This is a genomic window from Kitasatospora sp. NPDC051914 (genome assembly GCF_040680995.1).
Lineage (GTDB): Bacteria > Actinomycetota > Actinomycetes > Streptomycetales > Streptomycetaceae > Kitasatospora.
The window spans coordinates 55,316-112,986 of sequence record NZ_JBFAXX010000011.1 but is presented as its reverse complement, the minus strand read 5'-3'; the positions used below and the strand labels follow the sequence as shown (position 1 = coordinate 112,986).

The window sequence follows — 57,671 nt, the reverse complement described above, 5'->3', positions numbered from 1 at the left end:
GCTAACCCGGTCCGGCTCCTCCCCCCCGAGTCGGGCCGTGGATAGACGACCCCCGCTCTCCCCCCCGGCGGGGGTCGTCGCACGTCCGGGCCCGTTTCCAGGGCCAGTTGACACGCCCGGTGGCCGTCCGGAACGGCTCGGTGACCACAGCTCCCGGCCGGCTTCCCCGCGTGCACCGCGAGTGCCATTCTGTCACTCAGGGTAATCGATTGATCGGAAATCGCGATCCCCTTCCGGCGTGCTCGTGCTTCTCACGCGTCAATTCCGTGATGTATTGCCCCCCGGGCGAGTGAAGAAAGTTATCCACAGCCCCGAGTTCTCCACAGGGAATCGGCCGAGCAGCGGCGGAGCACCTCCGGACGGCCACTGTGGTCCCCGGGCCACCGACCGTCCGGCCGACCGGGCGGGGCGGCGGGCCCGTGAATCGACGCGTGCCGCGTTCTGTGTGCCGCACCGATTCGGACCACTCGGACACCGCCCGGACCACCGGGCACCGCCCATGGGGGAGACCGCCATGTCGACACCCACCACCGATTCCCACCCGACGGACCACCCGGCGCCGGCCGGCCCGCTGATCGTCACCGCGGACGACGCCCTCGCCGACCACCTGACCCGGATCTGCGCCGCCGCCGGGGCGGAGCCGCACGTCGTCCGGACGGAACCGACACGCGCACGCTGGGAGAGCGCACCGCTCGTCCTCGTCGGCGACGACCTCGCCGAACGGTGCAACGGTCTCCCCCGGCGCTCCGGAGTCCTCCTGCTCGGGCTGGACCTCGACGACGGCAGCGTCTGGGTACGGGCCGTCCGGCTCGGCGCCGAGCACGTCCTGTTCCTGCCGGACGCCCAGGCCTGGCTGCTCGACCGGATCGCCGACGCGGCCGAGGGCGTCGGGCCGCCCGCACTCACCGTCGGGGTGCTCGGCGGCAGGGGAGGCGCGGGCGCCTCGACACTCGCCTGCGCCCTCGCCGTGACCGCGGCACGGAACGGGCACCGCACCATGCTGGTCGATGCGGACCCGCTCGGCGGCGGGCTCGACGTCCTGCTCGGCGGTGAGACCGCCGAGGGGCTCCGCTGGCCCGACCTGGCCGGTTCCCGAGGCAGGGTCAGCGGAGCCGAACTGGCGAAGGCGCTGCCGGAGCTCCAGGGCCTCAGCGCGCTCTCCTGGGACCGCAGCGACTGCCTGACCATCCCGCCCGAGGCCATGCGCAGCGTTCTTGCCGCGGCCAGGCGCCGCGGCGGGCTGGTCGTCGTCGACCTGCCCCGGCACCTCGACCCCGCAGCGGCCCAGGCCCTCGAACAGATCGACACCGGGTTGCTCGTGGTGCCCGCCGAGCTGCGGGCCCTGGCGGCCGCCGACCGGGTGGCCGCAGCAGCCCGGATGCGGCTGGCCGACCTGCGGGCGGTGATCCGTGTCCCCGGTCCGGTGGGCCTCCCCGCCGCCGAGATCGCCGGGAATCTCCGGCTCGCCTTCGCCGGCGAGCTTCCGCCGGAGCCCGGCATCGGCCTCGACGTCGAACGGGGCATGCCGCCCGGCCTGCGCGAGCGGGGGCCGCTGGCCCGCTTCTGCAGCGGCTTCCTGCACGAGGTCATGCCGCCGGTGGCGGCCGCAGGCGGAGGTGCACTGTGACGGACCGTCTGCCGCGGCGGCGGCCCTCGGACGCCCTCCGGAACGAACCCGGGGAGATCCGCCGCCCGATCGGTGCCGGGTTCCGATTCGGCGCCCGGGGCGCCGTCCGACCGGCACCCGAGTCCGGGCACGGCGGCCACGGCAGGCGCCGTGCCCTCGTCGGAGGCATCGGTACCGCCGTACACGGCGCGGCCGACGGCGGAGGTGCCGGGCCCGGCGCCCTGGTCGACGCCGTACGCCTCCACCTCGCCGAATCCGGCGCGCTGCCGACCACCGGATCGGTGGCAGCCGCGCTGCGCGCCAACCGCCCCACCCTGGGCGGCGGCGACGTGCTCGACACGGTGCGCGCCATCCAGGCGGAACTCGTCGGGGCGGGCCCGCTCCACGAACTCCTCGACCGCCCCGATGTCACCGACGTCCTCGTCAACGGGCCTGACGAGGTGTGGATCGACTGCGGAAGCGGGCTCCGGCAGGTTCCCGAGGTCCGCTTCCCGGACGGGGAAGCCGTCCGGAGACTGGCCCACCGGCTGGCGACGGCAGCCGGACGCCGCCTCGACGACGCCATGCCCTGGGTCGACGCCCGCCTCCCGGACGGCACCCGACTGCACGCCGTGCTGCCGCCCATCGCCGCCGGCGGCTGCACCCACATCTCGCTGCGGATCTGCCGCGCCCGCCCGTTCACCCTGGACGAGCTCGCCGCCGGCGGAACGCTCAGCGGGGCCGGCGCCGACCTGCTCCGCGGTGTGCTGCGGGCCCGCCTCTCACTGCTGATCAGCGGCGGCACGGGCTCCGGAAAGACCACTCTGCTGGCAGCCCTGCTCGGCCTCGTCGGGCCGGAGGAACGCATCGTCATCGCCGAGGACTCGGCGGAGCTGCGGCCCGACCACGCCCACGTGGTACGCCTGCAGAGCCGACCCCCGAACCAGGAAGGGCTCGGCGAGCTGACCCTGCGGGACCTCGTCCGACAGGCGCTGCGCATGCGGCCCGACCGGCTCGTCGTCGGGGAGGTCCGCGGAGCCGAGGTCGTCGACCTGCTGGCGGCCCTGAACACCGGCCACGACGGCGGCTTCGGCACCGTCCACGCCAATGCGGCCGCCGACGTCCCGGCCCGCCTCGAAGCACTCGGATCGCTCGCCGGGCTGGACCGGCTCTCGCTCCACAGCCAACTGCGTGCCGCCGTCGACCTGGTCGTCCACCTCGCCCGCGACCCCGCGACCGGGCAGCGGCGGGTCACCGAACTGCACACCGTCGAGGGTGACCCGCGTGGCCTGGCGATCACCCGCCCCGCCGTGCTGTTCAGGTCCGGCGGCCGCTGCGACACAGGCCCGGGCTGGGCCGGCCTGCAGCGCGCCTGCGCCGAGCGCGGCGTGGCCCTCCCCGGGAGGCCGGAATGACGCTCCGCCAGTTGGAAGGGCTGTGGATGCTGGCGCTCTGCGGTGTCGCAGGGCTGGCCTGGTGGCTGCTGGAATCGGCCGTGACCAGAGCCGGGCACCGCCCCGAGCGCGCTGCGGAACGTCCTGCGGACCGCACGCCGGAGCGCACCTCGCGGAGGCCGCGATGAACTGGCCGCAGGTACAGGCTGCAGCAGCGTGCGGCGGCCTGCTGGCCGGCCTGGCGCTCGGCCGCTGCCACCGAGTGCGCGGCACCACCCGCGTCCACCGGGTGCTCGGCCACCCGCCGAGGGGAGATGCGGCCGCAGTCCTCAGGAACGCGCTTGCCGCGGTACGCCGCGCTGCAGGGCCGGACACCGTACTGCGGCGCCTTCTGGTGCCCGAGCTGGCACTGCTGCCCGTCGGGCTCGCGGCCGGCCGGTCGGTCCATTCGGTGGTGCCCGTCCTTGCCGCTGCGGCCGGAGTCGTCCCGCTGCGCCGGTGGCGCCGTCGGCGCCGTACGGCCGGCGAGGCCGGTCGCCGCGCCGCCGCCGTGATCGAACTGTGTGCCGGCCTGGTCGGCGAGTTGCGCAGCGGAGCCACACCGGAGCAGGCCCTGCAGGCCGTCGTCGCCCGGAGCCGCGCGCTCCGCCGGGACCTCGGCGCCGAGGCGGCCGCACGGCTCGCGGCGGCCCGCTACGGGGCCGACGTGCCGGCCGCCTTCCGCCTGGTTGCCGAACAACCCGGCGGTGGGGGTGCAGCAGCCGTCGCCGCCTGCTGGCAGGTGAGCTGCGACAGCGGCACCGGACTGGTGGTCGGACTAGACCAGTTGGCCGACGCCCTGCGGGCCGAGCGGGCCCTGTCCGAGGAGGTCGCCGGCGAGCTGGCCGGATCGCGGACGACCATTGCGCTGCTGGCCGTTCTCCCGGCTTTCGGGTTGCTGCTCGGTGCCGCGCTCGGCGCGCATCCCCTGGCGATGCTGCTGCACACACCCGCCGGGCTTGCCTGCTTCACCGTCGGCGGGCTGCTGGAGGCAGCCGGCCTGATGTGGACGGCGAGGATCGTCCGGGCGGCCGAGGACAGGCCCGAGCACCGTCCGCCGGTGCCGGTGCCGGTGCCGGTGCCGGTGCATTCCTGCGGGCTGCGCCGCCGCCGGGGCGACCGCGAGGAGCCGATCGCAGAGGCGCGGCATCCGGCCCGCACCCCGCGGTCGGAGGTGGCGACATGATCGCCGTGCTGGCGGCAGTGCCGGTTGCTGCTCTCCTGCTCGTGGCACTGCCTGCCGCAACCGCCCGGCGGGAGGTACGGCGGCGCACGCAGCGGTGCCTGCCGCACCGACCGCCGCCCGGCCGGTCCCGGTCGCCGTACGCCCGGCCGTCGCCCGGCCCGCACGCTCGTGGGCCGCACCGACGGCGAGTACCCCGGCCGACCCGGCGCCGCCCACGGCGGTGCCTGCCCGCCCGGGCCTGGCTCGGCCCAGTGGCAGTCGCCCTTGCCACTGCGGCGGTGATGGGCGGCTCAGCAGGGCTGGTGGCCGGGGCGCTTGTCGGTGCCGCGGCCTACCGGTGGCTGCCGCGACCGGCCGGCGCTGCCGAACGGCGGGCCGCGCTCGAGGAGGAGCGCCTGCTGCGACAACTACCGCTCGCCGCAGAACTGCTGGCGGCCTGTCTGGGATCGTCGTCCGCCCCCGGCCGGGCGGCCGCCGCGGTGGCCGCCGGGATCGACCCGCCGATGCGGGACCGGCTCGGCGCGGCCGCCGCGCAGCTCTCCCTCGGCGCTCCGCCGGAGCTCTGCTGGGAACGCCTCGGGGCGGACAGCCCCGCGCTGGCCCCGCTGGCGCGCTGCCTCGTCCGAACCAGCCTGAGCGGGGCGCCGCCGGCCGCCGCACTGAGCGGGCTGGCCCAGGCGCAGCGGGCGGCGGCCGCGCGTGCCGCGCACGCCAGGGTGCGCCGGGCCGGCGTCCTGGCGACGGCCCCGCTCGGGCTGTGCTTCCTCCCGGCATTCGTCCTGATCGGGGTGGTGCCCGTGGTCATGGGCCTCGCCTCCCTGTACGCCCAGCGGATCTGATCACTCACCACATCGGGAGGGGCCCGTCTCCGCCCGAGCTGTGTCCGAACCCGAAAACCCCATGGAGTCCGACATGTGCCTGCCCGTTCTCCGCACTACCCCCAGCTCGTCCGCGTCCGCCGCGTCCGCCGCGTCCGACCAGCCGGCCTCGGCCGGTGCATCCGGCACCGGTGATACCGGCATCCGTCCGGCGCTGCTCCCGACCCGCCTTCCGGCCGCCGTCGCGACGGCCCGCCGAACGTTCGGGTTGCGCCGTCTTGCCGCCGTGCGCCGACGCCTCGCCCGAGAGCTCGCCGACCGGGTGCGCAGGGCCGCCGTCGGGCCGCCGGACGCCGGCATGACGACGGCCGAGTACGCGATCGGTACGGTCGCCGCCTGCGCGTTTGCGGCGATCCTCTACCGCGTGGTCACCAGCGGGGCGGTCTCCGGGGCGCTCGGCGAAATCCTCGATCGGGCTCTCCATGCGGTCTGAGCGACGCCGCCGCACTGCCCGCCCGCCGGACGCGGGCATGGCCACCGCGGAAACGGCGGTGGCGCTGCCGGCCATGGTGGTGCTCGCGGCGATGCTTGTCTGGGCCGTCCTCGCCACGGCCGGCGAGGTCCGCTGTGTGGACGCCGCACGGGTGGGCGCCCGTGCGGCGGCCCGCGGCGACACCGACGCCGAAGCCTTGGCCCGTGCGGCTGCACCGCCGGGAGCCCGCGTCGAGGTGGCACAGGGCACCGAGACGGTCCGGGTCACGGTCGAGGTACCACTCCCTGCCCCCGGCAAGCTTGGAGCAGCGGTGGCTGTTCGCCTGAGAGCCTCTGCAGTGGCCGCCCGCGAGGACGTGGCCGGTCTTGAGGAGAGCGGGGCGCCGTGGCCCTCGTGAGCCGGTGGATGCGCCGCCACCGCCTCCGCCGCGCGGCGGAGGCGAGGAGATCGACCACGGCAGCCACGGGAACGGTTGTCGGGAGGGACAGCGGATCGGCCACCGTGTGGCTGCTCTCGCTCGGCATGCTGGGCTGTGCGGTCTTCGCGGCCGCCGTCGCGGTGGGCGCCGCCGTGGCTGCGCGGCACCGCGCCGAGTCCGCCGCCGATCTCGCAGCCCTCGTCGCAGCGGAACGCCTGCTGATCGACGCCGACGGCGGCTGCGGCCGGGCGGGGCTGATTGCGGGGGAGAACCACGCAGCATTGGTCGCCTGTACGCCCCGACCGGACGAGGACGCCGTCGAGGTGGTCGTCGAAGTGGCGACAGGTCACCTTCCGCTGCCGGTCGGCCCGGCGCGCGCCAGGGCCCGCGCCGGCCCGGTCTGGGCAGAGGGCGATGACTCGGGCGGGAACTCGGGTCAGGACTCGGTCCCGGACCCGGGCAGGGCGGACGACCTGGCCGCACGGACGGGCGGCGGCGCGGCGGACCGCCCGGCAGGGCCGCCCCTACTCCGGCGACGCCCGGTGCCGCCCGTCCTCGGCCTGGGCCTCGGCAGCCGCCTCGGGCGGAGCGCCGCCGACCAGTCCACCGCCGACCAGTCCACCGTCGGCCGGAGTGCCGTCCACCGGAGCCCCGGCGAGCAGCACGTCCAACAGCCGGACGGCGGCCGCCTTGTCCAACGGGTCGTTGCCGTTGCCGCACTTGGGGGACTGCACGCACGAGGGGCAGCCGCGCTCGCACTCGCAGGCGGCGATGGCATCCCGGGTGGCGGTGAGCCACTGCACGGCCCGGCGGAAGCCCCGTTCCGCGAAGCCCGCACCGCCCGGGTGGCCGTCGTACACGAAGACGGTGGGCAGGCCGGTGTCGGGGTGCAGCGGCACCGATACGCCGCCGATGTCCCACCGGTCGCAGGTCGCGAACAGCGGCAGCAGGCCGATCGAGGCATGCTCCGCGGCGTGCGCGGCACCGGGCAACCGGTCGAACGGGATCTCCGCGTCGAACAGCTGGTCCTCCGTCACCGACCACCACACGGCACGGGTGCGCAGCGTCCGCGGCGGCAGGTCGAGCTTGGTCTCACCGAGCACCTCGCCCGTGGAGATGCGCTTGCGCAGGAAGCCGACCACCTGGTTGACCACCTCGACCGAGCCGAAGCTCAGCCGGGCCTCGCCCCACTCCTGCGAGGTGTCCGTCGAGAGCACGGAGACGGAGGTGATGTCGCGGGCAGCCGTGGTGTAGGGCGGGTCGGCCGCCTCGACCAGGGCGACCGAGGTCTCCAGGTCGAGGTCCTGCACCAGGTAGGTGCGGCCCTGGTGCAGGTGGACGGCGCCCGTGTGCACGGTGGTGTGGGCGGCGGCCGCGTCCACCGTCCCCAGCAGCCGCCCCGTGGAGGCCTCCACGATCTGGACGGGGTTGCCCCCGCTGCCGCGGAGGTCGACCCGGTCGGCGGCCCGCTCCCGGCGCGTCCAGTACCAGGAGCCGTCGCCGCGTCGGCGCAGCAGGCCTCGGCGTTCGAGGATCGCCAGCAGCTGCGGCGTGGACGGCCCGAAGAGCTCCGTGTCGGACTCGGTGATCGGGAGTTCCGCCGCCGCGGCGCACAGGTGCGGTGCCAGGACGTGCGGGTTGTCGGGGTCGAGCACGGTTGCCTCGACCGGGTTGGCGAAGAGCGCCTCGGGGTGGTGCACCAGATAGGTGTCCAGCGGGTCGTCCCGGGCGATCAGGACGGCGAGCGCGCCCTGTGCCTCCCGCCCGGCCCGGCCCGCCTGCTGCCAGAGCGAGGCGCGCGTGCCCGGGTAGCCGGCCATGAGGACGGCGTCCAGCCCGGAGACGTCGACACCGAGCTCCAGGGCCGAGGTGGAGGCGAGGCCGAGCAGCCGGCCGGAGTGCAGGTCGCGCTCCAGCTCCCGGCGCTCCTCGGCCAGGTACCCGCCGCGGTAGGCCGCGACCCGCCCGGCCAGCGGCTTGCCCAGCAGGGCCTGCGCCTGCAGGGCGACCAGCTCGGCCGCCCGTCGGGACCGGACGAAGGCGACCGTGCGCGTCCCGGACTCGACCAGGTCGGTGAGCAGGTAGCCGGTCTCGGCGGTCGCCGTCCGGCGGACGGGCGCCCCCTGCTCGCCGACGTACTCGGTGAGCGGCGGCTCCCAGAGCGCGAAGACCAGCGGCCCGCGCGGCGAGGCGTCCTCGGTGACGGCGACCGCCGGCAGGCCGGTCAGCCGTTCCGCGGTCACGCCGGGCTCCGCGGTGGTGGCCGAGGCGAGCAGGAAGGTCGGCTGCGCCCCGTACCGCGCGCAGAGTCGCCGCAGCCGCCGCAGCACCTGGGCGACGTGCGAGCCGAACACTCCGCGGTAGCTGTGGCACTCGTCGACGACCACGTACCGCAGCGCCTTGAGGAAGGAGGACCAGCGCGCGTGCCCCGGCAGGATGCCGCGGTGGAGCATGTCCGGGTTGGTGAGCACGTAGGACGCGTACTGGCGGACCCACTCGCGTTCCTCGGGCGGGGTGTCGCCGTCGTACATGGCCACGCGGACCCGTGGCGGGACGAGTTCGGCGGCCCGCCGCCGCTGGTCGGCCGCCAGCGCCTTGGTCGGGGCGAGGTACAGGGCGGTGGTGCCGCGGCCGTTGCGGGCCTCGGTGCCGTCGAGCAGGTCGCTCAGCACCGGGGCCAGGTACCCGAGGGACTTGCCCGAGGCGGTGCCGGTGGCGATCACCACGGTCCGCCCCGCCTTCGCCAACTCCATCGCCTCGGCCTGGTGGGCCCAGGGTTCGGCCACGCCGAGCCCGCGCGCGGCCTCCCGGATTTCCGGACGGATTCCTTCCGGCCAGGAGGAGTGGCGTGCGGGACGGGAGGGAAGATGCTCCGTATGGGTGAGGCGGTCCGACCGGCCCCGGTTGGTGGACAGGGTCTTGAGCAGAGCCTCGGGCGAGGTGTGACGGGGCGGCATGAAGACCCAGTGTGTCACCGGCGTGACGGAGAATCGCCGCAAGCCATCGTGCGGGCATGGTCACAGGTGGTTCAATGAGGCCGTGACGGCCGCACGGCCGAGGGACGCACGCCGAGCTGGTCAGGAGCGGCATGCCTCGCCCGGCCTGCGACCACGCGGTGGCGGCCGCCCGGCCGAGGATCGCAATGACGTAGCAAGGCAAGGTGCTGGAGGTTCCGTGGACCTGTCCCTGTCGACCCGTACGGTCGGCGATCGCACGGTCGTCGAAGTCGGCGGCGAGATCGATGTGTACACCGCCCCCAAGCTGCGTGAGCAGCTTGTCGAGCTCGTCAACGACGGCAACTACCACCTCGTCGTCGACATGGAGGGCGTGGACTTCCTCGACTCCACCGGACTCGGCGTGCTGGTGGGCGGGCTCAAGCGGGTCCGTGCACACGAGGGCTCGCTCCGCCTGGTCTGCAACCAGGAGCGCATTCTGAAGATCTTCCGGATCACCGGTCTGACCAAGGTCTTCCCGATCCACAACTCGGTGGACGACGCAGTCGCCTCCACCGACTGACCGTCTTTCCCGCACCGGCGGGGCCGTGCCGCGGCCCCGCCGGTCCGGCGGCGTCCGTCACGGGCGCCGCGCCGGGGCGCGTGAAGTGGCCCCGGCCGACCAGGGAGCAACCCCGGAGGGGGAGGAATGGCAACCGTCGAACTTCGATTCAGCGCGCTTCCCGAGCACGTGCGCACGGCCCGGCTGGTCGCCGCCGCCGTGGCCAGACGGGCCGGGGTCGACGAGTCGGTGCTCGACGAGGTCCGCCTCGCCGTCGGCGAGGCCTGCTCCCGCGCCGTCGGCCTGCACCAGCGCGGGGACGCCCACGGGGCGATCCGGGTCGCGCTGATCGAGCAGGAGAAGCGTTTCCTCATCGAGGTCGCGGACGAGGCCGGCGACAACGGCACCTCTTCCTCTGCGGCCGACGACAGCGCCGACCCGGGCGAGGACGCCCTCGGCCTGGCCGTGATCACCGGCCTCGTGGAGGACGTCGAGGTGAGCAACGGCGGCGAGGGCGGTCTGATCCGCATGAGCTGGCCGGTCTCCACCGCACCCGTCGCGGTCTGATCGTCCCGCTCGTCCCGCCCCCTGCGGCGCTACTGCTGTAGGCGTTCCCGGCGCACTCTTTCAGCCTGTTGCCTTCGGCCCGTTGCCGACGTTCCCTGCCATGGCCATGGGGCCGACGCGGCCGCTTCGGCGTGCCCCGACGCCTGCCCGCCACCGGCACCGGCGTTGACAAACTGTTGAAGGTGGCGGTTTCCTGCTCCCGGCGCGACCGGTTCGGTTCGAGAACGACGGGACGAGTGACACCCCCATGCGGATACGCATCCTCTGGCCGGCCGGGCAGGCGACGGCCGAACTCCGGGCGACGCCCACCGCCGAGAAGCTCTGGGCCGCACTGCCGATCGGCTCCACCGCCCGGACCTGGGGCGACGAGGTCTACTTCGACGCCGGCCTGAGCGTGCCGCGCGAGCCCGACGCGGCCCAGGTCGTCGAGCCCGGCACGGTGGCCTTCTGGACCGACGGGGGCAGCCTGGCGCTGCCGTTCGGCCCGACACCGATCTCCCGTGACGGCGAGTGCCGGCTGGCGAGTCCGTGCAATCTCCTGGGTGCGCTGGACGGCGACCCGGCCGTGCTGAGGTCCGTCCGCGACGGGGACGCGGTCCGGGTCGAGCGGGCGTAGCGCCGTCGGCCGCAGGGCGGGGAGCAGGGCTCCGCTCCGGTCCGTGTCTGCGGCCGGAGCGGGCGGCCGTGTAGGTTCGCAGATCGACGTCCGCGACCGAAAGGCACCCGGTGAACAAGCGACTGCTGACCGTCCCCGCGCTCGGCGCGCTGCTCGCGTTCGGCGCCGTCGCGTGCAGCGACGACAACACGAAGCAGCTCGACGGCTGGGCGAAGGGCGTCTGCGACGCCGCCCAGAGCCCGATCGCCCAGTCGCGCAGTGCGCTCGCCGACATAGCGAAGGTGACCCCGGGGGAGGCGCCGCTGGACCTCCAGAAGCGGCTCTCGGCCGACCTGGCCGCCCTCGCCAAGGCCAACCAGGGGCTGGCGGACGCCGTTGACAAGGCCGGTGCGCCCAAGTCCGACAACGGCGAGGCGGCCCGCACGGATGCGGTGAACGAGCTCCGCAAGGCGTCCCAGGGCTACGTCGACGCGCAGAAGAAGCTGGACGGCTTGGCCACCACCGATCAGGCGAGGTTCGCGGACGGGCTGCGCAGCGTCGGCGACCAGGTCCAGCAGCTCGCCCAGCTCTCCACCCAGGGGCTCAACCGCCTGCAGACCGGTGAGGCCGGTGACGCGATCAAGCGCCAGCCGGGGTGCAAGGCGAACGCCGCCCCGGCTCCCGAGCCGACCGACGCTCCGTCGGCGGGTGCGGGCCAGACCGGCTCCGGCCAGCCGGGTACGGCCCAGCCCGGCACGAAGTCGTCCGCGCCGTCCGGGGCCGCCTCCGGATCGCCCTCGGCGGGTGCGTCGGGTGCGGCGAAGTCGCCGTCCGCGGACGTGTCGGCGAGCGGGTCCGAAGCGGCCTCGCCGAGCGCCTCCGCGAACTGAGAACCTCCACCGACTGAGCACCCCCTCGAACCGGGCGCCTCCTCGACCCGGGCGCCTCCGCGAAATGAGCGGCGCACCGCCCGGTCGAACCGCCCGCGAGGCGGTCGGCGCGCGGGGCCGCTCCGCCGCGGTCGCGACCGTCGCGGGGTGCGGCCGCGCGACAATGGCGGGGTGACCAACAGCCCTACCCCCGATCCCGCCCGCCTCGCCCGGTTCCGCGAGGCGCTGCTCGCCGCCCAGTACACCGCGGACGGCTGCCTCGACCTGCTCGGTCCCACCGCCTACGCCGCCCTCGCGCGCAGCGAGACGGTGCCCGCCCTGCGGGCGACCCGGGGCGGCAGCCCGCTGGAGACCCTGGTGCGGCTCTTCCTGCTCCAGCAGCCGGTCACCCGGGCGGCCGCCGCTGCCGCCCTGCCGGTCGACGACTGCCTCGCCGACGGCTGGCTCGCCCAGGACGGCGACGAGGTGCGGGCGACGGTCGACGTGCGGCCGTACGCCAACGAGGTCGCCGGGCTGCCCAGTGCGGACGCCTGGGTGGTCTCCGACCTCGGCTGCGCGGTCGGCGGCGCCGGCGGCATCGGCGCCGGGGGCGAGTCCGGCGGTGTGCCGCGCCGCGACCTGGTGCTCGGTGTCGGCGGCGCATCGACCACGCTGGCCAACCTGGCGGTCCGCCGTCCGGTGCGCTCGGCCCTGGACCTCGGCACCGGCTCGGGCGTGCAGGCGCTGCACGCCGCACGGCACGCCCAGCACGTGACCGCCACCGACCTCAACCCCCGGGCCCTGGACTTCGCCCGGCTCACCCTGGCGCTCTCCGGTTTCGACAACACCGAGACGGTCGAGGGCAGCCTGTTCGAGCCGGTGGGGGAGCGCAGGTTCGACCTGATCGTCTCCAACCCGCCGTTCGTCATCTCGCCGGGCAGCCGGTTCGTCTACCGGGACGGCGGGATGGCCGGCGACGACCTGTGCCGGAGCATCGTCCGGGGTGCGGCGGCCCGGCTGGAGCCGGGCGGCTACTGTCAGCTCCTCGCGAACTGGCAGCACGTCAAGGGCGAGGACTGGCACGAGCGGCTGGCCGGCTGGGTGGCGGGCACCGGCCTGGACGCATGGGTCGTCCAGCGCCAGGTCCAGGACATCGCCGAGTACGCCGAGCTGTGGCTGCGCGACGGTGGCGACCACCTCGGCCGGGGCGCCGACTACCGCGCCCGCTACGGGGAGTGGCTGGACGCCTTCGAGACCGCGGGCGTCGAGGGCATCGGCTTCGGCTGGATCACCCTGCGGGCGGGCGGCGCGGCGGAGCCGACCGTGCGGATCGAGGAGTGGCCGCACCCGGTGGAGCAGCCGCTCGGCCCGCACATCGAGGAGTGGTTCGCCCGGCAGGACTTCCTGCGCGCGCACGACGACGCGGCGCTGCTGGCGGCCCGCTACGTGCTCGCCGACGAGGTGGTTCAGGAGCAGGTCGGTGCCCCGGGGGCGGAGGACCCGGAGCACGTGATCCTGCGTCACAACCGCGGCATGCGGCGGGCGACGAAGGTCGACACCGTCGGTGCGGGCTTCGTCGGCGCCTGCGACGGCAGTCTGGCTGCGGGCGACATCGTCGACGCCATCGCGCACCTGCTCGGGGAGGAACGGGTGGTGTTGCGGGACCGGGTGCCGGAGTCGCTGCGCCTGCTGACCGAGCAGGGCTTCGTTGCGCCAGTGGCTCCCTGACCGCCCACCATGCCCCGCAGCCGCAGCCGCAGCCGCAGCCGCAGCCGCAGCCGGCCCGGCAGGCCCTCACACGGGCCGACGCCGGGCCGGGCCGGGTCACGGGTGGAACAGCTCGCTGATCTTGGTGATGCGGCCGGCCGAGTCCACCGTGATGTCGTAGTTGCCGCCGAAGCACCCGTAGGGCTCGGGGACCTCGCGGTGGTGGGCGCAGTCCTCGGCGTGGGCGGCGAACTCCGCCAGGCCGACGGCCTTGGGGGCCATGGTGCTGCTCATGGCGAAGAGTTCGGCGGTCGCGCCGGGGGCGAAGGTGTGGGAGGTGGCGGCGCCGGTGGCCTCGTAGTAGCCGTCGTTCTCGACCTCGGGCCCGCAGACGAAGCGGGTCGCCGTGGCGGTGACCTTGCTCGCGGTGGCGGCCGTGACGTTGACGACCTTGTGGCCGGGCCGCTGGGCGGCCGTCGTGCAGTCGGCGGCCGGGGTGCCCTTGCCGCCCGGCTTGGCGGTGGTGCTGCGGGAGGCGGACGGCTTGGCCGTCGGGGTGGCGCTCCGGCTCGCCGTGGTGCCGGTGGCGGCCGCGCCGGACGGGCTGCTGCTCGCGGCCGGTGCCGCGGTGTCCGCACCGGCGGAGGCCTCCGGGTCGCAGGCGGTGAGCGCCAGCGTGGCGGCGCCGAGCAGGGCTGCGGTGGCGATGAGACGGCGTGCGGACATGGCGGTTCTCCCCCCGAGTGCGGCCGACGGGCTCCGGCCGGTGTGGTGTCGGCGCCGTACGGCCCGCGGTCCTGGTCCGCGGGGCGGCTGCGCCTGGTGTGCTGCTGGTACCGGTGTACCCGCTTCCGGAGGGGTGCGAGGCCTCCCGTAGCGGGGCTGTGACAGCGCGCGCGGACTCGTTACTGGAGGGGCGGCGCCGTGACAGTCCGTGCGGCTTCCGGGCGCCGGCGCAGACGGCCGGCGGGCCGTCGTTCACCTGTCCGTCCCCGGGACGTCTCCCTCCGTACGTCGAACGTCAGTCCGGGGTTGTCCGCAGACTGCCACGCTCCGTCCACAGGCCTGTGGACGGAGCGCGTGCAGGGGCGCGCGCGGCGGGCCGGGGGCCAGTCGCCAAGGGAGGGCGGGGACGGTGGAGACGCCGACGGCGGTCGCGGCAGGGACGGTTCTGACGCTCTTCGGCAGCGCACTGCTGCTCTGGTGCGCCGCAGAGTTGCGCCTTCGCCACCATCTGCGCCGCCACGGCATACCGGCGACGGCCCGCGTCGTCGCCGACGGCGACCCGTACGGCGAGCCCTACGGCGACACCTACGGCGAACTCGACAGCGCACCCCTCCTCTCGTACACGGCGCTGCCCTCGGTGGAGGTCGTCGCGGTGCGCGGCGCGGCCGAGGCCGGCCGGGCACGGCCGGTGCGGGCGGGCGAGACGGTGCTGGCGCGGCCGCGCGGGAGCACCCCGCTGCGCCGGCCCTCCCGCATGGTGCCGGGCGCGCTGGTGCAGGTCATGTACGACGCCCGGCGGCCCAGCCGGGTGGTCCTGGCCGGCAGCGAGGTGCTGCCGACGCTGGCGAGCGACGTGTTCTGGGCGCTGCTCGGCACCGGGGCGCTGGCCGGCGGGCTGAGCCTGTTCGCCTCCCTGCTGGCGCACTGACCGCTCCGGCCGCCGACCGTGTGCACCGACGTCGGCCGCCTCCGCTCCTGACCGCTGCCACCGCAGCTCGTCCACCGGCTTCCTCGCCCTGCCGCCGGGCTCGGCCGCATCGCTGCGCGGTCCTTCGCCCACAGCAGGTCCGGGCGCGTGAGTACCGGCCGAGATCCGTCCTGATCCGGCCTCGCCGCGGGCCGGCCACCCCCTCCGCGGGGCGCGCGGACCTCCCGTCGGGTTACCGTTCGAGTGGCGTCGGTCGGCCTTGCCGGTGAAAAAGCGGGAACCGTCCGTTTGACAAGGGTGGCCAGGGTACGGTCACACTCCGCTGGTGGGGTCGTCGCGCAGCGACAGCCCAGGACGGCGGTAAGGACGGGCGGAGCGCCTCCCCCGCCGCCCGCGCCGCCAGCAGAACGTAACGACCGGGAGAGAAGAGCGAAGGTGTCCCCGAGCAGCGAGACCGCGCACGGCAAGCGACTCGTCATTGTCGAGTCGCCGGCCAAGGCGAAGACGATCAAGGGCTACCTGGGCCCCGGCTACATCGTCGAGGCCAGCGTCGGGCACATCCGGGACCTGCCCGGCACGGCAGCCGAGGTACCGGACCGCTACACCGGCGAGGTCCGCCGGCTCGGTGTCGACGTCGACCACGACTTCGCCCCCATCTACGTGGTCAACCCCGACAAGAAGTCGCAGGTGACCAAGCTCAAGTCGCTGCTCGCGGAGTCCGACGAGCTCTACCTCGCCACCGATGAGGACCGCGAGGGCGAGGCGATCGCCTGGCACCTGCAGCAGGTGCTGAAGCCCAAGGTGCCGGTGCACCGCATGGTCTTCCACGAGATCACCAAGGACGCCATCCAGGAGGCGGTGCGCAATCCGCGCGACCTCAACCAGCGCCTGGTGGACGCCCAGGAGACCCGCCGCATCCTCGACCGCCTCTACGGCTACGAGGTCTCCCCGGTGCTGTGGAAGAAGGTCATGCCGAAGCTGTCGGCGGGCCGCGTGCAGTCCGTCGCCACCCGGCTGATCGTCGAGCGCGAGCGCGAGCGGATGGCGTTCCGCTCCGCCTCCTACTGGGACCTGGTGGGCACCTTCTCCACCGGCCGTACCGCGGCCGACGCCGCGAACCCGGAGAGCTTCGGCGCCCGGCTGGTCTCGGTCGACGGCAGGCGCATCGCCACCGGCCGCGACTTCGGCCCCGACGGGCGGCTGCGCGACGCCGCCCTGGCGGCCAACACGCTGCACCTCGACGAGCAGGCCGCCCGCGCGCTGGCCGCCGCCCTGGAGCAGAGCGCCTTCTCCGTCCGCAGCGTCGAGTCCAAGCCCTACCGCCGCTCACCGTACGCGCCGTTCCGCACCACCACCCTCCAGCAGGAGGCCAGCCGCAAGCTGGGCTTCGGTGCCAAGCGGACGATGCAGGTCGCGCAGAAGCTGTACGAGAACGGCTTCATCACCTACATGCGCACCGACTCGACGACGCTGTCGGAGACCGCGGTCGCCGCCGCCCGCGCCCAGGTCACCCAGCTGTACGGCGCCGACTACCTGCCGGACGCGCCGCGCGTCTACGCGAGCAAGGTGAAGAACGCGCAGGAGGCGCACGAGGCCATCCGCCCCTCCGGCGACCGCTTCCGCACCCCCGCCGAGACCGGCCTGTCGGGCGACGACTTCCGGCTGTACGAGCTGATCTGGATGCGCACCGTCGCCTCCCAGATGAAGGACGCGGTCGGCCAGTCGGTGACCGTCCGGGTCGGCGGCCGCTCCGCCGACGGCCGGGACGCCGAGTTCTCCGCCTCCGGCAAGATCATCACCTTCCACGGCTTCCTCAAGGCCTACGTGGAGGGCGCCGACGACCCCAACGCCGAGCTCGACGACCGCGAGCGCCGGCTGCCGCGCGTCGCCGAGGGCGACCCGCTGGCCGCCGACCGGCTCAACCCGGAGGGCCACGCGACCAAGCCCCCGGCGCGCTACACCGAGGCCTCGCTGGTCAAGGAGCTGGAGGACCGCGAGATCGGCCGCCCCTCCACCTACGCCTCGATCATCGACACGATCATCAACCGCAAGTACGTCTTCAAGAAGGGCACGGCACTCGTCCCGTCCTTCCTCTCCTTCGCCGTGGTGAACCTGCTGGAGAAGCACTTCGGCCGGCTCGTCGACTACGACTTCACCGCCAAGATGGAGGACGACCTCGACCGCATCGCGGCCGGCCAGGCCGAGTCCGTGCCGTGGCTGAAGCGCTTCTACTTCGGCGAGGGCGAGGGTGCGGCCGCCGGCAGCGCCGCGGAGGCCGGCAACGGCGACGGCGACCACCTCGGCGGCCTCAAGGAGCTCGTCACCGACCTCGGTGCGATCGACGCCCGGGAGATCAGCTCCTTCCCGCTGAGCGAGGAGATCACCCTGCGGGTCGGCCGCTACGGCCCGTACGTCGAGAAGGCCGCCGCCGTCGAGGGCGAGCAGGGCCAGCGCGCCGACGTCCCCGACGACCTGCCGCCGGACGAGCTCACCGTCGAGCTCGCCGAGGAACTGCTGGCCAAGCCCAGCGGCGAGCGGGTGCTCGGCACCGACCCGGAGAGCGGCCACCCGCTGGTCGCCAAGGACGGGCGCTACGGCCCGTACGTCACCGAGGTACTGCCCGAGGGCACCCCGAAGACCGGCAAGAACGCGGTCAAGCCGCGCACCGCCTCGCTCTTCAAGGCGATGTCGCTGGACACCGTCACCCTCGAGGACGCGCTGCTCCTGCTCTCGCTGCCCCGGGTGGTCGGCACCGACCCCGACGGCAACGAGATCACCGCGCAGAACGGCCGCTACGGCCCGTACCTCAAGCGGGGCACCGACTCCCGGTCGCTGACCAGCGAGGACCAGCTGCTCACCATCACGCTCGACGAGGCGCTGGCCATCTACGCCCAGCCCAAGCAGCGCGGGCGCGCGGCCGCCGCCGCCCCGCTCAAGGAGCTCGGCACCGACCCGGTCAGCGAGCGCCCGGTGGTCGTCAAGGACGGCCGCTTCGGCCCGTACGTCACCGACGGCGAGACCAATGCGACGCTCCGCAAGGACGACGAGGTCGAGACGATCACGCCGGAGCGCGGCTACGAGCTGCTCGCCGAGAAGCGCGCCCGCGGCCCGGTGAAGAAGGCGGCCAAGAAGGCGCCCGCGAAGAAGACGACGGCCAAGAAGACGGTGGCGAAGAAGACCACCGCCAAGAAGACCGTCGCCAAGGCCACCGCCTCGAAGACGGCCGCGGCCAGGACCACCGCGGCGAAGAAGACGACCGCGAAGAAGACGGTCGCCGAGAAGGCCGCCGCGCCGACGCCCGAAGAGGGCTGAGCCGGACGCGCCGACGGGCCCGCACCCACCGGGTGCGGGCCCGTCGGCGCGTCACATGCGTCACAACCGTGTCATGACCGCCTTCCGGAACCCCTTCTCCCCGTTGGGCCCTAGCGCCCGACCGCTACGCTGACCGTATGACGAGTGAGGAGCAGACCACCGGTTCCAGCACCGCCCCGCCCGACCGCCCCGCGGTCTCGCCGGCCGGGACACCCGGTGAACGGGTCCGGGCCCTGCTCAGGCTCCGCCCCTACCGCAGGCTGTGGACCGCCCAGCTGGTCGGCGGCACCGCGGACCGCCTGGCCCTGCTGGTCCTCGTCCCGCTGACGGTGGTCGGCGCGGTGCTCGGCGGCCAGTTCGGCGACGGGTACCGGGCGTGGGCGCTCGCCGTCGCCGCGGTCTTCACCGCCCGGATGCTCGCCACCGTGCTGTTCGGGGCGGCCCTGCTCGGCCCGGTGCACACCCTGGTCGGCGAGAAGCTGGACCGCCGCTGGGCCCTGTTCGGCTCCGACGTGCTCCGCGCCCTGCTGATCGGCATCGCCCCCTGGTGGACGACCTGGACGCCCGGTGCCGCGACCTGGGTGCTGCTCGGCACCGTCTTCGCGACCGGCGCCGCCGAACGCGTCTGGGCGATCGCCAAGGCTGCAGCCGTCCCCGGCCTGCTGCCCTCCGCCGACCCGTACGCGCCGGCCGACCGGCAGAAGCCCTCCCAGGCCTCGCTGGACGCCGTCCGCACCCTGGACGACCGCACCGGCTGGGGCACCGTGCCGCTCGCGGCCACCGCGCTGGTCGTCCTCACCCTGCTCAACAACGTCATCGCCGCGCTCGGCTCGGACTGGCTGAGGGCCCATCAGGTGACCTGCGCCGCGGTCGGCGCCGCGCTGCTGTTCGCCGCCTCCGCCGTCCTGGTCTTCCTCCAGGAACTGCCCGTCGTCCCCGCCGCCGCCCCGCACTCCCCGCTGCAGGGCCTGCGCGCGCCGGTCGACGCGACCCCCGGCAAGGCGCTCAGCAAGGGCCGCACCGGCTCCGCCCCGTACTTCACCTTCGCCGTCGCCGCCGCCTACGCCTCCATGGCCGGTGTCGCCTCGCTCGGTCTGCTGACCGCGCTGGAGCACCGGGCCGGGCCGATCGGCTACGGCCTGGTCGTCCTCGCCGCGACCCTCGCCCCGGCCGCCGGCGTCCGGCTCACCCGGGCCACTCTCCCCGCCCTCTCCCGCCGCCGGCTCCTCGCGCTCGCCCTGCTCGTCCAGGGCGTCGCGCTGATCCTCGCCGGCCTGGTGCTGGACTTCGTCCTCGTGCTGCTGCTGACCGTGCTGGCCGGCGTCGCCGCCGGGCTCACCGTCTCGGTCGGCCGCGCCCTGCTCGCGCAGGAGGTCGAGGAGACCCGGCTGCCCAAGGTCACCGAGCACCTGTACGCGGTGCTGCGGGCCGTGGTCGGCAGCGCGCTGATCGCCGTCCCGCTGATCGCCGCCGCCTACGGCGAGGTCACCCTGGGCCGGGTCGAGCCCGGCAGCTTCACCTTCATCCACGACGGCGCCGCACTCGCCGTGTCCACGGCCGGCCTGCTCACCCTGGTGCTGGCCGCGGTCGTCCTGCTGCGCACCGACGACCGCCGCGGTGTGACGCCGTTCAGCAAGGACTTCGTGAGGGCGCTGCGCGGCGGCGCCGAGCCCGCCCCGCACCGCGTCGCAGGCACCGGCTTCTTCATCGCCCTGGAGGGCGGCGACGGCGCCGGCAAGTCCACCCAGGCCCAGGCGCTGGCCGAGTGGATCCGCGCCAAGGGCCACGAGGTGGTGCTCACCCGCGAGCCCGGCGGCAGCCCGGTCGGCCAGCGGCTCCGCGGCCTGGTGCTGGACGTCGGCAACACCGGCCTGTCCCACCGCGCCGAGGCGCTGATCTACGCCGCCGACCGCGCCGAGCACGTCGAGAACGTCATCCGGCCCGCGCTGGCCCGCGGCGCCGTGGTGATCACCGACCGCTACATGGACTCCTCCATCGCCTACCAGGGCGCCGGCCGCGACCTGGCCGCGACCGAGATCGCCCGGATCTCGCGCTGGGCGACCGGCGGCCTCCTGCCCGACCTCACCGTGGTGCTGGACGTCGACCCGGCCGCCGCCCGGGAGCGCTTCACCGAGGCCCTGGACCGGCTGGAGTCCGAGCCGACCGAGTTCCACGCCCGGGTCCGGTCCGGCTTCCTGGCCCTCGCCGCCGCCGACCCGGCCCGCTACCTGGTCGTCGACGCCGCCCAGCAGCCCGCCCAGGTGACCACCGCGATCCGCCACCGGCTCGACCGCGAGCTGCCGCTCTCCGAGCAGGAGAAGGCCGCCCGCGCCGAGCAGGAGCGGCTCGCCCGGGAGGCCGCCGAGCGCCGCGCCGCCGAGGAGGCCCGGCTCAAGGCCGAGGCCGAGGAGGCCGAGCGCAAGCGCCAGGCCCTGCTGGAGGAACTGCGCGCCGAGCAGGCCGAGAAGGAGCGCCTCGCCAAGCTGGAGGCCGAGCGGATCGCCGCCGAGGAGGCCCGCAAGGCCGCCGAGGAGGCCCGGCTCCGGGCCGAGGCGGACGCGAAGGAGCGTGCCGAGCAGGAGGCCAAGGCCCGTGCCGCGGAGGAGGCCCGGCTGAAGGCCGAGGCCGCCGAGCGCGAGCGCCGGGAGGCGGAGGCCGCGGCCCAGGCCGAGATCCAGCGCCAGCGCGAACTGCAGCGCGCCGAGCAGCGCCGCCGCGCCGAGGAGGCCCTGCAGCGCGCCGAGGAGGCCCGGCTGCAGGCCGAGGCGGAGGCCGCCGCGGCCGCCACCGCTTCCGCGGCCGCGGCGACCGCGGAGCTGCCGCAGGTCGCGCCGGCGACCGACGGGGAGACCACCAAGGAGATCTCCGAGCGGGAGCGCCGGGACGCGGTGCGCGAGGCCGGGGACGCCGACTCGACGGCCGTCCTGCCCACCGTTCCTGCGGCGGACGAGACGGCGGTGCTGCCGAAGGCCGAGCCGGCCGACTTCAGCAAGCCGCCGCTGGCGGACGAGACCGCCGTGCTCCCGAAGGCCGAGCCCGCCGAGTTCACCAAGCGGCCGCTCGGCGACGAGACCGCCGTGCTGCCGAAGGCGGACGACACCGCCGTGCTGCCCAAGGCGGACGAGACGGCGGTGCTGCCCAAGGCGGAGCCGACTGACTTCACCAAGCCGCCGCTGGCCGACGAGACCGCGGTGCTGCCCGGGGCCGAGGAACCGTCCGGGGCCGACCGTGTGCCGCCGGGCCTCTGGCGGGAGGAGCCGTCCGCCGAGACGACCCGCGAGCTGACCCCGGTCGACCGCCCGCGGCCGTCCTGGGCGGAGGAGACTCCGCTGGACGACCTGCCGAGCCTGACCGACAGCCTGCTGGGCTCCCGCGACGAGTGGGCGCGCTGGGAGACCGAGGAGGACGAGGGCGGCGCAGACGAAGGCCCGGACCGTGGCCCCCGCTGGGGCCGGCGCCGCCGCCGGGACTGACCCGCCGGACCGACCCGCCGGACCGACCCGCCGGACCGACCCGCCGGGCAGTCCGTCCCGGGCCGGATCCGTTCGACGTCGAACGATCCTTGTCCTGACGGTCCGGCAGTCGGTGCAGCGGGAGCTGGCGCCACGAAGGGGCGCCGCGGTCTGAAAGACTGCGGTGCCCCTTCCGCCGTATGCAGCCCCGAGGAAAGCCCGTTCCCGTGACCGTCGCCGCTGCCGTCCCGTCCGCCGCCGCCAACGAGGCCGCCGCTCCGGGAGCGGCCCCGATACCGGGTGGCGGCCGGCTGCTGGTCCTGGACGGGCTGCGCTTCGTCGCCGTGCTGCTGGTCGTCGTCTACCACTACGTGGCGTTCGGCTCCGACTGGGGCCGACCGCGTGCCGAGCTGTTCCCCGTCCTGTACCGGCCCGCCGCGTACGGCTGGATGGGGGTGCAGCTGTTCTTCCTGATCAGCGGCTTCGTGATCTGCCTCAGCTGCTGGGGCCGGTCGGTCGGCGACTTCCTGAGCTCGCGGGTGGTACGGCTGTTCCCCGCGTACTGGTTCGGGGTGCTGCTCACCACGGCCGTGGTCGCCGCCGTGCCCGGCGGCACGCACCCGCGGGCGATGCGGGACGTGCTGACCAACCTGACGATGATGGAGTACCCGTTCGGTGCGCCGTACGTCGACGGCGTGTACTGGAGCCTCTGGGTCGAGGGCCGGTTCTACCTGATCTTCGCGGTGGTGGTGGCGCTGGGCCTCACCTACCGTCGGGTGCTCGCCTTCTGCCTGCTGTGGTCGGCGGCCGGGGTGCTCGCCATGGCCGCGCCGGGGGAGCAGCTGCTGCAGGTGCTGGCCATGCCCGAGTACTGCTGGTTCTTCATCGGCGGTCTGGCCTTCTACCTGATCCGGCGGTTCGGCCCGGACCTGCTGCTCTGGCTGCTGGTCGGCTTCACCTTCCTCGCGGGCTGCCGGGCCGTCCTGCCCACCTACCGGTTCGTCGCGGCGCAGGCCGGTTACCCGGTGCCCGAGTGGGGCGTCGTGGCGCTGCTCGCGGTGTTCTACCTGCTGATGGCCGGCGTCGCCCTCGACTGGTTCCGCGCGGTGGACTGGCGCTGGCTCGCCACCGCCGGCGCGGTCACCTACCCGCTGTACCTGCTGCACGAGTACATCGGCTGGGAGGTGATCAGCACCCTCGGCGCGCGGGTGGACCCCTGGCTGCTGGTCGGCGCCCTGCTCGCCGTGATGACCGGCGCCTCCTGGCTGGTGCACCGCTACGTGGAACGGCCCGCCGCCCGCTGGCTCAAGCCGCGGCTCCGGGCCTCCTTCGCCAAGGTCCGCGGGGTGCCGCTGCCCGCCCAGTGCTCCGGCCCCGGCTCGGGCTCCGGGGTACGCACCGGGGCCGCCGGCACGGCGCGTGCGCCGGAGGCCGGGGCGGTCCGCGAACCGGTGGCCGGCCGCGGTGTCGGCAACGGGCGTTAGGCTCGAAGCGGACCCCGGCGGGCAGGCGGTGGGGCGGACGGTGGCCACGGCAGGGAGTGCGGCGTGAGCGTGTGGGACGATCTGGTCGGCCAGGATCGGGTGGTCGAGCAGCTGTCCGCGGCCGCCCGCGCGGCGCGGGCCACCGTCGCGGCCGGACGGGCCGGCGGCACTGCGGCGGCCGAGCCCGGCGCCAACGCCTCGCTGATGACGCACGCCTGGCTGTTCACCGGCCCGCCCGGCGCCGGCCAGACCACCGCGGCCCGTGCCTTCGCCGCCGCCCTCCAGTGCACCAGCCCCGACCTCGAACTCGGCGGCACACCCGGCTGCGGCTTCTGCGAGGGCTGCCACACCGTGCTCTCCGGCAGCCACGCCGACGTGAAGTACGTTCGCACCGACGGCCTGTCCATCGGCGTCGGCGACATGCGCGACCTGGTGCTGCGCGCCGCCAGCTACCCGACCGGCGGCCGCTGGTCGGTGATCCTCGTCGACGCCGCGCACCGGCTCACCGAGGCCGCCGCCAACGCCCTCCTCAAGGGCGTCGAGGAGCCGTCGCCGCGCACCGTCTGGCTGCTGTGCGCACCCTCCGTCCAGGACGTGCTGCCGACCATCCGCTCGCGCTGCCGGCTGCTCGTGCTGCGCACCCCCACCGCCGAGGCGGTCGCCGACATGCTGGTCCGCCGGGACGGCGTCGAACCCGGCCCGGCCCGCTTCGCCGCCCTCGCCGGCCAGGGCGACATCGACCGCGCCCGCAGGCTCGCCGTCGACGAGCAGGCCCGGGCCCGCCGCGCCGAGGTGCTGCGCATCCCGCTGGAGGTCGCCGACGTCGGCGGCTGCCTGGCCGCCGCCCAGCGGCTGGTCGACACCGCGAAGGCCGACGCCGAGGCCCTCGCCGAGACCCGGGACGCCAAGGAGACCGAGGACCTGAAGGCCGCGTACGGCGCCGCCGAGGGCAGCCGGGCCCCGCGCGGCATGGCCGGAGCGGTCAAGGAGTTGGAGAAGCGGCAGAAGAGCCGCGCCACCAGGACGCGCCGCGAGACCCTGAACGTCGCCCTGCTCGACCTGCTCGGCTTCTACCGGGACGTCCTCGCCCTGCAGTTCGGCTCCACCGGCAGGCTCGCCAACGAGGACCAGCGCCAGGCCCTCGACCGGGTCGCCGCCGCCGGGCCCGCCGAGTCCACGCTCCGCCGGATCGAGGCCGTCCTCGCCTGCCGCAGGGCCCTGGACCGCAACGTCGACCCGTTGCTCGCCGTTGAGGCCATGACCCTCGCCCTCCGCGCGGGCTGAGCCACTCGGGGCAGCCGGGCGCCGTCAGGGGCGCGTGGCGGCACCTCCCGCCACGGGACGGCCTGTACGGCTGCCGGGTGACGGCGCGTCACCTCGCTCGTTCGAGTGAACGTCGGACGGCGCCCGCCCGGCTCCCGGCACCCCGGACGGCCCGTTGTGCACCCTGTGGACGGTCGGCCCGAAGCCGTGGTCCGGCGACCGTACTCCTCCCGAGGTGGTGCGCCCATGCCCCGTTCGCTCCTCGTCGTACCCCTGCTTGCGGCCGCCGTGGCCGCACTCCGGCTCGGCCGCTCCGCACTCGTCCGCTGGCGCGACGTGCGCGCGGCCCGGACGTACGGGCTCCCCGTCGAGCAACGGCCGCTGCTGCTGCGGGCCGCCGGGGCCGTGGTCTGCCTGGCGTGCACCGCCGCGCTGGCCGTCGCCGTGGTGCCGGGCCGCGTCCCCGGCGGGTGGGGCCGGCCGCAGGCCGTCCGCGCGGAGGCCGCCCCCTCGCCGGCCCGGGCCCCGGTCGCCGCCGCCCCGGCTGCAGCGGTGTCCGAGCCGCCGTCCTCCGCCTCCGCCCAGCCACTGCCGCCGGTGGTCACCGCCTTCACCCCGATCGGGCACCCCGCCGAGGGCGACCTGATGGAGGCCCAGGTCGCCGGACCGGACGGCCGGCCCCGCACGGTACGGGTCTGGCTGCCCTCCCAGTACCGCACCGACCAGCAGACCCGCTTCCCCGTGATCGTCCTGCACTCCGGCACCCCCCGGAAGACCGCCGACGCCGAACTGCCCGACGTCTTCGACGGCGTCGCCTCCGCCGTGAAGCTCGGCCGCGCCCGCCCGTTCGTCGTGGTGGCCCCCGAGGCCCCGAGCGGCACCGAGCACCCCTGCGACCTCGTGGCCGCCGCCCCGCAGGCCGTCGCCGACGACAACGCCCTGCGCTCCGTTGTCAACGGCGCCTTCCGTACCCTGCCCGCCGGGCCCGGTGGCTGGGGTGTGCTCGGCATCGAGTCCGGTGCGCCGTGCGCCGCCGCGGCCGGCCTCGCCCGGCCCGACCTGTACGGTGCCGCGGCCGCCGTCTCCGGCCGCTACGACACCGCCGCACTCGCCGAGACCGGCGCAGAGGCCCCGGTCGATGCGTCCGCCCGCCTGCTGCTGGCCGCCGCCAAGGCGGACGGTGCGGGGGTCGGCGCCGCCCGCGGACTCCAGGCCGCCCTGCACGGCGGCAAGGGCCCGGCCGCCCGCGCGGAGGTCAAGGTCTCCGACATCGTCCAGGACTACACCCACGAGCGGGAGCGCCTGCGGCTCGTCCGGGTCGCCGTGCAGTACCTCGCCGAGAGCCTTGCCAAGGCCGGCTGAACCGTTACGCCCGAGCCGACGGCCGGGCCGTGCGGCACCGCAGGACGCCCGGGGTGTCGGCGCAGCGGCGGCCAGGGCGCCGACCGATACCCTGGGGGCGGTCCGGCGATCACCCGCCGAGCCCGGGACCGGCCCGCGCACTGCCCCGCCGTTCCGTGCCGTGCCCGCCCGAGGGAGACCCACCATGCGAGCCATCCGGCGGACCGGACCCGCGACCGCCCTGCTCGCCGCCGTGGCCGCCTCGGCCCTGCTGCTGGCCGGCTGCACCTCCGCCGGCTCCCCGCCCCCCGGGACGGGCCCCACCGGCGCCCCCGCGAGCGGCTCCAGGACGGCCTCCGGCGCCGCCCCGCTGCAGCCGCTGCCCGAGCAGATGCCCGCCGCCCTCGCCCCGTACTACGCGCAGAAGCTCGCGTGGAAGTCCTGCGACGGCGAGTTCGAGTGCACCCAGTTCAAGGTCCCGCTCGACTACGCCAACCCCGGCGGCGGCGACATCACCCTGGCCGCGGTGCGCAAGCCCGCCTCCGGCGGGGCCCAGCGGATCGGATCCCTGCTGCTCAACCCCGGCGGTCCCGGCGGCTCGGCCGTCGAGTACCTGGAGGGCGTCTCCCGCGGCTACGACCCGCAGGTGCGCGCCGCCTACGACCTGGTCGGCCTCGACCCGCGCGGGGTCGGCCGCTCAACCCCGGTGACCTGCCTGTCCGGGGACCGGATGGACGCCTACACCACCGCCGACATCACCCCCGACGACCAGGCCGAGACGGACGCGCTGATCGCCGCCGACAAGGAGTTCGCGGCGGCCTGCAAGGCGAAGTCCGGGGCCGTCCTCGGCCACGTCTCCACCGTCGAGGCGGCCCGCGACATGGACGTCCTGCGGGCCCTGGTCGGCGACGACAAGCTGCACTACCTGGGCAAGTCGTACGGCACCTTCCTCGGCGCCACCTACGCGGGACTCTTCCCGGGCCGGGTCGGCCGGATGGTCCTCGACGGCGCCATGGACCCGTCGCTCGACTCCCGGGCCGGCAACCGCACCCAGGCCGGCGGCTTCGAGACCGCCTGGGCCGCCTTCGCCAAGGACTGCGCCGCCCGCGAGGACTGCCCGCTCGGCCGCAGCGAGAAGGAGGTCGGCGAGCGGCTCACCGCCCTGTTCCGGCAGATCGACGCCAAGCCGCTGCCCACCGGCTCGAGCCGGCCGCTGACGGAGTCCCAGGCGACCACCGGCGTCATCCAGGCCATGTACGCCGAGTTCCTCTGGCCGCAGCTGCGCACCGCCCTGGCGGACGCGGTGGCCGGTGACGGCACCGCGCTGCTCGCCCTTTCCGACGACTACTACGAGCGCGCCGAGGACGGCAGCTACCCCAACCTGATGGCCGCCAACATGGCGGTGAACTGCCTCGACCTGCCGGCGCCGTTCAACGGGCCCGCGGAGGCGAAGGCCGCGGAGGAGGACTTCGCCGCGGCCTCCCCGCACTTCGGCCGGGACATGGCGTGGATGGCGCTCTCCTGCACCTACTGGCCGGACCGCCCTACCGGGCAGCCGCACACCGTCCGGGCCGCCGGCGCCGCCCCGATCGTCGTCGTCGGCACCACCCGGGACCCGGCCACCCCGTACGCCTGGGCGCAGTCCCTCGCCGACCAGCTGGAGTCCGGACGGCTGCTCACCTACGACGGGGACGGCCACACCGCGTACGGGCGGCGCAACACCTGCGTGGACGGCGCGGTCAACCGCTACCTGCTGCAGGGCGAGGCCCCGGCCGACGGGACGCGCTGCGCCAAGTAGCGCCCCGGGGCGTACGCCCGTCCACCAGGTAAGACCCGTACCTGGCCGACGGTGCTGGCGGATAGCATGAGGCGCCCCCGTGTCCCTCGTCCCGACAGGAGCGCCCCGTGCTCGGAGTCAACGACCTGGCGACGTACGTGCTCGGCGCTCTGGTCATCGTCCTGCTGCCCGGCCCGAACTCGCTGTACGTCCTGTCCGTCGCCGCCCGCAAGGGCGTCCGCACCGGCTACCGGGCCGCCGCGGGCGTCTTCGTCGGCGACTTCACGCTGATCAGCCTGACCGCCCTCGGCGCCTCCTCGCTGCTGGAGGCCAACCCGGCGGTCTTCGCGGTGGTGAAGTTCGGCGGCGCCGCCTACCTGCTGTGGATCGGGATCGGGATGATCCGCGCCGCCCGGCAGCTCTGGCGGGAGCGGCGTGCCGAGGCCGCCGGGCCGGAGGCGGTCGAGGCGCTCCCGGAGAGCACCGAGAACCCCTTCCGCCGGGCGCTGGTGATCAGCCTGCTCAACCCGAAGGCCATCCTCTTCCTGCTGTCCTTCTTCACCCAGTTCGTCGACCCGACCTACGGGCAGCCGGTGCTCTCCTTCGGCCTCCTCGGCGGCGTCCTGCAGACCTTCAGCGTCCTCTACCTCTCCCTGCTGATCTTCGCCGGCACCACGCTCGCCACCGCCTTCCGCCGCCGCAAGCGCCTCTCCGCAGGCCTCACCAGCGGCGTCGCCCTCCTCTTCGCCGGCTTCGCCGCCAAGCTCGCCGTCTCCTCCGCCTGACCGGGGCCGCACCCCGCACCCGGACGCGGTACGGATCACCCCGGGAAACTGTGTAGACTGGCCCGCGTTGCCGATGCGATCCTCGACCCCACGGTCGGGCTCCACCCGGCAGCGGTGCCGCCTTAGCTCAGTTGGCCAGAGCAACGCACTCGTAATGCGTAGGTCGCGGGTTCGAATCCCGCAGGCGGCTCCATGAGGGAAGCCCAGCTCGCAAGCGTGAGCTGGGCTTCTGTCTTTCCACGCCAAAATCTTGGTTCAGACCAGTCTGCCAAGCACTCACTCATGGGAACGCTGGGGGAACGCTCCCGCGGCCGCCTGACTCGGCCAGGCTGATTTCTCCAGAACTCAAGCCGTGACAGGGCGGAGCAGGTCGAGGACGTGAGTCCAGTTGTACTTGTCGCGGCCCCCGCCAGCCTTGGGCTTGTGGGGGACGTAGTCGCCGATCAGGACGCCCATCGACCGGAGCCGGGCCAGGCTCTCCGCGTACGCGGGGTGGGCGGCTTGGGCGGAGTTGACGTAGGGCTGGACGGCTACGGGGATGCCGAGACCGTAGGCCTCGCAAAGGATGCCGAGTGCGAGGGTGTCGGAGATGCCGGCGGCCCACTTGTTGATGGTGTTGAACGTGGCCGGGGCGACCGCGATGGCGTCGGCCGGAGGCAGCGGTTGGGGGATGCTGGGGGTACGCCAGGCGGAGCGGATCGGGAAGCCGGTCTGGGCTTCGATGGCTTTCTGGTCTATGAACCCGAGTCCGTTCGGGGTCGCGATCACGCCGACTCCCCAGCCCTCGGCATGGGCAGCGGTGATCAGCTCGCCCACTCCGTCGGCGATGCCCGACGCGCAGACGACGACGTACAGGAACGGCTCGCGGTGCTCGGTCAAACCTGGACTCCCAACTCCTGGCAGAAACGGCGAAGCTCCGGGACGGCGCCGCGCCGGTCGCGAGCGGCCATGTCACCGGCCAGTTCGAGCACGCTGGGCCGTCGGCGGATGTCCTCCGAAGCACAGCTCTCCGCGATCCTGAGCGCTTTGTATCCCTCGGCCAGTCTGCCCTGCTGGCTGTAGGCCCGTGCAGCCTCCACCCACAGTGCTGCCCGGCGCTCGGGGACCGGGATGCGCCTGCGCATCAGCGGCTGGGCGGCTTCCAGCGCCGCTCCGGCGTCGCCCAGGACGACCGAGGCGCTCACCGAGTGGAGCGCGACGTTGGTCGGACTGAAGTTCGCCCAGGCTTCGGGGCTGTCGAGGTCGACGTAGCGTGCGACCTCCTGGGCCTCGGCGAGGAACTCGGCGGTCGTGGCGCGGTCGCCGCCGGCGCTCGCGGCCGTCACCCCGCGAAGGAGCATGAGCCCCAGCGCGGCGAGGTACTCGGGTGGGCGCCGGTCGTAGCTGCCGGAGAGCTGGTCGGCGGTGTGCCGGATGAGGGTGACGGCGGGCGCGGTGTGCCGGTCGCGCGCGAGGAGGTGCGCCTGGACGCGGACGCTGGAGGCCATCACGACGGGGTCGGCGCTCCGTTCAGCCTCGGCCATGGCACGGCCGACCGCCAGCCAGGCGTTGCCGTGGTCGCCGAGCTTGAGCAGCAGGCTGACCGCGGTCTGGTACGCCGTCGCGAGGAGGCCGGACAGGACCTGATCGCCGCCGCGGGAGGCGTCCTGGGCCTGGCGAAGGTCGGCGATCAGCGACGGCAGCGCGCCTTCGAGTTCGGCGTACCGGCAGGTGTAGAAGAGCCTCCGGGCCTGGGAGAGCCGGGCCGCGAGTGCGGCCTGGGGTTGTGGCGCGTGCTCGGCTGGAACAGGTCCAGGCAGCAGCGCCTGGACCAGCTCTATCCCCACGCGGGGACGTGGCGTCGGGGTCGCGAGCGCGGCGACGCTCGCGGCCAGGAAATTGCGACGGTGCATGTCGTCCGTCCTGCTGTCCGCACTGGTATGGGAGGACAGGCCGAGGCTTCCCAGCGGGATGTCGAGCACGGCTGCGACAGCGCGCAGGACGTCGATGTCCTGCGTCCCCTTGCCGCTCTCCAACCGGCTGATCTTCGACTGGTGGTAGCCCAGTTCGGTGGCCACGTCCGCCTGCGACCGGCCGCTCAACACTCGCGCGCGGCGGATCACCTCTCCGACCCCAACTGCAGCGGAGTGTCCTTTGGCCGTCCGCGACATGGCTTCTCCTGCCAATGCTGATCCTGCCCTGGCGAGCCGAGCGTAGCCGCACCAGGACAACCCGTCATGCACGATCTGCATGGATCATGCATGCGGAGCCCATGCCCTAACCGTGGTGCATCGAGATGGAGTTGTCTGGTCGTCAGCAGCTCGACCACCCTCGCAGCTTGCGGTTCCCCGCTCCCGCATGACCGAGGCCCATCTGCGGTCTCTCGCATGCGCGGTTTACCCAGTGGCTAAGGAGAAGCGCCGATGACCCTCCGCTCGGACGCACAGAGAGGCGGCACCACGCACCAGCGGGACGCAGACGCGGTGGCCGTTCCTCTCGCTTTGGAGGATGGCCGGGCGTCGAACACAACCGCGAGCCCCTCAGATCGCGCCGCTGAGCGTCGCGAGCGCCTCGCCACCGCCAGCACCCACGCCCGAGAGGTCCTCGACCGCCACCAGTTCGAGGACGGCCGGTGCAGCGACGGCTGCGGCCCCTGGCCGTGCAACAGCGTTGTCGACGCGGTCCAAGCCTGCGACGGTGACCAGTGATCGCCTTCACTCACGCCCGACGTATTTCGTTCATCGGCACCAGGCGCGACCACGTCCCGCCGGCCCGGGACGCCATCGTCCGAGTCGCCCGCTCGTGGGGGATCGATCCGACCTCGCTGGGCGACATCGCGTTGGTCGCCGACGAACTGCTCGCCAACGCGGTCATTCACGCGCCAGGAAGACTGCTGGTCGGCATCCACCTCTCCCTGGACGGCGACCGGGTGGTGATCGAGGTCTACGACCCGTCGCGCCGGATGCCCACCGGGGCCGCGAACTTCGGCAACGACGAACTGACCACCGGTCGAGGCATGTTGCTGATCGAGGGCCTGTCGGAGACCTGGGGCACGGAGCCGACGACCCATGGCAAGAAGGTCTGGGCTGAACTGGCGGTGCCCGCTGTCGCGGTACCCGAGCACCCTCGCTCGGCCCGCAGGGCGGCACTCATCGCCAGCCTCGTCCGCACCGACCGTCCCAGACCCCGTCCCCACGCGCCCGCCTGGCCAAGCGCCCGCGCGTACAGGTGGTTCTCGCAGCACCGCTCGCCACGTGCCCACCGACTCCGCCCGTACCGATGCAGGCACACCGGCCGGGCGGTGACGGGGCCGGTCGCCCTTTCCCCGGGGCGGCCGGCCCAACCCCAGGTGACCTGCCCGACACAGCCGTATCTGCTCCACCCCAACTCGGCGCTACGGAAGGATGGATGGATGAGTGACTGGGAGTTCGTGAAGAACAGAACCGCCACCGAAGGTGCGGTGTGGAAGTCGGCCGACGGCCTGCTCTACAAGCGGACCGGCGGCGAGGATCTGCGGGCGGAGACCGAGTTCCAGCAGCTGGCCGCCGGCCTCGGCTACCCGGTGCCGGAGATCGTCGACAGCGGCTCGGAGGACGGGCGCTACTTCGTCGTCGAGCGCGCCATCGGCGACACCTCGCTGCACGAGGAGGTGCTGGCCGACGCCGGGCGGGACGGTCAGGTCAGCTCCCAGGTCATCAGTACGGCGGCGGCCGTCGCATCGAAGCTTCTGCAGGCCCAGGCGAGGCACCCCCTCCCCGCCACGCCGTGGTTCGAGAAGGCGGCCTTCGCGGCCGAGGTCTTCGAGGAGAACCCGGACTTCGACACCCCACGTGTCCGCGAGGTGGTCAAGCACGCCCTCGACCGGCTGGCCCGGCTTCCGATGGTGCACGGTCACCTGGACTACGGCCTGCCCAACGTCCTCCAGGCCGGGGTCATCGATTGGCAGCACCACGGATCGGTCCCGTTCGGCTACGACGTCTACCCCGCGCTCGACATCGTGGCGTTCAAGGGCGGCGGCAAGGGCTACAGCATCACCCCGGAACAGCGCGCCGCCTACGCCTCCGCCCTCGACGAGACCACCGCGTCCCTGATCGGGCAACGGGTGAGCGAGCACCTGGGCGACTTCCTGCTCGTCAAGTGCTTCTTCTTCCTCGCCCTCATGCGGCCCACCGACCCCGCACGGCACGACAAGCACATCAAGTGGCAGTACCGCCGCACCCTTTTCACGATGGGACTTGATCAGTATGAGTCGGGCAACACGATCGACACTGGGACCTTCCCCACTCTGGAACGGTTCACCGCTGAACACCGGTAGGCCGGTCCCCACCGTCCGCGACCGCGACTACCTGATGGACCACCACGGAGTCGTCTTCAAGGTCATCGGCGACAGCCACCCCGGCAGCCACTACCTGGGCTACGTCAAGTACCACCCGGACGAGAAGGGCGACCGCCGGCTGTTCGGTCGGACCTACCGGCAGAACAGCGTCGTGTCGAAGTCCTTCGGCATCCTGGCCGGCCGGCCGGAGTGCTACGTCTACTCCGACACTCTCGGCTGCGTCATCACCGGCATCCCGCGCGAGGACGTGGCCGTCCACTACTCCTGCCGTCAGGCCCTCGCCGCCATCCACGAGGACCCCGGCGCGGTCGCCGACAACCCGGCCGGCAAGGATCTCCTGGCGATCACCGAGTGGATCACCGTGAACGACGCCCAGGGTCTGATCGGCGTCACCGGTTCCTTCCTCGTCGGCTGCTACAACGAGCGTTCCGACATCGACCTCGTCTGCTACGGACCCGAGGGCTACCAGGCCGCACAGGAGCTCTTCCAGCAGACCGACCTGATCCGGCCGTACGACGGAGACGACCTCACCCGGCTGTACATCCGCCGGGCCAAGTACATGGAGGGCAGCTCATTCGACGCCCTCATCAAGCAGGAACGCCGCAAGCTCCAAGGACTCACCGCCAACGCCGGCGCGCACATCAACTGCGAACCCATCCGCTCCGACCGCGACAAGACCTTCGCCCGGATCTCCTCCAAGGAGATCGGCGAGATCTCGCTCCTCGCCAAGATCACCGACCACGCCGAGGGCCTCACCACCCCGGCCGTCTACGGGATCAAGGTCAAGACCATCCTCAGCTCGACCATCGACGAGGCCGAGTCCTTCGCCCGCCGGATCACCCACATGCGCTCCTACCTCGGTGCCTACACCGGAGCATTCCGATCCGGCGACACCGTGCACCTGGCCGGCAAGCTCGTCCACACCCAGGACGGCGAACACAGCGGCTTCGGCATCGAACTCACCCCCTGGACCGTCAGCGGCTCCTACGTCGCCAACCTCGCCGGATAGGACCCGCACCGTGACCCTGCTCGTCATCCGGCACGCCGAGTCCGTCGAGAACGCCGACAAGTACAACGGCTTCTACCAGGACCCCCGCCCCTACAGCGGAACCGCTGCCCACGCCATCTCCCGCACCATCGTCGGCCTGACCCCGCGCGGCTTCCGGCAGGCCCAGTGGCTCGCCGAGGTTCTCCCGCAGCTCGCGGGCTCCGAGCCCCACGTCTACACCTCGACCTACCGCAGGGCGATCGACACCGCGGCGATCGCCCTGCCCGCCCTCCCCGACGGCTGGCCCCAGCAGACGGCGCTCCTGGACGAGCAGCACTACGGCGACGCCACCTACATGACCAAGCGCGAGCTGTTCGACAGCTACCCCGCACTTGCCGAGGACCGTCGTCTGCGCAAGCACGTCTGGACCGCGCCGGGCGGTGGTGAGTCGCTCGCCGAGGGCGTGCTCAACCGGGCCGCCGAGTTCGCCGCCCTCGCCCATGCCGAGCTTCAGGGCGCGCGTACCGTCGTCGCCTTCACCCACCAAACCGCTGCCGTGGCGCTGCGATCCCTGCTCGAGGTCCGCACCCTGCCCGAGATCCTCGCCGAGGAGCGGAAGGGCAAGATGCCCAACGCCGCGATCCTCCACTACGAGCTGCACGACGGCCGGTTCACCCGGACGGGAACCACCACCCCGCCGATCTAGGAGGAGCCCGTGCGACACCTGTTCCTCAACGGGCCCGTCCAGAACGGGCCCTTCACCTTCACCACCCGGCCCGGCAAGGCGGTCGGCATCCGCCTCGCCGCCGCCCTCAACGCCATCCTCGGCATACCGCCGGCGCCCCACCTATGGAATACCGTCACCCTCGCCGGAGACCTTCGCCACCGCGAGGCCGACGGCCCCACGGTCCCCCGCCAGCGGTTCGAGGCCGACCTGATAGCTGACAAGTACCCCGCTGGACAGTTCCCGGTGGGCGGCATCATGACCGACACCGACGCCGAGGTCGTCAGCCTCGCGCTGGAGATGGTCGAGAACAACCTCCGTGCCGGCACCCTGGCCATCAGCCGTGAGACGGTCCCCACCTGCCGGGTCTGCGGCCACATGACCGGCACCGGCGGCCACCCCTGCAAGGCCTGCGACAGCACCGACACCCGGGAACGCAGCGGCCTCCACCTCGTCGCCGAACTCGCGAAGGACCGCCCCGTCCTCGACCGATCGGACATCCACGCCAGCCACCGCCAGCAGCCTAAGCACCTCCAGCACACCGCTGCCAACGTCGCCCAGCGCCTGATCCTGTCCCGAACCCGCGACCATGGCATCGACCTTTCGCCGCTCGGCCTCAACCGCCTCGTCCTCGACCCGCGGGTCGGCATCCACGCCACCGTCCTTGCTGCAGCCCGGCGGCACGAAGCGGACACGGCCGTCATGACCATCACCGAGAACGCGGCCAACCACATCGCTGCCCACGGCCAGCACTTCCGCGAGCACGACGGCACCCGCCTTCAGTACGCCCTTCACGGCCACCTCCCGTACGACCACACGGCGAGCCTGCAGCCGTTGCACGAGGCGTACCGCGCCACCCAGGCGATCAAGGATGGCTTCGAAGAGTGGTTCCTTCCGCTCTTCTCTCTGAGGACCAAGATCGCGACGGGCCCGGACCAACTGCCCGCGCTGCTCAAGCACTACATGCGGGCACAGCTGGCCAAGCCCGTTGCGGCCGACGTTGCCGTCCTCGAAGCCGTACAGTGCTCGGTCTCCGCCGGTGACACGGACTGGATCACAAACAAGCAGGCGCTGGCCACCGTGATGGCTGCCCGCGCGGCAGTCTCGGTCGCCGTCGCGGAGATCTGACAAGCAGGTCCGGCGTGCCCGTTACTCTCGGCATGAATGCTGTCCGGGAGCGCCCCTCTTGGACGCCTGACCAGGAGGGGGATCGCCGCCCATGGGCAGGACCGAGTACTACAACGACCCGAATGCGCCGAAGGCCAACACCCTCATCCCCGCCAGCAACATGCTCGTTGTCGACGCCCAGGGCGCCATCCTGCTCCAGCGACGCCGCGACACCGGCCAGTGGGCCTTGCCTGGCGGGGCCCAGGACATCGGCGAGACCGCCGCCCAGTGCGCCGTACGCGAGTGCCTGGAGGAGACCGGCATCGTCGCCGAGATCACCGGCTTCCTCGGCGTGTACACGAACCCGAACCACATCGTCGCCTATACCGACGGCGAGATCCGCCAGCAGTACGAGAACACGTACATCGGGCGCCCCCTCGGCGGCGAACCCACGATCAACGACGAGGCCGACGGTGTCTGCTTCATCCTGCCCACCGACCTCGACCGGTACGACATCCACCCCAGCATGCGTCAGCAGATCGGCGATTACCTCGCGGCACCTACCCCTACCTCGGATGATCAGCTAAACGTAATCCGCCGGCCGGATCCCGAACTACCCTGGCGCCCATGGACTGGCTCGATCGGGTGGCGAGACTGAGACGCTGGACGAACAACGATGTTCGCGCTCCGCACAAGCCGTTGCTGCTGCTGTACGCCCTTGGCAGTTATCAGGAGGACGCCGACGGCGAACTGCGCTACAGCGCGGTTGAGGAGGAGCTCAAGCGGTTGCTCGCCGAGTACGGGCCGTCGCACCCGACAACCCCCGCTTACCCGTTCCACCACCTGGTCAGCGACGGTGTGTGGGAGGTCAGAACCGACCAGGGTCTGGGGAGTCCCGGAAGCGGAGTTCGGATTCTTCGTTCAAGCGGAGCCACCGGCAGGCTCGCACCCGGACTGCGGGCCGCGCTCGCCGAGGAGCCGTCTCTGCTGGGTCGGATGGCTAGGGTGTTGCTGGACGCCCACTTCCCATCATCCTTGCATGCCGACCTCTGCGAAGCCGTTGGTCTTGACCTGGAGCGTGCCGAGATCGGGACCGTGAACGGTGCCGATACTGCCGCCCGGAGACAGCGGGACCGGCGAATGCGCGAACTCATACTCACCGCCTACGAGTTCCAGTGCGCGTTCTGTGGCTACGACGGAACACTCGGCGCAAGCGCCGTCGGGCTGGAGGCCGCGCACGTGCGCTGGTGGTCGCACGACGGACCGGACGAGGTCGACAACGGTCTGTGCCTGTGCTCGCTACACCACAAGCTCTTCGACAAGGGGGTCCTGGGACTGGGGGAGGACCGCCACATCCTTGTCTCTCAACGATTCGTCGGTCGCAGCGAGGCCAGCCGGCAGCATGTGCTCGCCCTCGCCGGGCGCCCCGTCATCGGCCCGCAGCTGGGTCTCCCGCCCGTCGCGGACCGGCACCGGGAGTGGCATGTGCGACAGGTGTTCCATGGTGCTCCTCGCCAACCCCTGGACCGGGCGTACGTCGGGTAGCTGTTCGCTGGAGCGGACATGTCGTTGGTGCGGCCTGTTGGGCGGGGGAGAAACGATCTCTGGCTGTCACCTTCAATCGTATTCCTGTCATGTTCGAGCAAATGATTGTGGCGTCTGTCGCTTTCCTGGCTGATTGGTGCATTCCCGCTAATCGCCGTGGAACTCTGCCCAAGATGCTGTGGGTGGCCTGAACTAGGAGGCGTGCATGCGGATGGCGTCATGTCGAAACTGACGGAAGAGCAGCGGCAGCAGCGGGCCGCCGCACGGGCTCATCGTGAAGCTCTGGCGGCTGAGGAAGATCACCGTCGGCGTGAGGAGCGAAGCGAGCGGTGGAGCCGCGAGGGTGTCTACCTCTCCTGGGAGGAGTTCCGACGAGGTGAGCCGTGTCGCGGCTGCGGTGATCCGATGAGTGATGGGCTCGGTGACTGGCCCGCGCTGCTGCGCATGACAGAGCAGGAACGGCAGGAACGTGATCTCGCGGAGATGCGGTTCAAGGAGCGCCACGGCGGATGCCGGGAGGGGCGATGGACCGTGTCCGGCTCCCGAGTGCTGCATTGCTTTGCCTGCTGCCCGTTCCCGCCGATGAGCCCCGAGCAAGCGCGGGTGGTCGGAAAGATCCTCTTTGCTCCGCGGTCCGAGAACCACGAGAAGGAGCTGGACGCCTGGAAACTCACCCTGACCTGCGACCACGTCGTCGAGAAGACTGCGCACCGCAGCAATGACCGTTACTCCAGCCGTGTCGTCCGCTGCGGTGAGTGTGATGCTCACCGTGGAGTGGTGATCAGCGAGCGTATTGGGCCGGCCTGGGACAGGGACCTCCACCTGAAACCCGGCATTCCTGGACCGGTTGAGCGAGAGCGTCTTACCGCTGAGTTGAAAGCAGTGGAGGCGAAGCTGGAGCGACAGCGCAAGAGCACCACTGCGACCCAGACCCGCATCGACGAGATTCGGGCGCAGCTCGGCGGCGGGACCGACAGCTGACGAAGGAGTGGCAGTGGGGGCTCGACCCCGACCAGGCGCGCTTCTGCGCGAGCGATGCGTGAGCGGACGGGGCGGCACGTGCCGGTTCGGGCGGGATCGTGGATCACGGTGCAACGTCCTGACCTGCGGGTTCATCACCAAGTGATCGATGGCGGCAGCAGCCAACATGATCACTCTCGGGCTCACGCTGCTTGAACTGCCCATCGCCGCCCTCCCGCTCCAGGGCAGGGTCGCCCTCGTCACCGGCGGAGCCACCGGGATCGGCGCCGCGATCAGCCGCACCCTGGCCGCTGCCGGAGCCTCCGTCGCCGTCAACCACCTCGCGCAGATCCACCAGGCCCGCGCCGTTCTCAGCGACGTCCGCCGCGAAAGCCGCACCAGCATCGAGGTCAGCGCCGACCTCACCGATCCGAACGCCGTCGCCGCGATGACCAGCCAGGTCGAATCCGAACTCGGCCCGATCGACATCCTCGTCAACAACGCCGGCGCCTACCCCCGTACCCCTTGGGAGGACCTCGGCGAGGCGGAATGGGACGGTGCCATCGAGTCCAACCTCACCATCCACTACCGCACATGCCGAGCCATCACCCCCGGCATGACCGCTCGGCGCTGGGGCCGCATCGTCAATGCCCGCGCCGGACGCCCCGGCCTCACCGCCTACAGCACCGCCAAGGCCGGACTGATCGGCTTCACCAGGTCGCTGGCCAGGGAACTCGGCCCGGCCGGAATCTGCGTGAACACTGTCCTCCCCGGGGCCATCCAGGTCGAGGCGGAGAACAACCTGCCCGCCCACCACCGCGCCCGACCCGAGGACCAGATCCGCCGCCGATGCGTCCAGCGCCGGGGCCGTCCCGAGGACGTCGCCGCCGCGGCGGCCTTCCTCGCCGGGCCGAGCGCGTCCTTCATCACCGGCCAGTCGTTGCACGTCGGCGGCGGCTGGATCCTCCACTGACTGCCGGCACCACCGAGACAGGAAGAGAACACCATGCAGCACCGCGTCCGCGCCGTCCTCCTCACCCCGAACAACACCACGCTGCTGATCAAGCGCATCCGACCCGGCATCGACCCGTGCTGGGTGATCGTCGGCGGCAAGATCGAACCGACCGACGCCAGCCCCGAGGACGCCCTCCAGCGCGAGGTCCGCGAGGAGATCGCTGGCCAGGCCGAGATCGTCAGCCTCCTCCACACCCTGGAGACCGACGAGGAGCGCCAGGACTTCTACCTCGCCACCATCGACAAGTGGAGCTTCGAGGACCGCACCGGCCCCGAGTTCAGCCAGGAAGGCCGAGGCGAGTACCTCCTGGAGGAGATCCCCCTCACCACCGAGGCCCTCGGCGCGATCAACCTCCTGCCCCAGGAGATCGCACCGTCCTCCGCGAAGCCATCGAGCGCGGAGAACTCTTCGCAACCAAGTAGGAGAACCGGATGCGGTCAGCCGCCCCAGTGGCTGGCTGCCTGAGCCGGCCGAGGAGGTAGGCGGAGAAGGCAAGGGCAGTAGGCCCGCAGCGAGCGGCCGCACTACTCTTGCCTTCACCAGCGATGCGGGCCAGGGACGGGAGACAATCGTGAAGCTCAAGCAGGAAGCCCGCATCCTGAAGAAAAAGGCGATCTCGTCCCTCGTCTCGGCCACAGAGGCGTTCAACTCCCCGCATGATGACGGGCGCGAGACTAAGGTCCTGCTGCACCTCCAGCATGCCTTCGAGATGCTGCTCAAGGCGGCGCTGGTTCAAGGAAAGGTCGATGTCTTCGACCCAACGCTGGGAAGGTCGCTGGGCTTTGAGACCTGCATCAAGAAGGCGATGCAGCACAGCAAGATCAAGCTCAACGCTGCGGACGCCGGCACCTTGCGGGCGATCGACGCAATGCGGGACGACGAACAGCACTGGTTCAATCAGGTACCCGAACAGCTTCTCTACCTCCACGCGCGAGCAGGCGTCACGCTCTTTGATGATCTGCTCCAGCGGGTGTTCGATGACCGGCTGGCCGTCTACCTCCCTACCCGGGTGCTGCCTATCTCGGTAGACCCGCCGCGAGACCTCGCCCTTGTGCTTGATGAGGAGTACACGCAGATCGCTCAGCTCCTCCAGCCTGGACGCCGGGCGGGTCATGAGGCACGTGCTCGGATCCGCACGCTGCTGGCGATGGAGGCGCACGTGGAGCCGGACACCCGTGTCTCAAGCAAGGACGTCGACCGCGTCGAGAAGGGCATACGCAATGGCGATGCCAGAGCAGCGGTCTTCCCGAAGCTAGGGGAGATTGCAACATCAGTGGACGGAAGTGGAATGGCGGTGACCGTCCACTTCACGAAGAACCAGGGGACGCCTCCTGTCCGCTTCGAATCCGACGAGTCAGTGCCCGCTGCGGCCATCCGAGAAGTGGACCTCCAACGCAAGTACCACCGCTCGCCAGCTGACCTCGCGTCTGCACTGAAGCTGACGCTGCCGCGCAGCGTGGCCCTGCGGCAGCACGTCGGCATCGACGCAGATCCGGCGTGCAGTCACGAGTTCGTGTTCGGCTCGCAGCATCACCGACGCTACTCGGACAACGCCCTTACGCGCATGAAGGCCGCAATGGCGGCGCTCGACATGGACGAAGTCTGGAAAGCCCACAAGCCGCTCGGGAGAGCCAAGACGGCTCCCAAGTGCACCATCCCTGGATGCGCGACCTCGTAGGTTGCGGTCTACCCCGGACATGGGAATGGGCCATCGCGTAGAGCAGACTCCACACCTATGGCTACAGAGAGCAATGCATGTGATGCTCAACGTAACTCGTACGTGGTCAAGCTTGGGTCGATCACCGAGGTACCCGCTGTATGGTCGAGCCGTGGCAACTCACGCGCTCTTCGACATCGACAAGCATGCTTTGTCCGACGTTCCCGCAGAAGCAGTCGAGCATGGCGAGGTCTTCACCCGGCGCTGGGTGGTTGAGCTCATCCTTGATCTGCTCGGCTACACGTCGGATAGGGACCTCGCTCAGCTGAAGGTCGTCGAGCCGGCTTGTGGCGCGGGAGCGTTCCTCGGCGTGATTGCTTCACGGATCAGTGCATCGTGCCGGGCCCACGGTCGTCCGATCACCGATGCGATGAACGCCGTCCAGGCGTTCGACCTGCTTGGGCGGAACGTGGCCGAGAGCCGAGGCCTCGTCGAGCAGCAGCTTCAGGATGATGGCTGGGAGCGGGGTGACGCTCGAAAGGTAGCTTCGAACTGGGTGAAGCAGGGCGACTACCTTCTCCAGGCCGACGCCGAGCACCGCGCGGATTTCATCGTGGGGAATCCCCCCTACATCAGGCTGGAGGATGTCCCCGACGACCGGATGGACGCCTACCGCAGCGCCTGCTCCACGATGGGTGGCCGCGCCGACATCTACATCGGCTTCTACGAGGTGGCACTTCGGAGCCTGCAGCCAGGGGGCCGGCTCGGCTTCATCTGCGCAGACCGCTGGATGAGGAACCAGTACGGCCGTAAGCTCCGCCAGCTGGTGACGAGGCAGTTCAGCATGGACCTGGCGCTGGTGATGCACGACGTGGACGCATTCCAGGAGCAGGTCTCGGCTTATCCCGCCATCACGATCATTTCCCGCCAGGCACAAGGCGGCGCCGTTGCAGCTGACACGACCCGCGCGTTCGGGGAGCCAGAGGCCCGCGACTTCCTCGCCTGGTACGAGGCCAAGGACCGGAAGGCGATCGCCACCGCCGCGTTCCAGGCTGCCCCTCTACCGCACTGGTTCCCCGGCGAAGACTCCTGGCCGGCGGCCTCACCGGCCAGGCTCGCTGTCCTCGAAGACCTCAGCGACCGGTTCCGCCTGTTGGAGGACATGACCACGGGCACCCGCGTCGGCATCGGCATCGCCACCGGTGCGGACAAGGTCTTCATCACTGATGATCCCGAGCTGGTAGAGACGGACCGCCTCCTGCCTTTGGCCATGGTCCGGGACACCACTAGCGGCTCCATCGATTGGAGTGGCTCCCGTCTGGTTAATCCGTGGAGCCCCCAGGGCGAACTCGTCGACCTCGCTGCCTATCCGAAACTCGCCGCCTACTTCCGCCAGCACAGCGGTGCCCTGCGCAAGAGGTACGTGGCAGTCAAGCAGCCGGACCGCTGGTACAAGACCATCGACAAGGTCGACCACAGACTGACGAGTCGACCGAAGCTCCTCTTCCCCGACATGAAACTGACGATCCATCCGGTGCTCGACGAGGGGAAGTTGTACCCTCACCACAACCTGTACTTCATCGTCTCGGACGGCTGGGACATGCGCGTGCTCGGTGGCCTGCTCCTCTCCAAGGTGGCCGAGGCGTTCGTGGAGGCATACGCGGTCAAGATGCGCGGGGGGACCCTCCGCTTCCAGGCGCAGTACCTCCGCAAGATCCGTGTGCCAGACCCAGCAGCCATCGCTGAGGAGGACCGAGCTGCCCTGGCAGACGCCTTCGACAAGCGGGACGTGAAGGCAGCCACCGAGGCCGCGTTGCGCGTCTACGGGCTTACCGAGCTTCCCGATTAGGAGGAACCGACCTTGACGGTCAGCCGCCAGGACTTCGAGGACGCCATCGCGGCGTACTGGGGTGTCAAACGGGCCCAGAACGAACAGTCGACGATCAAGGCCGCAGTCGGCGCTGGCACCGCGGGTTCCGTCAGAGGCGGTAAGCACTTCGATTCGATCGCAGCCCTCCTGGCGAAGTTCTTCCTCGAAGCCGGCTATCCGCCTGAGAGCATCCGGATCACCAAGTCCCAGCGCCTGGAGCTTCCGGGGTACTACAGGCCCCAGAAGCAGTGGGACGTCGTCGTCACGTACGAGAACACGCTGGTGGCCGCCTTCGAGATGAAGGCGCTCGGCGGCCCGTCCTTCGGCAACAACTACAACAACCGGGTGGAGGAGGCCCTCGGAAGCGCCGTCGATCTTCGGAGGGCGGCGCTGGCTGACCTCTATCCCGGCGAGAAGCCGTGGCTCGGCTACTTCTTCATCATGCAGGACGAGGAAGGATCGCGGCGGCCGGTCAAGCCGGCCGACGGGGCTCTCCCTGTGGAGGGAATCTGGCACGGCAAGTCCTACCAGGAGCGCTTCGGGATCTTCTGTCAGCGGCTCATGGCTGAGCAGCTGTACGACGCTGTCTGCTACGTCACCTCGTCGGCAAGCGACCCCAAGCCGACTGAGCCGGTCGACAGCCTCGACTGGCGGCACTTCTCGGCTGCCATAAACGCTCGGATCACCTATCTGCAGGAGTTGGGGCTGCCCAAGGCGAGCTGGCCGCTGGCCCCGCTCTTTGGTGATCTCAGCTGAAGCCAGCCGCTGGCGCCTGACCGCTGAGGGACCCTGGTTGGACGCATTCCGGCGCGGTGAGCACCCGCAGACGACCATCGTCTGGGTGCTCACCAGGCCGTGCCGGTTCTACTCCTTCAGCATCGCCTTCACTACCTTGACGCGCCCCTCGATGGCTGCGCGAAGGACACTCGCCGTTGCGGTTGCCAGGGGCTCAAGGTAGCTGACGTCACCGTCGACACGCTTCGTCGTGATGAACCAGCCTGCATCGTAGACGCGCTCTCCGATGAAGCGCTGGATCATCTCCTGGTACCGCTGGTTGTAGGAAAGCCCTTCGAAGGCGGGATCGGTCGGGAACATAGCTCGGGTTTCCCTCCCTTCCTTCTCCGTCTCGGCAGTCTCCTGCAGGACGAACACGTAACCGAGCCACGGTGGTACCTGCCCGAACGGGCTCTGCTCGTTCTTCCGCTGTGCGGCTTCGATGTCGGTGGCACTTCCCAGCGCCTCTTCGAAGCGGTTGTTGAAGTTCTTCGAGACGCTACCGACCTGAGACTTGAACTCGAACGCGGCGACCAGCACATCCTTGTACTTCACGACCAGGTCCCACTGCTTGCGGACGCGGTAGTAGCCGGGCAGGTAGGGCTGTCCGGTCTTGATGCATTCTTCGGGGATCCCACAGTCGATGAAGAGGCGCTTCACCAGGGCTTCGAGGGGCTGCATGTGCTTGTTTCCCTGGGTTGACCTCTGGCGGTCCCGCACTGACCAGAAGCCCTCGACCGCCTGCTGGATGTCCTGGACGCCCACGCCGTATCTCTCCTTCGTCAGAAGCGTGGCGGGACCTCCCGCCTGGCGCCATTCTGCGCGATGGGTCTGACATCTCGTCTGTCGTTGCGCGCGGGTGGCCGGACGCTGGTAACGGTCACTGGTCGTCGCCGACGTGGAGGCGTCCTCGCCATGTCTGCGACAGACCTCTAGCCCTGCCGGCATCGATCCTGTAGAGCGGCGCGAGCCTCCAGCAGGACAACCCCAATTGCGTGAGCGATGCGTGAGCGGACGGGGCAACACGTGCCGGTTCAAGCGAGATCGTGGATCACGGCGCAACGTGCTGACCTGCAGGTTCATCACCAAGTGATAGATGCGGCAGCAGCCATCATGATCACTCTCGGGCTCGTAATGCGTAGGTCGCGGGTTCGAATCCCGCAGGCGGCTCAGTCGAAGATCCAGGTCACTCCGTGACCTGGATCTTTTTCGTGCGGCACGGTCCCGGCCGCGCTGCAGGTCAGCCGAAGTGCCCTCGGCGCCAGTCGCGGAACGGCGCCAGTTCTGACACCTCCGAGCCGATGGCGTGGAGCGAGGACGCGAAGTCCCGTGCCAGTGCGGTGCACATCGACATGAGCTCGCGGTGCGAGCAGACCTCGGTCGTCGGGGACGGGACCCAGGTGGTCCGCGGGGTGCAGCCCACCAGGACCGTGTCGTCCTGGAAGCGGAACACGAGGGATCGCTCGACCCCCTGCGGATAGAGGTCGATCTCGAAGGCCGAGCGCTGTTGCACCGTGTGCAGCAGGTCCTGGAGGCTCTCCAGGAACGCCGACGCGTCGTAGGAGACGTCGAAGGCCCAGTCGTCCCTGCCGAAACCGCCGATGCGGAAGGAGGCGTCCGTCTCGGCCAGGTCCGTACAGCCGCGCATGACCAGGTGGACGTGGTCCCTCCGGGCCTTCGAGCGGCTCCCGCTCGTCGAGGTGCTCGTCGGGCAACCGCTTTTGGTGGGGCCGGCCGGGTTCGGAACCACGAGCGCGCGGAGCACGGGGGTGAAGGTGCCGTCAGCCGAGACCTCGATGTCGAGGCCCTCCGGGGTGTCGATGACATACGCCTGAAGGGTGCGGCAGGGGCAAATCCGGTGCCGTGGAGCAAGCATGCGCACTTCTGCCCACGGCGGGAATGTCACACTCAATGTGCTTGAACCGGACGTCTGTTGGCCGCCGCCCCTGCCGAACGGCGGGTGTCGGCACCCGTCGTTCGGCAGGTTCGCGGAGGGAACCCTCAGATTCACCTCAAGTGGGCGATGAGGAGAATGTGCGTCTGCGAAGCTCATCTCATTCGAAGCGACACCGGGGGGCTGTCGTTGAGGGGGATCTTCGAGATGGCCTCCTTGATTTTGTGGGGGATTTCATGAGGAAGAGTTTCGCTGCTGCGATGTCGGCCGGCCTGTTACTGGCAGGCATGGTGTCGCAGGCCGCCGAGGCCGCTGCCGCCACTCCGGAGCCGAAGGCTTTCGCCATGGCGCAGGCGGACGGCCGTCCGGAGCTGGCCGGTATGTCTCTGGCCCAGGCCCGTGAACTCCAGGCCGAGATCGACCAGCAGATGAAGGACGTGCCTGGTGGAATCCAGGTGAGCGCGAACGAGATTGCCTGGAAGGGTGGCAGCGTCGTCATGTCCTTCCCGGTCCCGTCGCAGCGCACCGCTCCGGAAACGAGTGGGAAGCTGTTGGGCGGGGCAGCGCTCAAGGGGGCGGATGCGGTCTCGCCGCGGGCCACGGGTACCTGCTACGACACTGGATCGTGCTCGTATCAGAAGTGCCCATACGGCTTCCGCGACATGTGGTACTGCCTGTACGCGGACAGGGACTACGGTGGCCGGCGGCTGCAGTGGAAGGACGTGTACGAGTACACCAACGCACTGGACCAGTGGAACTTCAACTACCAGGCGAGCAGTTGGGTGAACACCAGCACGAAGATGACGGTCGAGGTCTACGGGCCGGGAGATCAGCGCCTGTGGGTGATGCCCTCTCGCGCCAACTTCTTCTCGGACCCGACCCACAACAACTACGTCGGAAATGACGTGAACGACCGGGCGACCTCGTTCACTGCGGTCGGCGGTTGATGGAGTGAATCCGGGGCGGCGCCGGAATGTGCCGGCGCCGCCCCGGACCCGGAAGACGAACAGAGGGTGGGAAAAGGAATGATCGTCATCGGTTTTGCGATCCTGCAGGTGCTGAGCTTCGGTGCCGTGGCCGCGGCCCCGGTGCGTCACCCCATCGGGCCGCGGGCGCAGTACGTCAAACGATGGGGTTTCTCCGTCTCCTTGACCGGGCTCGTTTCGTTCGTCGCCGCCCTTGCGCTCTACCGCACCGGCTTCCAGATGCTCCTGTGGGTTTCGCTGGTGTTCTTCTGGATGGGAACGATCATCCTGATGTTCAGCAAGTGGTGGTCGGTCGCCGAGTAGCCGACCGCACCCGTCCGTCCCGCCAGGGCTGGGTCTGCGGGGACGGAAGGGCAGCTGCGGTCAGGGGCCGAGGGCGACGGTGAGCAGGCCCATGGCCACCACCATGCTGCCGGCGAATGCGGAGCCGGCGACGAGGACGGCATCGGCGGCCCGTGACCCGGTGCGGGTCTTCAGGATGAACGCCAGCAGGGCGACGACGGCCGAGGACAGCAGCGCGACCAGCAGCCAGGCAAGCCGTACGCCGGCGGGCAGGTGGCTCACCGTGCACCCCGCTCGGAGATCGGGCCGAACGGGCCGGTGCCCGAGAGCCTCGCGGCCAGGGCGGCGGCGGCGGCCTTGGCGTACACCCGCTCGTTCTCGTCGGACAGCCAGTACAGGGGTTCGTCCTCATCGTCCTCGGGCCAGGTGGCAACCTCCCGGGCGTGGAGGCAGCCCACGGCCGCATTCTGCACCGGGGGCAGCGGTCGGCCGTTCTCGTCCTCCCACCGCCGATCGCGGAATTCCGCCTCCAGCAGGTCCAGCAGTGCCACCACCCGGGCCTCGTGCAGGTCGCGTACGAGAGATCCGCGTGCCCTTCGGGCCTCTTCACGGCCGATGAGGTGCCAGGTGGACGAGCCTTCGCCCAGCGGCCGCCCGAGCAGGCCGGCCAGATAAGCCCGGTCGTCGGCGCTCGGCATCCCGGAGCGGGGCTGCTGCTGGAAGAGGTGCTGATAGCGGCCCAGCGTCTGCTCGTTCATGGTGTCGGCGTGAACGGCGGCGATCAGCCCGTTCAGTTTGCCCAGTTCGTCCATGGATTTCGCCAGCGGGGCCAGGCACCTGCCGGGCCAGAGCTCGTCTCCGGTGCTGCGGCTCAGACGCAGCACCACCTGGAGCCGGACCATCACGCGGGCGATGGAGGACCGCACCTGCTCCTGGAGCAGGTGCGGCATGACGGCCAGCTCCTGCGGTGAGTACGGCATGCCGCCGGTGCGCACGGGCGTCGCCGTCCGGACGCACTCGCGGTCGACGCGGAGCAGGGCCCGGATCGTGCCCCGCTCCACACCGTCGTGTTCCAGCTGGGCGGCGATGACGCCGGCCATCCGTCCGACCGTGTCCATCGCGTCGCTCGCCCGGTACATGCACATCCTTGCCCACCCGTGCGAGGCACGGTCGGGAGCGCAGTAACGCAGGACGTCCTGCAGATAGTCGAACGTGTCGACGGCGCCCCTGAGCATCGCGGCCCGGAGGCGGGCCGGCATGTCGCCGTCGTGAGTGTGTCGAGCCATCCCGTTTTCCTTCGGCATGCACCGCCCGTGCCTCGGGGCATGCGTGAGGGCATGGCAGACCGAGGTGATCGCGATGACCGAACTTCAGGCTGTCGACGGCGCGGTGGGCACGGGCCACCACGCACAGCCTCGGCCGTCGCCCCGGCCGGTACGGGCACCATACCTGACGGTGCGTCGCCCTGGTGATTCTTTCGAAGGGAAGGACTCAGGCCGTTGCACCTCGCGAACGCTTCCGGCGCGCAGGCCCCCCACCGGGGCGGGACGGATGGCACGGCATGCGGGGCGGTACTGGAGGAACCGGTTATCGCAGCAGGGCTGGCCCGAGGCTGCGGGCGGCGAGGAGGGCGGCCCGGGCGCGGGCGGCGCCCGTGGTGGCGGTCTCCGGTCTGCGTGAACTGCCGGCCGACGGTGCGGGCAGGCCGGCGCAGGGGCGGCAGATGCCGGGGGTGGGGACGGGGTCGTGGCAGCGGGCGCACTCGGCGTAGCGCGGTGCGGCGGCAGGGACGGGAACCGGTTCCTTGCGTTGGAGGCGGTTGCGCAGCAGGGCCGCGGGTGAGTGCAGGGGAGAGGGCAGGCCGGGGAGCAGGGTGTGGGCGAGGTCGGCGGCGGTGGCGCCGCGTTCCAGCCAGCGGGCGACCAGGGGTGCGAGGCCCAGGGCCTCGGCCTCGCCGATGTGCAGGCGGGGTTCGGGTCGGATGGCGCGGTAGAGGGCGGCGACGGCGGCGCGGGTCTGCTCGTCCGGCACCGGGGAGGCCGGTACGGGGGAGGCCAGCTCGGGGGCGGCGGGGAGGGTGGGTTCTTTCTCCGGGTTCTTTACAAGAGAGGCGACAGGCAGGCCGGGTGCCGCCGGACCGGGGCCCGGGATCACAGCGTCCGGCAGCGCCCAGTGCGGGGTGTCGTAGACGTGGGCCACGGAGCGGATGGTGCCGTCGGGGAGGCGGATCTTCTCGATCCGGTAGTACCCCGCACGGATGAGTTCCTTGAGCGCCCGGCTGACGGCGGCGCGGCCCTGGGGGCTGGTGTCGGCCATGCTGCGGGCGTCCTCGCGGCGCCCGTCGGGGCGGGAGAGCAGGTCGGCGAGGAGGCCGCGGGCGGTGTAACTGAGCGATCGGTCCTGCAACAGGCCGTTCGGGAGAACGGTGAAGCAGCGGATGTGTTCGGTACGATGAATCTGCATCGGGAGTTGTGGCTCCTGGTGTCGGGCCCCGGGGTGTTGGCGCACCGCCGGGGTCAAACATGTCCATGTTCTGACGGACTGTAACACGAGCTTGACGCTCAGTCAGAATCGCCAATCAGGCAGCCACCGCACCCCGCGACCGCCGCGCCAGGAACTTGCCCGCCTCCCACAGCAGCAGCAGGGCCAGGGCGGCCAGCAGGGCCCAGCCGAACTGCTGGACGTTGATGCGGGTGGTGCCCAGGATGCGGCGGAAGCCGTCCATCTGCGTGACCATCACGGCGAGGAAGAACTCGCCGAGGGCGGCCCAGTTCATCTGCTTGCTGTCGAAGGTCGTGGTGGTGAAGACCGAGGCGGTCTCGGAGCGGCACTCGAAGGCCGCCACGATCAGGCAGAGCGCGAAGGCGGTGAAGGCGATGGAGCTGCCGGTCCGCACGTCGCCGTAGTGGTTCTGGCCGAGCTTGATCAGGGAGAGCAGGGCGAGGGTGATGGCCAGCCCGCTGAGCCCGACGGTCACCATCACCGGCCGGGTGAGCACCGTCTCGCCGCGCGGCCGCGGAATCCGCCGCATCAGCCCCGGGCTCTCCTGGTCGAAGCCGAGCGCGAAACCGAACGGGGCGTTGACCACGAAGTGGATCCACAGCACCTGCGGCGGCGGGAAGGGCTCGCCGCTCGCGATGTCGAAGATCGTGGCGCCGAGGAAGGTCAGCACGAAGGTGACCAGGAGCAGCAGCACGAAGCGGATGTACTTGGTGAGGTTGTCGTAGAGCTTCCGGCCCTCCGCCACCGCGTACACGATGGTGGCGAAGTTGTCGTCGGAGAGGATCATGCGGCTGGCGTTCTTCGCCACGTCGGTGCCGCTGCCCATGGCGATGCCGATGTCCGCGGCCTTGATGGCGGGCGCGTCGTTGACGCCGTCGCCGGTCATCGCGACGACGTCCCCCTTCTTCTTCAGGGTGTTGGCGAGCAGCACCTTGTGCTCGGGGGCGACCCGGCCGACCACGCCGATGGTGTCGATCCGGTCCAGCTGCTCCTGCTCGGACATGGCGGCGAAGTCGGCGCCGAGGACGGCCTCGCCGTCGATCCCGAGCTGGCGGGCGATGGCCGCGCCGGTGGTGACGTCGTCGCCGGTCACCATGCGCACCCGGATGTGGGCGGCCTGCGCCTCGGCGACCGCCGCCTTCGACTCCTCGCGCGGCGGATCCACCATGCCGACCAGGCTGGTCATCTGCAGCCCGTCGACCAGGGCCAGCAGGTCGCCGTCGGGGTCGAAGCCGGCCGGGTCGAGGTCCTTGACGGCGGCGGCCATGACCCGGCGCCCCTCGGCGCCCATCCGCTCGGTGGCCTCCTGGGCACGGCGGCCGAGTTCGGCGTCCCACGGGACGGCGGCACCGGCCGCCAGTGCGGTCGCGGCCCGGTCCATCACCGCGGGCGCCGCGCCCTTGACGAAGCACCGCACCACCGGTCGCCCCGCGGCGTCGAGCGCCGAGTTGAAGGTCGCCATCAGCTTGTAGCCGGGGTCGAAGGGCAGGGTGGCGAGCCGCGGGTGGCGCTCCCGGGTGCCCTCGATGTCCAGCCCGGCCTTGTGGCCCAGCACCAGCAGGGCGCCCTCGGTGGGGTCGCCCACCACCTTGCCGTCCACCAGCTTGGCGTCGCTCGCCACCAGGTAGGGGAGGATCGCGTCCTCGATGCCGGCGGAGGCGCCCGCGGCGTGGTGGATCCTGCCCTCCAGGCCGTAGCCGGTGCCGGAGACCGTGTACCGGTCGGTGGGGCTGATCACCTCGACGGCGGTCATCTGGTTCATCGTCAGGGTGCCGGTCTTGTCGGAGTTGATCGCCGAGGTGAAGCCCAGCGTCTCGACCGACGGCAGCTCCTTCACGATCGCGTGCCGCTTCGCCAGGTTGAGGCTGCCGACCGAGAGGATCACCTGGGAGACCGTGGGCAGCGCCTCGGGGATGGCGGCGATGGCCAGCGAGACGGCGCTGACGAACAGAGCGTCCCAGGCGTCCCCGCGGCTGCGTCCGAGCGCGAACATCACGATCATCGTCAGGCCGGCGGCGCTCGCGATCCACAGGGTGAGGGTGTCCAGCTCCTTGGTGAGCGGCGACTGCTCCTTCTCCGTCGCGGAGAGCATCCCGGAGATCTTGCCGAGCTCCGTGCCCGAGCCCGTCCCGGTGATGACCAACAGCCCGCTGCCGTGCGTCACCGGGGTGTTCATGAACGCCATGTTCGACTGCTCGCCGGGCGCCAGGCGCTCGCCGGTGAGCGTGTCCGCGTCCTTCACCGCCGGGACGCTCTCGCCGGTGAGCGCCGACTCGTCGATCTGCAGCGCGTTGGCCTGGACGATCCGCCCGTCCGCGGGCACCTGGTCGCCGGCCGCGATCAGCACCACGTCGCCGACCACCAGCTGCTCGGCCGGGATCTCCGACTCGGTGCCGTCGCGCCGCACCCGCGCGGTGGCCTTCATCATCGACTTCAGCGCGTTCATCGCGCTCTCGGCCTTGCCCTGCTGGCGCAGGCCGACGACGGCGTTCAGCAGCGTGAGCAGGACCAGCAGGATCGCGGTGCTCCACTCCTTGATGGCCATCGAGACCACGGCGGCGGCCACCAGGATGATCTGCATGTAGCTGCGGTACTCGTCGAGGAACCGCAGCCAGGTCGGCTTCGGCTTCTCCTCGGGCAGCGCGTTCGGACCGTTCGCGGCGAGCAGCTCCGCGGCCCGGGCGGCGCTCAGGCCCACGGCCGGGTCGACGCCCAGCGCCGCCGCGACCTCCTCCGGCGGGCGGGTGCACCAGAGAGGGGTGTCCGACTGCGGGGCCGTCGGCTGCCGGGTCATCGGCCGGATCCCTTCCCGCCCTGCTTCCCCTTCTTCCTGCGCTGCTCCGCCTCGTACGGGTCCGCCGGGGCGCCCTCGGGGGCCTCCGCCTCCAGGGAGCGCCGGACGGCGCGCAGGTCCTTCCGGGTCTGCGCGTCGACCACCGGGTACTGCGGGTCGATCCCGATCAGGGTGTGCGCGAGCACGGCGGCGGCGCAGATCCGGGCGAACCACTTGCGGTCCGCCGGCACCACGTACCAGGGCGCCCACTCGGTGCTGGTGGCGGAGAGCATGGCGGAGAAGGCCCGCTGGTAGTCGTCCCAGAAGCGGCGCTCGCGGACGTCGGCCGCGGAGAACTTCCAGTTCTTCTCCGGCAGGTCGATCCGCTTCAGGAAGCGGGCCCGCTGCTCCTCCCGGGAGAGGTTCAGGAAGATCTTGACCACCTTGAAGCCGTTGTCGGCCAGGTGGCGCTCCCAGTCGTTGATCGCCCGGTAGCGGCGCTTCCAGATGCTCGGCCCGCGGGCGGACTCGGGCAGGCGCTGGCGGTCCAGGATCTCCGGGTGCACCCGCACCACGAGGACCTCCTCGTAGTGCGAGCGGTTGAAGATGCCGATCTCCCCGCGGGCCGGCAGCCGGCAGGCGTAGCGCCACAGGTAGTCGTGGCCGATCTCCTCGGCGGAGGGCACCTTGAAGCTGCTGACCTTGACGCCCTGCGGGTTGACGCCGCTCATGACGTGCCGGATCGTGCCGTCCTTGCCGCCGGCGTCCAGCGCCTGCAGGCACATCAGCACGCCGTAGGTGTCCTGGGCGGCGAGCCGGGACTGGTACTCGGCGAGCAGCTCCACGCCGGTGCGCAGCAGCTCGACGCCGTCCTTCTTCTTGAGGCCGGCCTTGTAGGAGGGGTCGAAGTCCTCGGCGAGGTCGACCTTCGAACCCGGCTCGACGCGCAGCGGTTCGATGAACCGCGCGATGGTCTCGGCCCGTTCGTCCGCCATGGCCGCGGCCCCTCTCCGGCAGGTCCCGCCCCCGGGAAGGCGGGGGTCACCTGCCACGTTCCGCCGGGGCGGCGGGCCGGGCAAACGCTGTACGGCCGTTCGGAGACCGCCCCGGGACGGTCTCCGAACGGGCTCGATCAGCCGGGGTGCCGGGCGGCGCGGCGCAGCAGGAGGGCGGCGAGCAGGCCGCCGGCGAGGACGGCCGCCGCGCCGGCGAGCTGGGCCGTCCGGGACGCGGCGGTGAAGGCGTCGAGGACGGCGGCGCGTTCGGTCTCGGTGCCGGCCGCGGCGAGCGCGGCGGGCACCGAGGCGGCGGCCGGGAGGAGGGCGGTGATGCGGGCGTTCATGACGGCGCCGAGGGCGGCGACGCCGAGGCTCGCGCCGACCTCGGCCATGGCGCCGTCGATGCCTGCGCCGGCGCCCGCCCGCTCCTGCGGGATGGCGCCGACGACCGCCTCGACGATCGCCGGGTTGGCGATCGCACAACCGGTGCCCATGAGCACCAGGCCGGCGAGCAGCGGGCCGTAGCCGTGGGCGGAGAGGGCGGCGGTGCCGAAGCCGGCCGCGAGGACGGCCATGCCGAGGGCGATGGAGCGGGGGTGGCCGAGCCGGACGATGAGCCGGGCGGTCAGGCCGGAGAAGTTGAGCGCGACCACGGTGAGGGCGAACGGCGCCATCCGCAGCCCGGCCTCCAGCGGCGGGTAGCCGCGGACGAACTGCAGCTGCTGGGTGAGCAGGAAGAGCACGCCGGTGCTGCCGAAGGTGATCAGGACGACGCCGGTGACCGCGCCGACGAACCGCCGGTTGCGGAAGAAGGAGAGGTCCAGCATGGGGTGTGCGGTGCGCCGCTCCCACCGTACGAAGGCGGCGAGCAGCAGCAGGCCGGTCGGGGCGGCCAGCAGGACGTGCACCGTGCCCCAGCCGTGGTCGGGGCCGGAGACGATCGCGTAGACGAGGGCGGTCATGCCGGCCGTGGAGAGCAATGCGCCGACCAGGTCGGGCGGACCGCCGCCGGGGGCCCGGGACTCGGGGACGAGTGCCCGGGCGGCGACCAGGGCGACCAGCACCACCGGCACGTTCACCAGGAAGAGGGCGCCCCAGGCGAAGTGGGCGAGCAGCAGGCCGCCGACCGGCGGGCCCGCCGCGTAGCCGAGGGCGCTGACGGCGCTCCAGGCGGCGATCGCCCGGGTCCGCTCGCCCTCGTCGAAGATCTGCAGGACGACGGCGAGGGTGGTGGTCATCAGCAGGGCGCCGCCGACGCCCATGCCGGCCCGGGCGGCGACCAGCTGCCCGGTGCCGGCCGACAGCCCGGCGGCCAGCGAGCCGAGGCCGAACAGCACGAGGCCGGCGAGCAACAGCCGCCGGCGGCCGTACCGGTCGGCGGCGCTGCCCGCGGCGAGCAGCAGCCCGGCCTGGACGAGCGAGTAGGCGTTGACGATCCACTGGATGTCGGCGGTGTCCGCGCCGAGTTCGCGGCCGAGGGTGGGCACGGCCACGTTCAGCACGGTGTTGTCGAGCACCACCACCAGCTGGGCGAGGCAGATCACCGCGAGGACCAGCCACCGGCCGGGCAGCCGGTCCTCGCGGACGGTCTCCGCCTGCGCGGTGGCGGCGGTCACCGGGAGGCGGGGGCGAAGCGGGCTATCGGGTTCACCAGGGTGCCGACCAACTGGAGCGCCCCGGACGGATCGGCCAGGTCGACCATCTGCTGGTTGTTGCGCAGCTGCAGGCGGTTGAGGCAGGACAGCGCGAACTCGGGCGCGAACGGGTCGTGCAGCTCGAACCGCTCGGCGAGGTGCGGCACCGAGTCTCGGTAGTCGGCCACGCACTCGGCAACGGTCCGCCAGAAGGCGTCCTCGTCGAGCACGCCGTCCTCGGCGAGGATCGCGGCGAGGTAGCGGAAGAAGCAGTCGAAGACGTCGGTGAAGATCGACAGCAGCTTCATGTGGTCCGGCACGGCCGCGCGGACCCGCTGGACGGCGGGCGGCAGCACCGCGTTCTCGTCCATGACGACGATCTCCTCGGCGATGTCCTTGAAGATCGCGCGCTGCACGGCGCCGCCGTCCAGGACGAGGATGGTGTTCTCGCCGTGCGGCATGAACGCCAGGTCGTAGGCGTAGAAGCTGTGCAGCAGCGGGGTGAGGTACGCGTCCAGGTAGCGGCGCAGCCACACCTCGGCGGGCAGGCCGGACTGCGCGATCAGTGCGGCGGCCAGCGAGCGGCCCTCGCGGTCGGTGTGCAGCAGCGCGGCCATGGTCATCGGCCGCTCGCCCGGGGCGAGGGACGGTACGGGGCTCTCCCGCCAGAGCGCGGCGAGCATCTTGCGGTAGGGCGAGTACCGGTCGGTGGCGGCCTCGTACTGGCGGTGCCGGTAGCCGATGGCGGCGTGCTCGCGGATGATCGTCAGACCGGTTCCGCGCAGCACCTCGTCGTCGGCGATCAGCTTGGCCAGCCAGTCGTTGATGGCCGGGGTGGCCTCCATGTAGGCGGCCGAGAGGCCGCGCATGAAGCCCATGTTGAGCACCGAGATGGCCGTCTTCACGTAGTGCTTCGACGGGTCGCTGGTGTTGAAGAAGGTGCGGATCGACTGCTGGGCGAGGTACTCGTCGTCGCCCTCGCCGAGGCAGACCAGGCGCTGCTGGGCGACCTCGCCGGCGAAGGTCACCGACAGCTTGTTCCACCACTGCCAGGGGTGCGCCGGGAAGAGGTGGTAGTCGGAGAGGGAGAGGCCGCGGGCGGCCATGGTGGCGGCGAACCGGGCGAGGGTGGCCGGGGCGAGCTCCTGGCGGATCAGCGTGTCGTAGTCGATGTCCGTGCAGGAGGTGAAGACCGAGTGGTCGCGGTGCGCGGCCAGCCAGACCAGCTTGACGGGGGCGGCGGCCTCGGGAGCGTACCGGTGGTACTCGTGCACGCCGAAGCCGATCCGGCCGTTGTTGGCGACGAAGCCGGGGTGGCCCTCGGTCATACCGGTCTCGACGGTCTGGAAGTCGGCCTTGGCGAGCTCGTCGGCGGCGGGTGCGGGCCGGCCGAGCTTGTAGGCGGTGCCGGCCAGGGTGGCGGAGATCTCCTCCAGGTAGACCGGCAGCACCTGGTCGGACAGGCCGAGCGTCTCCCGCAGTTCGATGCAGAAGTCGACGGCGTCGAGGGGGAGTTCCTCCTCACCGCGGTGCCGGGTGACGGACCCGGCCGGGATCTGCCAGTGGTCGAGGGCGCGCAGCCGGGCGGTGAAGCGGTACTCCACGGTGCCGTCGTCGCTGCGCACGGCGTACCGGCCGTCGGGCAGCTGCTCGGGGGTGAGCAGCCGCTCGTGGGAGAACTCGGCGAGCGCCTTGCGGACGAGCAGCCGGTTGGCCTGCGCCCAGGCGTCGGGCGTCAGGTGGGCGACGGCTTCGGCGGGCATCATGCGGCGGCTCCTGCGAGGGCGTGCTGGAACTGGGCGCGGGTGCAGACGCTGAGCAGGGCGTCCTTCTCCGGCTTGGCGACGGTGCGGACGACCTCGAAGCCGACCGCCGCGTTCAGGGCGTGGACGGCGGTGTTGCGCACGTCCGGCTCGACGACGACGCGGCGGGTGGCCGGGTCGTCGAAGAGGAAGGCCATCACGGTGGTGATGACGGCCCGGGTGAAGCCGTGCACCGGGGTGTCGGAGGGCCCGCACAGGAAGTGCATGCCGACGTCGCCGGGCTCCGGGTCGTACAGGCCGACGAGTTCGAGCTCCGCCGGGTCGTAGCGCTCGACGAGGAACGCCGGGGCGCCGTCGACCAGGCCGATGTACGCGTCGTGGTGGGGGTGTCCGGTGATCCGCCGGTACTCGGCGCGGACGTCGGCCACGGAGGCGTCCTGCATCATCCAGAACGCGGCCTTGGGGTGGGTGACCCAGGCGTGCAGCAGGGCGGCGTCGGCGTCCGGGTCGAGCGGGCGGATCGAGAGCTCGCCCACGCGGGCGTCGGTGCGGGTGAAGAGCGTCATGCGAGGACGCCCTCCGGCGCGCCGAACTCCTGGAAGGCGATGGCCTTCTCGATCGGGTAGACCTCGCGGCCGGTCAGCTCGCGGATGATCCACGAGTTGCGGTACGGGCCCATGCCCAGGTCGGGCGAGGTGATGCTGTGGGTGTGGGTGCCGCCGTTCTGCAGGAAGATCCCGCGCCCGGTGGTGTCGATGCTGTAGTTGCGGGCGACGTCGAAGCGGCCGCGGCCGTCCCACCGGATGCGGTCGTGCACCGGCTCCAGGAACGCGGGCACGGTGTACTTGTAGCCGGTGGCCAGCACCAGGCCCTCGGTGCTCAGGGTGAAGTCCCGCTGCTGCTCGGCGTGGTGGAGGCCGAGGGTGTAGGTGCCCAGCGTCTCGTCGTACGAGGCGCTGTGCAGCGCGGTGTTGGTGAGCAGCCGGGTCGGCACCGGGCCCTTGACGCTCTTCTGGTACAGCAGGTCGTAGATGCCGTTGATCAGGTCGGCGTCGATGCCCTTGAAGAGGCCCTTCTGCTCGGCCTCCAGCCGGTAGCGGGTCTCCTCCGGGAGGGCGTGGAAGTAGTCCACGTACTCGGGGGAGGTCATCTCCAGGGTGAGCTTGGTGTACTCCAGCGGGAAGAACCGCGGCGAGCGGGTCACCCAGTCGAGCCGGTAGCCGTGCACGTCGGTCTCGGCGAGCAGGTCGTAGTAGATCTCGGCGGCGCTCTGGCCGCTGCCAACGACGGTGATGCTGCGCTTCTTCTGGAGGCTCTGCTTGGCGTCCAGGTAGCCGGAGTTGTGGATCAGGTCGCCGCCGAGCCCCCGGCAGGACTCCGGGACGTACGGCGGGGTGCCGGTGCCGAGCACCAGGTGCCGGGCGCGGTGCCGGACGGTCTCGCCGCCGGCCTCGGAGACCACCGTGTACAGGCCGCCGGCCTCGTCGTACTCGACCCGGGTGACGGTGTGCCCGAAGCGGACGTTGCGCAGCTTGGCGGCGGCCCAGCGGCAGTACTCGTTGTACTCGCTGCGCACCGGGTAGAACATCTCGCGGATGTAGAACGGGTACAGCCGGCCGGACTCCTTCA

The 57,671-nt window shown here is 71.9% G+C and carries 48 protein-coding genes, 1 tRNA gene and 2 pseudogenes (1 of these 51 cut by a window edge); 35 read left to right on the top strand and 16 right to left on the bottom strand.

Going from position 1 to position 57,671, the window contains the following annotated elements:
- The first annotated feature begins 514 nt into the window (after nt 1-514).
- The 7 genes and pseudogenes from ssd to AB0M03_RS10150 all read left to right on the top strand — a co-directional run.
- Nucleotides 515-1,627, top strand: coding sequence for a septum site-determining protein Ssd (gene ssd / locus AB0M03_RS10180; RefSeq protein WP_363490484.1), 1,113 nt, complete (start codon nt 515-517; stop codon nt 1,625-1,627).
- A 167-nt stretch (nt 1,628-1,794) separates the two neighbouring features.
- The gene (locus AB0M03_RS10175; RefSeq protein ID WP_363490560.1) at nt 1,795-3,021 is read left to right on the top strand and encodes a TadA family conjugal transfer-associated ATPase; all 1,227 of its coding nucleotides are present in this window, start codon (nt 1,795-1,797) and stop codon (nt 3,019-3,021) included.
- 163 nt (nt 3,022-3,184) lie between these two features.
- Nucleotides 3,185-4,225 (top strand): type II secretion system F family protein, encoded by a 1,041-nt coding sequence (locus AB0M03_RS10170; protein ID WP_363490482.1) that lies wholly within the window; start codon nt 3,185-3,187, stop codon nt 4,223-4,225.
- A gap of 251 nt (nt 4,226-4,476) precedes the next feature.
- A complete protein-coding gene (locus AB0M03_RS10165; protein WP_363490480.1) occupies nt 4,477-5,064 on the top strand; it encodes a type II secretion system F family protein in 588 nt (195 codons plus the stop codon).
- A 301-nt stretch (nt 5,065-5,365) separates the two neighbouring features.
- Nucleotides 5,366-5,536 carry a DUF4244 domain-containing protein gene (locus AB0M03_RS10160; RefSeq protein WP_363490558.1) on the top strand — a complete coding sequence of 57 codons (171 nt, stop codon included), beginning with the start codon at nt 5,366-5,368 and terminating at the stop codon, nt 5,534-5,536.
- 37 nt (nt 5,537-5,573) lie between these two features.
- Complete coding sequence (locus tag AB0M03_RS10155) at nt 5,574-5,933, top strand: TadE family type IV pilus minor pilin (RefSeq protein ID WP_363490478.1); 360 nt, start codon at nt 5,574-5,576, stop codon at nt 5,931-5,933.
- A gap of 8 nt (nt 5,934-5,941) precedes the next feature.
- Nucleotides 5,942-6,340 (top strand): annotated as a pseudogene (locus AB0M03_RS10150) (Rv3654c family TadE-like protein); the annotation flags it as partial.
- Between the two features lie 138 nt (nt 6,341-6,478).
- Here AB0M03_RS10150 and AB0M03_RS10145 read toward each other — a convergent pair.
- Nucleotides 6,479-8,911 carry a DEAD/DEAH box helicase gene (locus AB0M03_RS10145; RefSeq protein WP_363490476.1) on the bottom strand — a complete coding sequence of 811 codons (2,433 nt, stop codon included), beginning with the start codon at nt 8,909-8,911 and terminating at the stop codon, nt 6,479-6,481.
- 217 nt (nt 8,912-9,128) lie between these two features.
- Here AB0M03_RS10145 and bldG point away from each other — a divergent pair, with 217 nt between their 5' ends.
- From bldG to AB0M03_RS10120, 5 genes are all read left to right on the top strand, one after another.
- A complete protein-coding gene (gene bldG / locus AB0M03_RS10140) occupies nt 9,129-9,470 on the top strand; it encodes an anti-sigma factor antagonist BldG (RefSeq protein WP_030272780.1) in 342 nt (113 codons plus the stop codon).
- A gap of 126 nt (nt 9,471-9,596) precedes the next feature.
- Nucleotides 9,597-10,016: an ATP-binding protein gene (locus AB0M03_RS10135; protein WP_363490474.1), complete on the top strand. Its 420-nt coding sequence runs from the start codon at nt 9,597-9,599 to the stop codon at nt 10,014-10,016.
- Nucleotides 10,017-10,263: 247 nt separating this feature from the next.
- On the top strand, nt 10,264-10,632 hold the full coding sequence (locus tag AB0M03_RS10130; RefSeq protein WP_363490472.1) for a cyclophilin-like fold protein: 369 nt from the start codon (nt 10,264-10,266) through the stop codon (nt 10,630-10,632).
- 110 nt (nt 10,633-10,742) lie between these two features.
- Nucleotides 10,743-11,501, top strand: a complete 759-nt coding sequence (locus AB0M03_RS10125; protein ID WP_363490470.1) for a hypothetical protein — start codon at nt 10,743-10,745, stop codon at nt 11,499-11,501.
- Between the two features lie 171 nt (nt 11,502-11,672).
- Nucleotides 11,673-13,208 carry a methyltransferase gene (locus AB0M03_RS10120; RefSeq protein WP_363490468.1) on the top strand — a complete coding sequence of 512 codons (1,536 nt, stop codon included), beginning with the start codon at nt 11,673-11,675 and terminating at the stop codon, nt 13,206-13,208.
- A gap of 96 nt (nt 13,209-13,304) precedes the next feature.
- Here the strand turns inward: AB0M03_RS10120 and AB0M03_RS10115 are convergent, their stop codons facing one another.
- Complete coding sequence (locus tag AB0M03_RS10115) at nt 13,305-13,913, bottom strand: hypothetical protein (protein WP_363490466.1); 609 nt, start codon at nt 13,911-13,913, stop codon at nt 13,305-13,307.
- Between the two features lie 409 nt (nt 13,914-14,322).
- Here AB0M03_RS10115 and AB0M03_RS10110 point away from each other — a divergent pair, with 409 nt between their 5' ends.
- From AB0M03_RS10110 to AB0M03_RS10070, 9 genes are all read left to right on the top strand, one after another.
- Entirely contained in the window at nt 14,323-14,841 is a 519-nt protein-coding gene (locus AB0M03_RS10110; RefSeq protein ID WP_363490464.1) for a DUF3592 domain-containing protein, read from the top strand.
- Between the two features lie 435 nt (nt 14,842-15,276).
- Nucleotides 15,277-18,153, top strand: coding sequence for a type I DNA topoisomerase (topA, locus tag AB0M03_RS10105; RefSeq protein ID WP_363490462.1), 2,877 nt, complete (start codon nt 15,277-15,279; stop codon nt 18,151-18,153).
- Nucleotides 18,154-18,290: 137 nt separating this feature from the next.
- On the top strand, nt 18,291-21,626 hold the full coding sequence (gene tmk, locus AB0M03_RS10100; protein WP_363490460.1) for a dTMP kinase: 3,336 nt from the start codon (nt 18,291-18,293) through the stop codon (nt 21,624-21,626).
- Nucleotides 21,627-21,832: 206 nt separating this feature from the next.
- A complete protein-coding gene (locus AB0M03_RS10095) occupies nt 21,833-23,089 on the top strand; it encodes an acyltransferase (protein WP_363490458.1) in 1,257 nt (418 codons plus the stop codon).
- Between the two features lie 63 nt (nt 23,090-23,152).
- Nucleotides 23,153-24,373 carry a DNA polymerase III subunit delta' gene (locus AB0M03_RS10090; protein ID WP_363490456.1) on the top strand — a complete coding sequence of 407 codons (1,221 nt, stop codon included), beginning with the start codon at nt 23,153-23,155 and terminating at the stop codon, nt 24,371-24,373.
- 225 nt (nt 24,374-24,598) lie between these two features.
- The gene (locus AB0M03_RS10085) at nt 24,599-25,714 is read left to right on the top strand and encodes an alpha/beta hydrolase-fold protein (RefSeq protein ID WP_363490454.1); all 1,116 of its coding nucleotides are present in this window, start codon (nt 24,599-24,601) and stop codon (nt 25,712-25,714) included.
- Nucleotides 25,715-25,898: 184 nt separating this feature from the next.
- Complete coding sequence (locus tag AB0M03_RS10080; RefSeq protein ID WP_363490452.1) at nt 25,899-27,491, top strand: alpha/beta hydrolase; 1,593 nt, start codon at nt 25,899-25,901, stop codon at nt 27,489-27,491.
- Nucleotides 27,492-27,598: 107 nt separating this feature from the next.
- Complete coding sequence (gene leuE / locus AB0M03_RS10075; RefSeq protein ID WP_363490450.1) at nt 27,599-28,255, top strand: leucine efflux protein LeuE; 657 nt, start codon at nt 27,599-27,601, stop codon at nt 28,253-28,255.
- A 116-nt stretch (nt 28,256-28,371) separates the two neighbouring features.
- Nucleotides 28,372-28,448 (top strand) — tRNA-Thr (locus tag AB0M03_RS10070).
- A gap of 152 nt (nt 28,449-28,600) precedes the next feature.
- Here AB0M03_RS10070 and AB0M03_RS10065 read toward each other — a convergent pair.
- From AB0M03_RS10065 to AB0M03_RS10055, 3 genes are all read right to left on the bottom strand, one after another.
- On the bottom strand, nt 28,601-29,134 hold the full coding sequence (locus AB0M03_RS10065) for a flavoprotein (protein ID WP_363490448.1): 534 nt from the start codon (nt 29,132-29,134) through the stop codon (nt 28,601-28,603).
- Nucleotides 29,131-30,405: a helix-turn-helix transcriptional regulator gene (locus tag AB0M03_RS10060; RefSeq protein ID WP_363490556.1), complete on the bottom strand. Its 1,275-nt coding sequence runs from the start codon at nt 30,403-30,405 to the stop codon at nt 29,131-29,133. The genes AB0M03_RS10065 and AB0M03_RS10060 overlap by 4 nt, the downstream gene beginning before the upstream one ends.
- Nucleotides 30,406-30,774: 369 nt before the next feature.
- Nucleotides 30,775-30,921 (bottom strand): hypothetical protein, encoded by a 147-nt coding sequence (locus AB0M03_RS10055; protein ID WP_363490446.1) that lies wholly within the window; start codon nt 30,919-30,921, stop codon nt 30,775-30,777.
- A gap of 17 nt (nt 30,922-30,938) precedes the next feature.
- On the opposite strand from AB0M03_RS10055, the gene AB0M03_RS10050 reads away from it, so the two are divergent.
- The 12 genes and pseudogenes from AB0M03_RS10050 (at nt 30,939) to AB0M03_RS09995 (ending at nt 43,192) form a co-directional block, all read left to right on the top strand.
- Nucleotides 30,939-32,549, top strand: coding sequence for an ATP-binding protein (locus AB0M03_RS10050; RefSeq protein WP_363490444.1), 1,611 nt, complete (start codon nt 30,939-30,941; stop codon nt 32,547-32,549).
- 34 nt (nt 32,550-32,583) lie between these two features.
- Complete coding sequence (locus tag AB0M03_RS10045; protein ID WP_363490442.1) at nt 32,584-33,579, top strand: nucleotidyltransferase domain-containing protein; 996 nt, start codon at nt 32,584-32,586, stop codon at nt 33,577-33,579.
- A gap of 10 nt (nt 33,580-33,589) precedes the next feature.
- Entirely contained in the window at nt 33,590-34,264 is a 675-nt protein-coding gene (locus AB0M03_RS10040; protein ID WP_363490440.1) for a phosphoglycerate mutase family protein, read from the top strand.
- 9 nt (nt 34,265-34,273) lie between these two features.
- The gene (locus AB0M03_RS10035) at nt 34,274-35,410 is read left to right on the top strand and encodes a hypothetical protein (RefSeq protein WP_363490438.1); all 1,137 of its coding nucleotides are present in this window, start codon (nt 34,274-34,276) and stop codon (nt 35,408-35,410) included.
- A gap of 91 nt (nt 35,411-35,501) precedes the next feature.
- Nucleotides 35,502-35,968: pseudogene (locus AB0M03_RS10030) on the top strand (NUDIX domain-containing protein).
- Between the two features lie 48 nt (nt 35,969-36,016).
- Nucleotides 36,017-36,934, top strand: coding sequence for a phosphorothioated DNA-binding restriction endonuclease (locus AB0M03_RS10025; RefSeq protein ID WP_363490436.1), 918 nt, complete (start codon nt 36,017-36,019; stop codon nt 36,932-36,934).
- Between the two features lie 219 nt (nt 36,935-37,153).
- Nucleotides 37,154-37,915, top strand: coding sequence for a hypothetical protein (locus AB0M03_RS10020; RefSeq protein ID WP_363490434.1), 762 nt, complete (start codon nt 37,154-37,156; stop codon nt 37,913-37,915).
- Nucleotides 37,916-38,063: 148 nt separating this feature from the next.
- Nucleotides 38,064-38,867 carry an SDR family oxidoreductase gene (locus AB0M03_RS10015; protein ID WP_363490432.1) on the top strand — a complete coding sequence of 268 codons (804 nt, stop codon included), beginning with the start codon at nt 38,064-38,066 and terminating at the stop codon, nt 38,865-38,867.
- Between the two features lie 33 nt (nt 38,868-38,900).
- A complete protein-coding gene (locus tag AB0M03_RS10010; RefSeq protein ID WP_363490430.1) occupies nt 38,901-39,374 on the top strand; it encodes an NUDIX hydrolase in 474 nt (157 codons plus the stop codon).
- A 106-nt stretch (nt 39,375-39,480) separates the two neighbouring features.
- Entirely contained in the window at nt 39,481-40,587 is a 1,107-nt protein-coding gene (locus AB0M03_RS10005) for a DUF3644 domain-containing protein (protein ID WP_363490428.1), read from the top strand.
- Nucleotides 40,588-40,738: 151 nt separating this feature from the next.
- On the top strand, nt 40,739-42,415 hold the full coding sequence (locus AB0M03_RS10000; RefSeq protein WP_363490426.1) for an Eco57I restriction-modification methylase domain-containing protein: 1,677 nt from the start codon (nt 40,739-40,741) through the stop codon (nt 42,413-42,415).
- 12 nt (nt 42,416-42,427) lie between these two features.
- Nucleotides 42,428-43,192 carry a PaeR7I family type II restriction endonuclease gene (locus AB0M03_RS09995; protein ID WP_363490424.1) on the top strand — a complete coding sequence of 255 codons (765 nt, stop codon included), beginning with the start codon at nt 42,428-42,430 and terminating at the stop codon, nt 43,190-43,192.
- Between the two features lie 108 nt (nt 43,193-43,300).
- On the opposite strand, the gene AB0M03_RS09990 is transcribed toward AB0M03_RS09995, so the two are convergent.
- A complete protein-coding gene (locus AB0M03_RS09990; protein ID WP_363490422.1) occupies nt 43,301-43,975 on the bottom strand; it encodes a PaeR7I family type II restriction endonuclease in 675 nt (224 codons plus the stop codon).
- A gap of 475 nt (nt 43,976-44,450) precedes the next feature.
- Nucleotides 44,451-45,086: a hypothetical protein gene (locus AB0M03_RS09985; RefSeq protein WP_363490420.1), complete on the bottom strand. Its 636-nt coding sequence runs from the start codon at nt 45,084-45,086 to the stop codon at nt 44,451-44,453.
- Between the two features lie 254 nt (nt 45,087-45,340).
- Here AB0M03_RS09985 and AB0M03_RS09980 point away from each other — a divergent pair, with 254 nt between their 5' ends.
- A complete protein-coding gene (locus AB0M03_RS09980; protein WP_363490418.1) occupies nt 45,341-46,051 on the top strand; it encodes a peptidase inhibitor family I36 protein in 711 nt (236 codons plus the stop codon).
- Between the two features lie 78 nt (nt 46,052-46,129).
- On the top strand, nt 46,130-46,393 hold the full coding sequence (locus AB0M03_RS09975) for a hypothetical protein (RefSeq protein ID WP_363490416.1): 264 nt from the start codon (nt 46,130-46,132) through the stop codon (nt 46,391-46,393).
- A 60-nt stretch (nt 46,394-46,453) separates the two neighbouring features.
- Here AB0M03_RS09975 and AB0M03_RS09970 read toward each other — a convergent pair whose 3' ends face one another.
- The 9 genes from AB0M03_RS09970 to AB0M03_RS09930 all read right to left on the bottom strand — a co-directional run.
- The gene (locus AB0M03_RS09970; protein WP_363490414.1) at nt 46,454-46,654 is read right to left on the bottom strand and encodes a hypothetical protein; all 201 of its coding nucleotides are present in this window, start codon (nt 46,652-46,654) and stop codon (nt 46,454-46,456) included.
- Complete coding sequence (locus tag AB0M03_RS09965) at nt 46,651-47,658, bottom strand: hypothetical protein (protein WP_363490412.1); 1,008 nt, start codon at nt 47,656-47,658, stop codon at nt 46,651-46,653. The genes AB0M03_RS09970 and AB0M03_RS09965 overlap by 4 nt, the downstream gene beginning before the upstream one ends.
- Before the next feature lie 301 nt (nt 47,659-47,959).
- The gene (locus tag AB0M03_RS09960; RefSeq protein ID WP_363490410.1) at nt 47,960-48,835 is read right to left on the bottom strand and encodes a hypothetical protein; all 876 of its coding nucleotides are present in this window, start codon (nt 48,833-48,835) and stop codon (nt 47,960-47,962) included.
- Nucleotides 48,836-48,950: 115 nt separating this feature from the next.
- A complete protein-coding gene (locus AB0M03_RS09955) occupies nt 48,951-51,668 on the bottom strand; it encodes a cation-translocating P-type ATPase (RefSeq protein WP_363490408.1) in 2,718 nt (905 codons plus the stop codon).
- Nucleotides 51,665-52,642, bottom strand: coding sequence for a polyphosphate kinase 2 family protein (locus tag AB0M03_RS09950; protein ID WP_363490406.1), 978 nt, complete (start codon nt 52,640-52,642; stop codon nt 51,665-51,667). Before AB0M03_RS09950 ends, AB0M03_RS09955 begins: the two co-directional genes overlap by 4 nt.
- Nucleotides 52,643-52,779: 137 nt before the next feature.
- Nucleotides 52,780-54,261 carry an MFS transporter gene (locus tag AB0M03_RS09945; RefSeq protein WP_363490404.1) on the bottom strand — a complete coding sequence of 494 codons (1,482 nt, stop codon included), beginning with the start codon at nt 54,259-54,261 and terminating at the stop codon, nt 52,780-52,782.
- Nucleotides 54,258-56,045: an IucA/IucC family siderophore biosynthesis protein gene (locus AB0M03_RS09940; protein ID WP_363490402.1), complete on the bottom strand. Its 1,788-nt coding sequence runs from the start codon at nt 56,043-56,045 to the stop codon at nt 54,258-54,260. Before AB0M03_RS09940 ends, AB0M03_RS09945 begins: the two co-directional genes overlap by 4 nt.
- Nucleotides 56,042-56,608, bottom strand: coding sequence for a GNAT family N-acetyltransferase (locus AB0M03_RS09935; protein ID WP_363490400.1), 567 nt, complete (start codon nt 56,606-56,608; stop codon nt 56,042-56,044). The genes AB0M03_RS09940 and AB0M03_RS09935 overlap by 4 nt, the downstream gene beginning before the upstream one ends.
- Nucleotides 56,605-57,671, bottom strand: the 3' portion of a protein-coding gene (locus AB0M03_RS09930) for a SidA/IucD/PvdA family monooxygenase (protein WP_363490398.1). Its footprint extends 226 nt past the window's final position; the window shows 1,067 of its 1,293 coding nt (coding positions 227-1,293); its start codon lies off the right edge, out of view — the gene reads right to left on this strand; the stop codon is at nt 56,605-56,607. The genes AB0M03_RS09935 and AB0M03_RS09930 overlap by 4 nt, the downstream gene beginning before the upstream one ends.

What these genes read in the sequence shown, in the direction of transcription:
- ssd (WP_363490484.1), top strand. Translation starts at nt 515, where the DNA reads ATGTCGACACCCACCACCGATTCCCACCCGACGGACCACCCGGCGCCG.
- AB0M03_RS10170 (WP_363490482.1), top strand. Translation starts at nt 3,185, where the DNA reads ATGAACTGGCCGCAGGTACAGGCTGCAGCAGCGTGCGGCGGCCTGCTG.
- AB0M03_RS10155 (WP_363490478.1), top strand. Translation starts at nt 5,574, where the DNA reads ATGGCCACCGCGGAAACGGCGGTGGCGCTGCCGGCCATGGTGGTGCTC.
- AB0M03_RS10145 (WP_363490476.1), bottom strand. Translation starts at nt 8,911, where the DNA reads ATGCCGCCCCGTCACACCTCGCCCGAGGCTCTGCTCAAGACCCTGTCC.
- AB0M03_RS10135 (WP_363490474.1), top strand. Translation starts at nt 9,597, where the DNA reads ATGGCAACCGTCGAACTTCGATTCAGCGCGCTTCCCGAGCACGTGCGC.
- AB0M03_RS10130 (WP_363490472.1), top strand. Translation starts at nt 10,264, where the DNA reads ATGCGGATACGCATCCTCTGGCCGGCCGGGCAGGCGACGGCCGAACTC.
- AB0M03_RS10115 (WP_363490466.1), bottom strand. Translation starts at nt 13,913, where the DNA reads ATGTCCGCACGCCGTCTCATCGCCACCGCAGCCCTGCTCGGCGCCGCC.
- tmk (WP_363490460.1), top strand. Translation starts at nt 18,291, where the DNA reads ATGACGAGTGAGGAGCAGACCACCGGTTCCAGCACCGCCCCGCCCGAC.
- AB0M03_RS10085 (WP_363490454.1), top strand. Translation starts at nt 24,599, where the DNA reads ATGCCCCGTTCGCTCCTCGTCGTACCCCTGCTTGCGGCCGCCGTGGCC.
- AB0M03_RS10080 (WP_363490452.1), top strand. Translation starts at nt 25,899, where the DNA reads ATGCGAGCCATCCGGCGGACCGGACCCGCGACCGCCCTGCTCGCCGCC.
- AB0M03_RS10060 (WP_363490556.1), bottom strand. Translation starts at nt 30,405, where the DNA reads ATGTCGCGGACGGCCAAAGGACACTCCGCTGCAGTTGGGGTCGGAGAG.
- AB0M03_RS10045 (WP_363490442.1), top strand. Translation starts at nt 32,584, where the DNA reads ATGGACCACCACGGAGTCGTCTTCAAGGTCATCGGCGACAGCCACCCC.
- AB0M03_RS10025 (WP_363490436.1), top strand. Translation starts at nt 36,017, where the DNA reads ATGGACTGGCTCGATCGGGTGGCGAGACTGAGACGCTGGACGAACAAC.
- AB0M03_RS10020 (WP_363490434.1), top strand. Translation starts at nt 37,154, where the DNA reads ATGTCGAAACTGACGGAAGAGCAGCGGCAGCAGCGGGCCGCCGCACGG.
- AB0M03_RS10015 (WP_363490432.1), top strand. Translation starts at nt 38,064, where the DNA reads ATGGCGGCAGCAGCCAACATGATCACTCTCGGGCTCACGCTGCTTGAA.
- AB0M03_RS10010 (WP_363490430.1), top strand. Translation starts at nt 38,901, where the DNA reads ATGCAGCACCGCGTCCGCGCCGTCCTCCTCACCCCGAACAACACCACG.
- AB0M03_RS09985 (WP_363490420.1), bottom strand. Translation starts at nt 45,086, where the DNA reads ATGCTTGCTCCACGGCACCGGATTTGCCCCTGCCGCACCCTTCAGGCG.
- AB0M03_RS09980 (WP_363490418.1), top strand. Translation starts at nt 45,341, where the DNA reads ATGAGGAAGAGTTTCGCTGCTGCGATGTCGGCCGGCCTGTTACTGGCA.
- AB0M03_RS09975 (WP_363490416.1), top strand. Translation starts at nt 46,130, where the DNA reads ATGATCGTCATCGGTTTTGCGATCCTGCAGGTGCTGAGCTTCGGTGCC.
- AB0M03_RS09965 (WP_363490412.1), bottom strand. Translation starts at nt 47,658, where the DNA reads ATGGCTCGACACACTCACGACGGCGACATGCCGGCCCGCCTCCGGGCC.
- AB0M03_RS09960 (WP_363490410.1), bottom strand. Translation starts at nt 48,835, where the DNA reads ATGCAGATTCATCGTACCGAACACATCCGCTGCTTCACCGTTCTCCCG.
- AB0M03_RS09955 (WP_363490408.1), bottom strand. Translation starts at nt 51,668, where the DNA reads ATGACCCGGCAGCCGACGGCCCCGCAGTCGGACACCCCTCTCTGGTGC.
- AB0M03_RS09950 (WP_363490406.1), bottom strand. Translation starts at nt 52,642, where the DNA reads ATGGCGGACGAACGGGCCGAGACCATCGCGCGGTTCATCGAACCGCTG.
- AB0M03_RS09940 (WP_363490402.1), bottom strand. Translation starts at nt 56,045, where the DNA reads ATGATGCCCGCCGAAGCCGTCGCCCACCTGACGCCCGACGCCTGGGCG.
- AB0M03_RS09935 (WP_363490400.1), bottom strand. Translation starts at nt 56,608, where the DNA reads ATGACGCTCTTCACCCGCACCGACGCCCGCGTGGGCGAGCTCTCGATC.